Raw genomic sequence first — 57,671 nt, forward strand, 5'->3', positions numbered from 1 at the left:
GAAGACAAGGCCGCCAGTGATAGCCAGCAGAATCATGGCAAAGTTACCGGTATCTATGAGAGGGAACAGCGCAAAGCCCCACAACCCGGTCAACAGTGCACCGAGCATGAATATTCGACGCCGGCCATGACGATCAGAATAACCGGCCGCCCAGAACTGGAATGGCACCTGAATGGCTGAGCCAATCAGTACCGCCGCCAGCAGGGTGTTGCGCGACAGCCCCACGCCATCAGGACTGCTGCCATAGGCCACAACAAACGCAATAAGAATATAAAAAGTGACCTGGATAGACAGGAAGGCACCCGCCGCCAGACAGATGCGCCCAGGGTAAAGTCGCAGGGCCTCTAGCACGGGCGAACGAACGGGCCCGGGCGGACTGTCGGCAATCACCTCCGCCAGTGCTTCCTCGGGTGACTGCAGCGGCTCACCGCTGGTCAGGCTGGACTTCTGGCTTGCCCGTTGCTGCTTCAGTCGAGCCAGCTCTTTGAACGCCGGTGTATCCTCAAGATGCAGCTGGACATACATGGAGATGCCTATCAAGACAATGCTGGCCAGGAACGGCACCCGCCAGCCCCAGCTCATGAAGGCCTCTTCAGACACAGAATAGCTGATACTCAGGAAAGCCAGATTCGCCAGAATGACCCCGATCGGCGCACCAGCCTGGGCATAGGCTCCATACCAGCCACGTTTATTTGCCGGTGCTGACTCGGTAACGAGCAACATGGCACCTCCCCACTGACCGCCGATGGCCAGGCCCTGTACAAAGCGCAGGATGATCAACGTCAATGGCGCCAGCGCGCCAGCCGTTTCGTAGCTCGGCAGCAGGCCAATCAGTGTCGTCGCCACGCCCATCATCATCAGCGCAATCACCAGAACCCGCTTACGACCGATGCGGTCGCCAAAGTGACCAAAAATGATTCCGCCGAGTGGCCTGGCAATAAAGCCTATGGCAAAGGTGCTGAAGGAGGCAATCAGTGCCACCGTGGGTGGCATATCAGAGGGGAAAAACAGTACTGGAAAAACAATGGCCGCTGCGGACGCGTACAAAAAGAAGTCATACCATTCGATGGATGTACCCGCCAGCGAGGTCAGAGCGACTTTGCGCATACTGGCTTTGGTATCGTGCTCGTTCATGCTTACCTCATTTACTGTTATTGTTATGGGCTGTTGCAGCGAGCAGGAAGGCCAGTGATGACCGCACTGACAGCCACCACTTCAAGCATCATTCTACGTTCAGCATTATTCTTCGCGCTGATAGTGTCCCATCAGCATACCGGTGCCCAGAATATGACCTTCTATCGCCGCAAGCAAGTCAGCCTTGTTGAGGCCCTCGGGCAGATTCAGAGCGGTATCCAGCGCATAGATACGGAAGTGATAGGCGTGCAGCTTGCCGTCCACCGGCGGACGCGGGCCAAAGTATCCAGTCTGGCGTATGCCGTTGATACCGTTGATCATACCGGCCAGGGCGGGAACCGTAGTAACCTGCGCGTCACGCGGCAGCCCTTCAGGAATTTCACCAGCCGCAGCGGGAATGTTATAGGCAACCCAGTGGACAAATGGCTGGGGCGTCGGTGCAATCGGATCGTCCATTACCAGGGCCAGCTGCTCAGTACCTTCCGGGAGATCAGCCCAGGTAATCTGTGGCACCAGATTGTCGCCATAGGCGGTATAGGCCAGCGGTATGGTGCCATGGTGATCGAATGCACTGCTGCCCACAGTGATCGTGTCTTCCATCTCGGCCATCGCTGACATCTGATGGTCCTGCGCGGCAGACACATGACTGAGTGTCAGGGCAAAAAGAGCGGATGCCAATATCGCTGGTGCGCGCCATTGAAGCAAAGTGTGTTTTAACATGATCGGGTCTCCTTAATGAGTGACGCAATCAGCATAGTGCAGCGCTGCCAGCGACTCAACTTGGTTCAGCCGAGTTGCGACCAAAGGGGAGCTTGCCGCGCCGAACATTGCATGACAGACTTCTGCCATGACAAACCCGCCTGATCGTAATCAATCTCCCCTACTACAAGCTCTTCGGTTTGTACGCCCATACTCACGCCAGATTCTGCTCGCTCTGCTGGCACTCATCTTCACGGCAGCCATTACACTGGGCCTGGTGCAGTATGTTCGCATCATCGTTGATGCAGGTTTTGTCGCAGGCTCCAGTCAATCACTGGGCACGGCAATAACCGGGTTTGTTGTGGTCGCCCTGCTGCAGGCATTCGGCACCTTTGCTCGCTTTTACTGGGTGTCCTGGCTGGGTGAGCGGGTGACGGCAGATATTCGCCAGGCAGTGTTCGGTCACCTGCTGTCTTTGCATCCGGGTTATTTTGAGGATAACCGCAGTGGCGAAATACAGTCGCGGATTACGACAGATACCACTTTGCTGCAGACCGTCATAGGTTCCTCTGCCTCCATCGCCTTGCGCAATCTTTTGCTGCTGATCGGTGGTGTCATCTTTCTGTTCATTACGAACCCACGTCTGACTTCAGTAGTGTTGTTGTGCATACCTCTGGTAATCGGTCCTATTGTCCTGTTCGGTCGACGCGTCAGAAAGCTATCACGTCACACGCAGGACGAGATCGCCAGCGTTGGGGCATACGTTGGTGAAAGCATTCAGCAGATAAAAACCGTTCAGGCCTACAACCACCAGGCCACTGACAGACGTCACTTTGCTGAATACGTCGAACGGGCATTTGATGTCGCACTGGCACAGGTTAAAGCCCGCTCCATCATGATTGCTCTGGTCATGACCCTGGTGTTTGCGGCGCTGGCGGCGATGATCTGGGTTGGTGGCCGGGACGTGATCAGCGGACGCATGACAGCAGGTGAACTGACCGCCTTTGTTGTTTACGCAGTCATGGTGGCCTCTGCCGTGGGCGCGATCAGCCAGGTAATTGGCGACCTGCAGAGAGCTGCGGGCGCAACCGAGCGACTGATGGAGCTGCTGAACGCCGAGTCGCTGATTACCACGCCAGACCCGGTGGTACCGCTGCCCGCAGAGATCGCCGGCCAGCTGGCCATCAACAGACTGAAATTTACTTACACGACACGGCCTGGACAGCCAGCTATCGACGGGTTGGATCTGAGCGTCCCGGCGGGCTCCAGCCTTGCACTGGTCGGACCCTCCGGCGCCGGCAAATCGACACTCCTCGACCTGGTTTTGCGCTTTTACGACCCTGACAGTGGTGAAATTCTGCTCGACGGCATCAATATCCGTCATGTTGACCCACTTGATCTTCGCCAGCATATCGCTCTGGTAAGCCAGCAACCGGCGATGTTTACCGGCACTGTGATGGAAAACATCCGTTATGGACGTCCTGATGCCAGTGATGCCGAGGTTCACGCGGCAGCCGAGGCGGCCTATGCCAGCGAGTTTATCGAACGGCTGCCAGACACCTGGCACAGCTATCTGGGAGAGGCGGGTATTCGGCTGTCCGGCGGTCAAAAGCAGCGCCTGGCCATCGCCCGCGCCATCCTGAAAAACCCCCGCATCCTCTTGCTGGACGAGGCTACTAGTGCATTGGATGCCGAAAGCGAGTCAAACGTCCAAATGGCTATTGAGAAGTTGATGCCCGGGCGCACCACCATCATCATCGCTCACCGTCTGGCGACGGTCAGGAATGTCGACCGCATTGCGGTCATGGATAAAGGACAACTAGTGGCACTTGGCAGTCACGATGAACTGATGGCAACTAACGCGCTGTACGCTCGCCTTGCCAATTTACAATTCTCAACAAATTGACGTAGGCCTGCGGGTCTGTAAGACTGCACCCATCAATAAACCTGTAAACCTGAGCACCTATGACCTGGTGGATATTGCCTTCATTATTGGGCACGGTGATCTGTCTGTACGTGACCCGTCAAACCAGCATGTTCATGCGGCCTCCCGCCGGACAGTACATGGCCGCCATGGGTGGCATGGTAGCCTGGTGGTGCGCAGGTCAATGGGCAAGTCTATTGTGGCAGAACCTGGATTACCGCTATTTCATCGCACAGCTGCAATATGTCGCCATTGCATCAGTGCCAGTGCTCTGGTTTTCCGCGTCGCTGTGTTACGCCGGCTATGACCGGATCGTCAGGCGCTGGGCCCCTCTGATCTGGATACCACCCGCTGTCACCATTTTGTTGGCGTTCACCAACAGCTATCACGGTCAGCTCTGGGCTGATTTTCAGCCGCGAACCGACTCGGTAGGCCTGGATATCACCTACGGCCCCTGGTTCAAAGTTTACGTCGCCTACAGTTACAGCGCGGTCACCATAGGTACGGTGATTCTGGCCAACCGAATTGGTTTTCTGCCGGGTCACCGGCGGCAGTTTTTTTACGTGATCTCAGCGCCTCTGATGGTCCTCACACTTAACCTGCCCTTCATTTTCGGAGTGCAGCTGCTACCCATAGATCCGACGCCTCTGGGGTTCGCCCTTGCCAGCCTGATTCTGATGTCAGCGCTAAAGCACAAAGTGTTCTCTGTCCTGCCAATCGCCAGGCGGCACATCCTCGACAAACTCGAAGATGGTGTCATTACCATTGATGATCAGGGGCTTATCGCCGATGCTAATGCCGCAGCAAAATCCTTGCTCGGCGCTGAGGCTATCGTGTTTGGCAAACCTCTGTCAGATGCCCTGCCGAAGGGTGCATTAGCAACGGGAACGGATCACAGCGAGACCCGACTGACAGACGGTCGATGGCTTGATATACGTATGAGCCCAGTCCAGAGTCTGGACGGACCGGCCAAAGGTCAGATCGTGCTGTTGCGAGACATCACTCGGGATAAACACTTGCAACACACGGTTGAACAAACACAACATACCCTGGAATCGCTAAACAGCCGATTGCAGGCACAGGCCCACACGGATGATCTGACGCAGCTGTCCAACCGGCGTCATTTATACCAGCGGATGCAGGAAGAGTGGTCACGGAGCGAGCGAAGAAGCCAGCCGGTTTCTCTGATACTGCTGGACTTTGACCACTTTAAAAAACTTAATGATTCCTACGGGCACCAAACCGGCGATCAAGTGCTGGCTCAGGCAGCTACGCTGATAAGACAATCCATTCGCCCAGAAGACTTAGCATCGCGCCACGGCGGTGAAGAACTTGCTGTTCTATTGCCGGATACCGCACTGGAGGATGCCGTGGAAGCAGCTCAGCGCATTCAGCAGACAATCAGTGATCACAAATACAGTTCTACCGACGGCCAGGAATTCTCTCTCACAATCAGCGCCGGGGTCGCTTGCCGTGAGCCTGAAGATGGCTCCGTCGACGCTCTGGTGGCGCGTGCTGACAGCGCTCTGTACCACAGCAAACGGACCGGTCGAAATGCAGTCAGTGTAGCAGGACACAATGATGTACAGCGCCTGGGAGCTGACCACAAACAGATCAGCGCATAAGTTCGTAGATGCTCATATTGACCGCACTGGCAAGATTTAGTGAGTCAATGGCACCACTGCCCGGAATCGAATAAACGGTCGCACCTGTCATTGAAATCAAATCCGATGGCAGCCCTCGTGCCTCATTTCCAAATACCAGGCAACGGCTGTGTCGGAACGCTGCCGACTTCAGCGACTCGCCCTGCATGCCGAGACAGGCGATATCCGCGTGGCGCAGCTGCAGCTGCCCGGGCGTAATGTCACATTCAACAGGCACATGGAAGATTGCCCCCATGCTGGCACGAACCACCTTGCTATTGAATGGATCAACACTGCCCGGACTTAGCAGACAACGAAAACCACCGAACCACGCCAGTGTGCGCAGTATGGTGCCCAAATTGCCGGGATCCTGTATTTCATGAAAGTAGACTGAGCGTTCCGCTTTTTCCGCTGCCCCACTGCAAGACTGAATCGCGGCTATTGGCACACAGGCTATGATTCCCTGCGGTGAGCGCGTATCTGACAATTTGCTCATGAGTGCATCGCTGACCACACGTTTTCGAAGACGTCCTGGCCAGCCTTCAAAACGCTCTGTTACCAGCAATTCACTCGCCTGCAGGGCAACATTGAACGCAGAAGCTTTCTCCAGCTCCTGAACCAGATGCTCACCCTCCGCAAGAAAATATCCCGCCTGCTGACGGTACTTTTTCTGGTGCAGCTTCCTGATCAGGTCTGTCGTCAATTCACCCATTAGCACTCAGCCTTTGTGTCCCTGTGTCATCGCCAACGCGACTGCTTCAGCAACCTTGATACCATCCACACCAGCCGACAGAATACCACCAGCATAACCGGCACCCTCTCCCGCCGGATACAGGCCTCGCGTGTTCAGACTCTGCAGACTCTGCTTGTCGCGTGTCAGCCGGACCGGAGATGACGTTCTTGATTCAATACCCGTCAGCACAGCGTCGTCCCGATCGAAACCACGAATCTGTCGCCCAAACACTGGCAAGGCCTCGCGAATTGCATCAATCGCATACTCAGGAAGGGCACTGTCCAGCGAGCCTAATCTAATGCCAGGCTTGTAAGAAGGGATCACGTCACCCAATTTTTCGGATGATTTCCTGCGAATAAAATCTCCTACCAGTTGCGCCGGCGCACTGTAGTCTTCGCCACCCAGGTGATAGGCCTGAGTTTCCAGAGCCTCCTGTAAGGCAAGCCCTGCCAGCGGGCCACCCGGGAAATCCTGCTCCGGACTGATGCCAACAACAATACCGGCATTGGCATTGCGCTCATTGCGTGAGTACTGGCTCATGCCGTTAGTCACAACACGACCGGTCTCTGAGGTCGCGGCCACCACAGTGCCACCCGGACACATGCAGAAACTGTAAACAGACCGTCCATTTTTTGCGTGATGAACCAGCTTGTAATCCGCCGCACCCAGTGCCGGGTGCCCCGCGTATTTGCCCAGCCTGGCCTTGTCGATCAGGGACTGCGGGTGCTCAATGCGGAAGCCTATCGCAAACGGCTTGGCTTCCATGAATACACCACGCGCGTGCAACTGACGGAAAGTGTCCCTCGAGCTGTGACCAAGCGCCAGCACAACATGCCTGGACATGATCTGTTCGCCCGACTCCAGGACCACGCCTTCCATACCGTCGTCGCCTGTCAGAAAGTCCACTACCCGGCTTTCAAAGCGTATCTCGCCGCCCAATGACTCAATCTGTTTACGCATGGCTGCCACGACTCCGGTCAAACGGAATGTGCCGATATGCGGCTTGCTGACGTACAGTATCTCCTCAGGTGCGCCGGCCTGCACAAACTCCTGCATGACTTTGCGACCATAGAATTTTGGGTCTTTGATCTGACTGTACAGCTTGCCATCAGAGAACAGACCGGCACCGCCCTCACCAAACTGGACGTTGGACTCAGGCGTCAGTTGTCGCTTGCGCCAAAGCGCCCAGGTGTCCTGTGTGCGCTGACGAACATTGCGGCCACGCTCCAGCACGATGGGCCGAAAGCCCATCTGCGCCAGAATCAGTGCCGCAAACAGGCCGCAGGGGCCAAAACCAACGATGACGGGGCGATCGGTCAAATTCGCAGGCGCGCTGGCAACCTGATAGTAGTTCGTGTCCGGTGCTGGCCTGATATGCGTGTGATTGACTGCAGCAGCCAATACAGCGGCCTCATCTCGCACTTCAACGTCGACAATATAGACAAAGGTAATTTCACTGTTCTTTTTGCGCGCGTCGTAACTGCGCTTGAACACAACGATATTGAGGAGATCCTCCTGAGGGATGCCAAGTCGTTGCGCGATGGCGGCTGGCAGGGCCTCGGGGGCATGGTCGAGCGGCAAAGCAAGTTCAGTCAAGCGAATCATGATCAGTCCTGGCCGGCGACACCGGCAGAGGTTTATAGACGGATATGCTATGCTCTGACCCGTCAAAAGTCACTCTTCGAACGTAAATTATGGCCCGATCCAAAAGCAGTGGCCGTTGGCTCAATGAGCATGTCAACGACCCATACGTCAAACAGGCCCAGCGCGACGGTTATCGCTCGCGAGCCAGCTACAAGCTGATAGAGCTGATCGACAAAGACAGGCTTATCAAGCCTGGCATGCTGGTGCTGGACCTTGGCTCAGCGCCAGGCGGCTGGTCACAGGTGGTCGCACCAATGGTCGAACCCAAAGGCCGCGTGATAGCCTCCGATATCCTGCCCATGGACTCCATCGCTGATGTTGATTTTATTCAGGGTGACTTCACTGAACAGGAAGTGTTCGATCAGATCATGGCCAGCCTGGGCGGGCAGCAGGCCGATCTGGTGATGTCGGATATGGCACCAAACATCAGTGGTGTGAATGCGGCTGATCAGGCAGCTTCGATGTACCTGGTGGAACTGGCACTGGATATGGCCCGTGAAGTGCTGAAACCTGGGGGTGATTTTGTCGCCAAGGTATTTCACGGCGAAGGTTACGACGACTACGTCAAGGATGTACGCAGCAGTTTCAACAAAGTTGTAATCCGCAAGCCAGATGCCTCCCGCGCTCGTTCACGGGAGGTGTATCTGGTGGCTAAAGGCTTTAACGGCGCTTAATAGCCCACTGCAGCGCTGTCACCCTGACGCGAATCTGCTGAACCGTGCACAATGCCTGTCTCCCAGTCGTGATAGACACCCATTGCAGAACCCTGGCTGCCTCGCACGCGGACAGTGTGGCCTTTGGCTTCGTAGAGGCGGATGGTATCCGGTGAGAACATCAGCTCTTCCATGCTGGTGACATCGGGCAGCCACTGGTGATGAATGCGGCCAGCTTCAACAGCCTGCGCCACGTTCATGTCGTGATCGATCATGTTCAGGATCACCTGCAGCGTCGTATTGATGATCGTGCGGCCACCCGGGCTGCCGATGGCCAGCACGGGACGCCCGCCTTGTGCGACGATGGTAGGAGACATGCTGGACAGCATGCGCTTTTCAGGCGCCAGCAGATTGGGCGGCGTACCGATCTGCCCGTCTCTGGTGGTGACACCTGGCACTGGATTGAAGTCGCCCATTTCATTGTTGAGCAGATAACCACCACCCTCAGCCACAATTCGTGAGCCGTAGCTCTGCTCCAGCGTGTAGGTCAGCGAGACCATATTGCCTTCGGCGTCCACAACAGAAAAGTGGGTCGTGTCTTCGCTCACATAAACCTGGGAGAAGCGACTCTCATCGCTGATTGAGGCACGATCCATATCAATGCTGGCACGCAGGCTGTCAGCGTAGTCTTTACTGATGAGACGGTCTACCGGCATATCAGGATTGAAGTCCGGATCACCGAGAAATTCGGCACGACTGGCGTAGGAGCGACGCATGGCTTCGGTCAGCACATGCAGATACTGCGCCGAGTTATGCCCCATCTCGGCAAGGTCGAAGCCCTCAAGAATATTCAGCATCTGGATGATACCAACACCACCGGAGCTGGGTGGCGGCATACTAATCACATCATAACCACGATAGCTGCCGCGCACCGGTTCGCGCTCAATAGCCTCATAACGCGCCAGATCTTCCTCAGTAATCAGACCACCATTGGCCTGCATGAAGCTGGCCAGCATGCGGGCGTTCTCACCGCGATAGAAGCCATCGTGTCCCTCATCACGGATGCGCTCCAGCGTGCGCGCCAGATCTGGCTGCACCCAGGTGTCACCCAGCTGATAATGTGAGCCATCTGCCTTGCGGAAGACGGCGGCAGAGGAAGGGTACAGGTCCCAATTGGCCTGATTGCGGTTAAAACCATCGTACAAAGCGTATGTGACGGGAATGCCATCTCGCGCCAGCCGTATCGCCGGCTCTACCAGCGCCGCCCATGGCAGATTACCCTGCTTCTCATGTGCCAGCACAAGTCCAGCAACGGTGCCCGGCACACCAACCGACAGGAAGCCGCGGTGCTGCATGTTGGTACTTTGTCCGTCGGCGCCCACGTACATTCGCTCAGTAGAGGCCAGCGGTGCTTTCTCGCGGAAATCGAAGGTCGTTGCGTGCCCATCAGCTCCGTGGTAGACCATAAAGCCACCACCACCAATATTGCCCGCTGTCGGCCAGGTAACGGCCAGTGCGAATGCCGTCGCAACGGCAGCATCAACGGCATTGCCGCCCTGCTGAAGAATATCAACGCCTACTTCTGACGCCAGGCGAGACGCGCTGGTCACGATGCCATTCTCGACGCGAAGCGGGGTACGACCTCCTTCGGCGAACAATGTGACCGGCAATAGGACAACCAGCGCAATGACAAATGCGCGGGCTAAAAGACTCTTTTGCATAACAACCTCGTCAGTTGAAGGTTAGCCCCCTAACCTGACAAGGTTATACTATTTTCCGTCCGCTTCCGCCAGCAGACTGGCAACATACAGCTCGCGCAAACGTGCAGCAATTTCGCCCGGTCTGCCATCGCCGATAGCAGTGCCATCCACGTGAGTCACTGGCAACACAAGGGTCGTGGCGCTGCTCAGGAAAGCCTCATCCGCATGAAGAGCTTCCTCGACAGAGAAGGGACGCTGTTCCAGCGCCATGCCGTGCTGATTGATCAGCTCGAGAATAACCCGGCGACGGATACCCGGCAGAATGCTGTTGGACAATGCGCGCGTGATGATACAGCCATCCTTGACGATAAACGCCGACGACGAAGCGCCTTCGGTAATGCGCCCGTCTTCAACCATCCAGGCTTCAAAGGCGCCCGCACTCGCTGCCTGTTGCTTGGCCATACACTGCGCCAGCAGGTTCAGCGATTTGATGTCACGACGCTTCCAGCGCAAGTCTGGCACTGTCACGACCTTGACGCCTTTGGCCGCCAGCGGATTATCCAGTAGCGCGCGCCTGGCCGTGTAAGCCATCAGGGAGGTTGGCGTGTCGGCCGGGTAGGCAAAATCACGCTCGGCCACGCCGCGGGTGACCTGAACATAAACACTGCCTTCAACCAGCTCATTATGCGCGATCAGTGTCCGCAGCATCTCAAGATAGGCCTCTGGCTCGCAGGGCCAGGCCATGTCAATTTCATTGAGGCTGCGGTTCAGCCGCTCTACCGAGTAGTCTTCGTCGACCAGTTTGCCACGAATGACCGGGATCACCTCGTAGACTCCGTCACCGAACAGAAAACCGCGGTCAAACACAGAAACTCTGGCCTGCGACTGCGGCAGATATTCGCCGTTCAGAAATACGATGCGCTCCTGACTGCTCATGGTCCAACTCCCTGATTAATTGCTGCCGACTATTACGGCTGTTGTTCTGATTCGATCCAGGCTTCGACACGTTCAGCCAGCAAGGGCAATGGCAGTGAGCCCGCTGTCAGCACGGCGTCATGGAAGCCACCCCAGCTAAAATCGTCTCCCAGCTCCTGCCGGGCCAATTCGCGAAGCTCCAGAATGGTCATCATACCGATCTTGTAGGACACCGCCTGGCCTGGCCATACGATGTAACGCTCCACTTCGGGCGTGATATCACCTTCGGTCATCGGAGTATTGGCCATCATGTAATCAATCGCTTCCTGGCGGGTCCAGCGCAGATGATGAATGCCGGTATCTACGACCAGTCGCGCAGCACGGAAAATCTCGTAGCTCAGGCGCCCGAAATCCTTGTAGGGATCCGTGAAGAATCCCATGTCCTTGCCAAGCTGCTCGGCATACAGCCCCCAACCTTCAACATAGGCAGAGTAAAACGTCAGACGCTGCAGCATGGGCAGCTCCTCCAGCTCCTGCGCCAATGCCAGCTGGAAGTGGTGACCTGGGGCGCCTTCATGGTAGGCCAGCGATTCCATAAGGTAGGTCGGGTTGTCATTCATATTGGACAGGTTGACGTAATAGTAACCTGGTCGCGAGCCATCCAGCGCCGGCTGATTATAAAATGCACCCGTCGCTGTTGCTTCACGGAAAGGCTCAACTGCGCGCACTTCAAGCGCTGCTTCTGGCAGCGTGTCAAAGTACTGCGGCGCCACTTCCATGACCTGTTCGATCATTGCGGTTGAATCATCCAGATACTGCTGTCGCCCCTCCGGCGTATTGGGCAGATAGAACTGCGGATCAGTACGCAGGTATTCAAAGAATTCCGCCAGCGTGCCGTCAAATCCGACCTCTGTCATGATCGTGCGCATTTGGTCCTGGATACGTGCGACTTCAGCCAGACCAATATCGTGAATCTGCTGGGCACTCAAGTCATCACGCGTGGTAAACAGGTTCAGCTGGCTGGCATAAAATGCTTCGCCATTGGGCAGCTTCCATACGCCGTCGCGACCATCGGACTGCGACTCCATGTCACGCAGCGATGCCATATAACGCTCCACAGCGGGTGCAAATACCTCAGTCATGGCGCTACTGGCGGCTGTCTTGAGCTCTTCCGCACGCTCTTCAGTTACATCCAGCGCATCTACTTTTGCATTGAAGTCTGCCAGCAGTGCACTAGGCTCCTCAGCGTTGCCAAACTCTGCACCAGTTACCATTGCCTGCGCAGAACTCAGCAGCCTTGGATAAGCAAAGGATGGCAGCAGGACGCCCTCTGCGGCACGCCGCTCCGCTTCTTCAATCACGCTGTTGATGACAGTATCCAGGCCCTGCAGCCGCGACACGTAGGCATCGGCATGCGCTTCACTGCTGACACGGTGGTTATTGATCAGAAACGTGACCAGACTCGACAGCACATCCTGCATTGGAGAAAACGCATACTGACTGTCTCGCACCTGAAACTGCCGATCGTCCATCTGCCATTCAAACTCCATAAACCGGTAGGTCAACTGCTCCTGTGGCGTCAGCGCTTCAAGCGAGAAATTCTCACGCATCTCAGCCAGGTAGCGCTGTGTGCGCTGGTGCGCATCAATGGCACCCTGATCTGAAAAATCGTCCCACTGTCCGTAGGCTTCAAGGTCATCGTCGATCATGCCGATCTGCGTTTTGAACAGCGGTGAGGCTTCCAGCTCCTGCTGGAAGACATCCTCCAGAAAAGTCTCAAACTCCTGGCTTGCGGGACTACCTGTTGCACCCGTGCGCATATCACTGGCGGCGTCGGCCACCTGTTCGCTGATTTCGACAGCCGGTGCATTCGATTCTGGTTCTGAGGGTCCGCAGGCGACCAACACCATTGCCAGGCCAGCCAGTAGAAAAAACTGCGCCAGAGGCTTGCGTATACCTGTCAGTGACAGACTCGCGCGTGACGACGGCAATCGGGCAAAGGAAGTGAAAGTAAATCGTGAAAACAGATGTTTGATTAGTTGCATCATGATGGACGCTCCAGGCGGAAAGTTGGGAGCAAAAGACACAGGCGGGTGGAGCATAAACTGCAAGGCATCAACATTGGGAGGGTCACTGGCACATCAAAAAACAGCCTCAACCCGATCAAAAAAGGGAGCCGAAGCTCCCTTTCCGTGACGCCTGGTTCCAATGGAACCAACTCTTGATTCGCAAACTACGTGTCATCCGCTTACCACATATTATCGGATGGCTGATGATCCGTTGTCCACTGAGTCAAGAGTGGAGTGTTATCAACCCAGCAGGACGTTACTTCCTGCCAATTTAATACCACCAACATCCATTGAAACCGTAGCCATATCACTAGACATTGGATCACCTCCTCTTCTTTCTCAGTTGAACATGGACTCAGAGTAAAACCCGATGCCAAAAGCTGTCAACCTTTAATTCAGCTAATTTTCGCTTTCAGCAAACCGATGCCCAGGCCTGCCATAATTAACGAAACGATCGGGTTGAGATAATTAAGAAACGCATAAGGCAGGTAGTCCAGCACCGGCACTCCCAGCGTCGCCGCATAAAAAGCGCCCGCCGTCGTCCAGGGAATGAGACCGGTGCTCATTGTCGCCCCCTCTTCGACTGTGCGCGACACCATCACACGATCCAGCCCCAGGGCTTCGTATGCCTTGCGGAACAACTGGCAGTTCAGAATGATGCTGATATAGGCTTCACCCATGGCCATATTCGAGGCGACCCCGGACACCAGAGTTCCGGCGATCAGTGCAAGCCTGCTGCGCAGACGGGCGATGACACCTTTAAGCAGCTCCGGCAGGATTCCTGATTGAAACAGCAGCCCCCCCAGCGCCAGCGCCATAATGGATAGCAGCAGTGTCCAGCTCATGCTCAACAGCCCGCCGCGGCCCAGCAACTCATCAAGCATGATAATACCGGTCTGCCCCGGTGAATTGCTCCACAGACTGTTGAGGACAGTCGCAGGATCGCCACCTTGATAAATCATCGCCACTGCGACGGCGGTGACGATACTTGCACACATGCATACTTCGGCGGCGTAGCGTCGCAGGCTGAGACCCAGCATGACTATCAGGGGCAGCAGCGTTGGTATCAGGCCAAGCGAATACTGGGACGACAGTCCCTGCTGAATTTCGACAATGCTGGCCTGTGGCAGGTCCTCACCGGCATAACGCATTCCCAGCCACAGAAACACCAGAAAACTGATTACAAAGGCCGGTACCGTGGTGTACAACATGGCACCTATATGGCGAAACAGCGTTGTCTCGGCACTCATCGCCGCCAGATTGGTGGTATCGGAAACTGGCGACATCTTGTCGCCAAAGGTCGCTCCACAAACCACCATGCCGGCTACCAGAGGCAGGGGAATGGACAAAGCCGAGCCAATACCGATCAACACCACGCCCAGCGTGCCTGCCGTCCCCCACGAGGTCCCGGTTGCAACTGACATCAGACTGCACAACACCAGGCCAGCCGCCAGAAACCAGGAGGGCTGCAATAGATTGAGACCATGAAAGATCAACGCAGCAACCGTGCCACTGTGCATCAGCGCAGCAATCAGAAAACCAATCAGCATGAAGATATAAAGGGCGGGCAATGCACGCACAATGCCTGCATTCATCATCTCGCGAATGGCCTGATAGTCATAACCCAGTAGGCGCACATGAACGGCTGTCCACATCAGACACAGGAACATCAGACTATGCAGGCTGATCGAAAAGGCAAACAGACCAACAGCGATGATTATCAGTATGCCGCCAAAGCATACCAGGCTCTGCCCAAAGCCAGGGCTATGTAACGGCGAGCGTTCCTGAGAGTCTGGCGTCGGCATTTGGCTCAGTCTGCCAGCATGTCATCAACTGCCCGGAAGAAGGCGTCACGATGACGGGCAAACATGGCGCCGGTGGCCTGGGGCCAGGCTCCCTGTATCACGATGGCGAGATCCTGTTCAGGGTTAAGATAGATCGCCTGACCGAAAATGCCGCTGGCACGGAACGTATCGTCGCCATTCAGCCACCAAAGATAGCCGTAGTTGTCGCTGCCGGGCGAAGGACTTGTGGAATCCTCTATCCAGTTCGCAGGTACCACTCGGGTCCCATCATGAAGCTGGCCATCATTCAGGACTAACAGTGCCAACCGACCCCAGTCGCGCAGGACCGGGGCAATACAGCAACCGCCTAGCTCGCCACCATAAGGGCCATGACTGATCCAGGTCGCGTCTGCCTCCATACCCCAGGGTTGCCAGATTTTGTTGGTGAGATAAGCGGAAAGGTTATTGCCAATGGCGGCGCGTACGATGGCACCCGCCAGATTGGTCTCACCCGTGTTGTAGTTGAAGCGCTCACCTGGCGGCGCAATACGCGGTTTGCTGCCCATGAACTTCATCAGTTCCAGCATGTCCCCAGGCGAGGTCGCTACATCCGACTGCGGGTCGGCATAGTCTTCGTTCCAGTCGGTACCCGACGCCATCTGCAGCACATGCTTGACTGTCACACCCTCATACGATGTGCCCTGCAACTGAGGCAGATAATCGGTGACCGGATCATCAACACTGTTGATATAACCATCCTGTATGGCGGCCCCGGTCAGCAATGACACCACCGACTTGGTCATCGAGAACGACACCCAGCGAGTCTCCTCATCATTGCCAAGTCCGTAGCGCTCCAATGCTATTTCGCCATCCTTTAATATCAACACACCACCCACATGGTTCATCACCATGTAATCCTCAAGTGAGTACTCGCTACCCTCCACCTGATAGCGAAGCATGGAGAAATCGCGCGGATCACGAGGCAGCTCCAGTACCTCGTCGCCTTTGTAGATATGGCGAACCGGGCTAAGCCGATGAGTATTTCTAAAGCCAGCAATCTGCTCATCACCCTGCCAGAACAGGATACTGCCGCCAGTCGGCAGATTGGCATCGTCATCAGCGGGGTCAACAAAGCGAGGCTGCTGTGCAAGAGCGGTGGTGGCAAGACTCAGGCAACTGATACACAATGACAGGCCAAGGGCGAGGCGCGGGACGTTTATAGTTCTCATTGGCAGGTCTCCAGCATGCGGGGTGATCGTCGAATTCTGCAGATTATCCCAGTAATGCGAACCATGCCAGCGTCTGTAATCCTGACGTCACTATCGTTGGCATACAATCGCGTCCGTTGATCATTTGGCAGTCGCACGTGACAAATCTGCTATTGGTCCGGTCCCGTTGCTCATTGATTGTCAGGAAACCGTAATGAACCCAATGCCAGAAGCCGTATCCACATTGAATAGACGACCTCAACACAAGCGCCAGCAGCGTTCCACCATTGATCCGGTAGGACTCTCCGCGCCAGAAATGGCACATGAGGGAGCGCTGCTGGCACAATTTCTCAGAGACAATTCACCGGTCACCATCCTGACAGGGGCCGGCATCAGTACCGCCTCTGGCATCCCGGATTACCGTGACGAACACGGCAACTGGAAACGCAAACAACCGGTTCAGCACCAGGAGTTCATGCAAAGCCTGGACGTTCGGCGCCGCTACTGGGCACGCAGCCTGGTCGGCTGGCCGGTCATGCAGAACGCCGCACCCAATGGCGCACACCTGTTCATTCAGACGCTGGAGCAGCAGAGCATGGTGCACCAGGTAATCACCCAGAATGTAGACCGCCTGCATCAGAAGGCGGGCAGCGCGCGGACCATCGATCTGCATGGCCGGGCTGATGAGGTGATATGCATGTCATGTGGCGAGCGGCATAACCGTCATGACTGGCATCAGGTATGCGCCTCACTCAACCCGCACTTCGGAAACCTGCAGGCAGATGTTGCCCCGGATGGCGACGCCGATCTGGAAATGGATTTCTCCGGTTTCAATGTACCGGACTGTCAGCAATGTGAAGGTATCATGAAGCCCGACGTAGTATTTTTTGGTGATAATGTGCCGCGCCCCAGAGTTGACGAGTGCTTTAAGGCCATCGATGAGAGCCGGGCCCTGCTGGTGATCGGCTCATCCCTGATGGTGTATTCCGGTTTCCGATTCGCCAGGCATGCCAGTTTGACAAACAAGCCTTTGGCTATCCTGACCCGCGGTCGCACACGCGCCGACGAGCTGGCCACGCTGAAACTTGATGCCGATATCAGCATGACATTGCAGCGTGCATCTGCTGAGCTGACGGACTGAGTCTGATGCGGCCGCCAGCCTGCCCGGTAACTGGCAGCAACTGGCGGCCGCATCAGACGCAATCAGACACATCTGCTATTCGGACACCTGGCCTGCTGGCGGCTCACTGCACTCTTCACACATCACGTTCGGTATAGGCGCACCCTGCAGCAGTCCGGCCAGCCAGTCGACAAAGCGGGTACCATCCACTTCGTAGGTGTAGACATCCGGTCGCAACAGGATGGTGTGCATGGGGCCACCTGCCACATAAAATCTAAAGTCAGGAATAGCCGCACTGATCTCCTGCAGATTCTGCATCAGCAGAGGCTGCAGAGATTCCGTTGGTGTTCCGCCCAGCGCCAGGAATTGCTTCTGGACGTTGTCTTCGGCATTGTCATATGAGGCAAAGCGGATATTCGGATTCTCCTGCTGTGCTCCAAGATACAGGTGATGGAAGCTGAACTCATCAGCGGGAATGCTGGCGATATAGTCCAGGTCACTGACCACCCGATCCACTGCCCAGACATCATATGGGCTGAAGTTGGCAAACCCACGGTAGCCGCCTGAGGCATCACCCAGCTGCACAATGTCAGCCTGGGGGTACTGTTCAGCTATTTTCACGGCATAAAAAGGTGACGGAATGGAGCCGGCACTGGAGCCCGTGACAAACACCTGTGCGGGGCCCTGAACATGTTCGTATAACCAGTCCAAAGCCGCGTTGGCATTGACCATGCCACGGTGACGAATATGCAGTGCGTGCGCCGCATGCTGGTCAAAAGCCGGCATCTCGTAATGCTGTTCGGTATCACCAAGATGGACGTCACCCGAACAGTACGGAGCATAGACCATTGTATAGTCAGCCAACGGATTGCTTACCTGATCGAGTGCCAGAATCCCGTGTGCACGCGACGGATCGGTGTTCACCAGGTTCACTTGATAACTGGGCTGGATATCCGGGTCGCAGTTGCCACCTTCCCAGCAGGCACCACCGCCCTCGAGGTAGAACATCACGCGGGCCGGATCTCCCTGTTTGACAAAAAACTGATACGCGGACCCATCGGAGCAGACGGTATTACCAGCTGGTGCAATGGCATTCCAGCCTTCGCTAAGGCCTTCGAAATTGGCCTGCGCCATCTCGTGTTCGCCATGATCCATTGAGTTTCCGGTCATTGTTTCCGTGGCGGTGTCGGTAGTGGTGTCACTGCCGCAGGCCACCACTCCAGTCAGTATCAACCCACCCAGAAACGCCAATGCCAATGCTTTTCGCATTGAGTTACGCATCAAATCAATCATCGTATGTACCTGTTTTTGTTGTCTAATATCGAAAAGTTGTAATGCGTTCAGTTTTCACTTAGGATCAGTCTCCGAACTGTATCACAGTCATCAGACAAGTAAACGACAGGAGTTCAGGAAGTAGCATGGCAAAGATCACGTACATCGAACACAACGGCAAGGAACACTACGTCGACGCAGCTCCGGGCGACACCGTCATGAGTGCCGCCATCGACAATCTGGTACCCGGCATCGACGCTGATTGCGGTGGCGCATGTTCCTGCGGCACCTGTCATGTGTTTGTCGATGAAGCCTGGTTGGACAAAGTCGGCCCGCCCGGTGAGTTCGAAGAGCCCATGCTGGACCTGAACCCTGACAGGGCGGCCAATTCTCGCCTGTCCTGTCAGATCGATGTCAATCAGGAGCTTGACGGCCTGGTTGTGCGCCTGCCCGAATTTCAGTTCTGAGTCATTGCCTGGAGCCTTCTTATGACTACCGCGACCCGCCCGAACACAGAGCGTCAAAACCGCAGCCTGGTAGGGCGTGACCCATGGAGCATTCCCCTGGACGAGATCGATCTGGCGCATCCAGGGATCTGGCAGGCCAACGAGTTTTTACCCTTCATGGCCCGCATGCGTCGTGATGCGCCCGTCCACTATTGTCCGAACTCGGCGGTTGGCCCTTACTGGTCAGTGATGAAATATCAGGACATCATGACCGTCGAGGCTGCTCCGCATATTTACAGCTCTGAGCCAACCATTGGCATCGTTGACGTGCTGCCCGAATACAGCCTGCCGATGTTCATTGCCATGGACCCGCCCAAACATGACGAGCAGCGCAAGACGGTACAGGGCGTTGTGGCACCGGCCAATCTCAAGAATCTTGAAGGCCTTATCCGCCAGCGTGTCGGGGCCATTCTGGACAGCCTGCCTGTTGGGGAAACCTTCAATTGGGTTGATCTGGTGTCGCGTGAATTGACCACACAGATGCTGGCAACGCTGTTCGATTTTCCATTCGAGGAGCGCCACAAGCTGCCCTACTGGTCGGACGTTGCCACTGCCATTCCCGGTGCTGGCGTTGTCGACAGTTATGAAGAAAGCCTGCAGATCCTGCAGGAGTGCCTGGCACGCTTTAGTGAGCTATGGCGCGAGCGCGCCGCCAAGCCGCCAGGCAATGACCTGATCTCAATGCTTGCCCATGGTGAGTCCACCCGCAACATGCCGCCGCGCGAGTTTCTGGGCAACCTGATACTGTTGATTGTGGGCGGCAATGACACCACCCGCAACTCGATTACCGGTGGCGTGCTGGCCCTGAATGAAAACCCCGACCAGTATCAGAAGCTGCGTGAGAATCCCGCATTGATTCCCTCGATGGTGTCAGAAATCATTCGCTGGCAGACGCCGCTGGCCTATATGCGCCGCACTGCCAAATGCCACACCGAGCTCAATGGCCAAAAGATACGCCAGGGCGATAAGGTGTTGTTGTGGTACGCCTCGGGCAATCGGGATGGCGACGCGATAGAAAATCCCGACTCCTTTATCATTGATCGTCCGCGTGCGCGACAGCATCTCTCATTTGGCTTTGGCATCCATCGCTGCATGGGCAACCGCCTGGCAGAAATGCAACTGCGCATTCTCTGGGAGGAGATCCTGAAGCGCTTCCATACGGTCGAAGTGACTGGTGAGCCGACCCGCATCTACTCCAGCTTCGTCAAGGGTTACACTGAGTTGCCAGTTCGTTTACACCCTTTGTAACACAGGCAGCCGCGCCAGGCTTTCAAGTAGCCTGGCGCGCGCTGATTCATCAAACTGCCACACCAGTCCATTAAGCTAGGCTGAGGTTGTTGTCTCTGGACAATTAGTCCGGAATGTCTCAGGAGTTTAAGATATGGCTGGAAGCAGGCTCACCCTATCGCGCGCCTCTTTGACCACCAAGTTGTTTGCTGGTTTTGCTCTCATTTTGATTGTCATCGTCGCGCTGGCCGTTGGCAGCTGGAGCAGTCTGACCAGAATCGACGACAATATCTCTCTCAATGTTCAGAGCTACGAAATTCTCGACGACAAATCGACCCTGCTGGCCAGTATTGTCACCATTGAGTCGGGGATGCGCGGCTTTGCGCTGACGGGTAATGAGACCTTTCTGGAGCGACTGGACCAGGGCAGCAGCGATTTTCGTGAAGCCATGCAGCGTCTGCAGCAGGCAACCGCCGGTGTGACGGCCCAGCAGCAGCGACTCGACGAAATCAGCACAGTCTTTGAAGACTGGTTTGCCAACGATATTGACCCCATTATCGACATGCGCCGCCGCATCGAACATGGCTTTTTCAACCCGCAACGCATGACCGACCGTATCGCTGAAGCGCGCGACAAGGTCAAAATGGACCGCATGCGTGAGTTGCTGGAAGGCATGACCTTAGACGAGCAGGCGCTTCTGTCTGAACGCCGTAATGAGATGGCTCAGAGCCAGTCACAGGCCATCTACATCCTGCTCGGGTCCAGTGTATTCGCCATCATTCTCGCGGCTCTGGTAGCCAGTGGCCTGAGCCGATCCATCATCAACCGCCTGTCACGGCTGGTTGCTGTCACCCGCGAAATCGCCGATGGGCACCTGGACGTTCAGGCTGATCAGAGCGGTCACGACGAAATCGCCCAGCTGGCGCATGCAGTAGGCCACATGCAGAACAGACTGTGCAGTATGATTACTGACATACACGCCAATGCCGAGAAGCTGTTGCTGGCCGCCGAGCAGGTCTCGTCATCTTCAACCCAACTCTCTGTGTCAACGCGGGATCAGGCTGAAGCAGCCACCACCATGGCGGCCACGGTAGAGCAGCTAACAGTAAGTATCAGTCATGTCGCCGAGAACGCCTCTGAGGCGCGGCGCCTGTCCTCGGTTTCCGGGCAAAAGTCAGAAGAGGGCGGTGCGGTCATCCAGCGAACGCTTCATGGCATGGGACAGATTGCCAGCACAGTCCAGCAGACCGCTGAACGCATTACAGTACTGGGCAAACACTCCGAGCAGATTTCCGGCATTATTCGAGTCATTCAGGAGATCGCCGAGCAGACTAACCTGCTGGCCCTGAATGCCGCCATTGAAGCAGCCCGTGCCGGTGAGCAGGGACGCGGCTTCGCTGTGGTCGCAGACGAGGTTCGACTGCTGGCACAACGTACCAGCAAATCAACTCATGAAATCGCTGACATGATTCAGCTGATCCAGTCTGGTACACGTGACGCTGTCAAACAAATGAACGATGGCGTCAAGCTGGTCAACTCCGGCGTTGAACAGGCCCAGGAAGCTGGCGATGCCATCGTGCAGATCCGTCGCAGTGCCGATGAAGTTTTGCAGGTTGTAGATCAGATTTCCGGCGCGCTGCAGGAGCAGGACTCAGCCACGCTGGATGTATCGCGTCATGTGGAGCGCATTGCAGGGATGTCCGAGCAGAACAGTGTCGCGGTAGCAGGTGCGGCTGACGTCGCGCAATCTTTGCATCAGCTGGCAACCGGCCTGGGTACACAGGTAGCGCGATTCCGGCTTTAAAGTGAACACCCCGGCCAGCTCAGGCCGGGGTGCAAGACTTCACAGTTCAAGTCAGTGCAAAGCACATAAAAGCTAGACTGTCTTGAGATTGACCTCTGTCGCCACGTCGGCTTCGTAGTCCACGTCGCTGCGCTCAAAACCAAACAGCTTGAGAAACTCGTGTTTGTAACCGGCGTAGTCGGTCAGTTGGAACAGATTGTCGTTGTTCACTTTTTCCCAAAGCTGCTTGCACTCACCCTGCACATCGTCACGGAGTTCCTTGTCGTCCATGCGCAGACGGCCAGCCTCATCGACGTCCAGCGCATTGCCATCCGTGCGATAGAGTTGCTCGGTGAACAAGCGGTTCAGTTGCTCGATGGTACCTTCGTGCAGGCCCTTCTCTTTCATCACCTTGTAAACCAGCGCGATATACAGCGGCATTACCGGGATGGCTGCCGAAGCCTGTGTCACCACAGACTTGAGCACCGCCACATTGGCACCCCCGTCGTATTTCTCGGACAGAGATTTATCCAGGGCGTGGGCCGCACGATCCAGATCTTCCTTGGCCTTGCCAAGAGCACCATGCCAGTAAATCGGCCAGGTCATTTCGGTACCGATATAGCTGAAGGCAACTGTGCGGGCGCCTTTTGCCAACACGCCAGCCTTGTCCAGTGCCTGCATCCACAGCTCCCAGTCCTGACCGCCCATTACGGCGATGGTATCGGCGATCTCCTCGTCACTGGCTGGCTCGACTTCGGCGTGGATTATCTGGTCTTTGTTGGTATCAATCGCGGTTGATTTGTATACCTGACCAATAGGCTTGAGCACCGAACGTTTCACTTCGCCGGTATCAGGCAGGCGACGCACCGGCGAGGCCAGCGAGTAGATGACTAGATCGACCTGCTCCAGATCCTGTTTGATCACATCTATGGCCTGCTCACGCACCTCGTGCGAGAAGGCATCCCCGTTGATGGATTTGGCATACAGGCCGGCTTTATGCGCTTCTTCCTCGAACGCCCAGGTGTTATACCAGCCGGCGGTACCGGGTTTGGTCTCCGTGCCAGGCTTTTCAAAGAAAACACCCAGTGTCGCTGCCTGATAGCCGAAGGCCGCGGTAATACGCGCAGCCAGACCATAGCCGCTGGAAGCACCGATCACCAGCACTTTGCGCGGACGTCCAGCGTCACTTTGGGCCCCAGAAACTTCCTTCTGTGTGGTCGCGATCTGGTCCTGTACGTTTTTATAACAGCCCGTCGGGTGGGTCGTAGTGCAGATAAAGCCGCGGTATTTTGGTTTTATAATCATGACTTGTCCTCAATATCAGAACCCGGCACAGTGCCTGGGTTCGCTTCCGTTCCTGCCGCAAATGACATCAGTGCGTCTCCGTCCAGTCGATAACGAATCCATTCGCTTTGCGGGCGTGCTCCAATTGACTCATAAAATTTGATGGCGGGTTCGTTCCAGTCCAGCACACTCCACTCGAATCGACCACAACCCAGCGCTACCGCCTCGCGGGCCAGATATTGTAACAAAGCCTTGCCCGCCCCCACGCCACGGAATTGCGGCGAGACGTAAAGATCCTCAAGATACAGGCCATTACGGCCCTGCCAGGTGGAGTAGTTAAAAAAGTACACAGCAAATCCCACTACCTGGTCGTCCAGATAACAGAGCAGAGCACGCACCGACGAGTCCGGGGCAAAAATGCTGGCTTTCAGCTCTTCTGGGGTAGTCACGACTTCGTGCTCGGCCTTCTCGTAGATGGCTAGCTCACGAATAAAGTGGTAAATGGCCGGCGTATCAGCGGCCACGGCGGGACGAATCAGTATGTCAGCCATCAGTGCAATCCTGTGTGACCGTATTCGGTTGCGATGTTTTCAGGGCGCACAGTGTACCAGAGTGTCTGCCGCAGGGCTTGTTTCAGGACCGCTGCGGCCGTCATGGCGACCACTCACTGCAGCGGTGCACTGCCACGTGAGACGTCCATGATCATGCGGCTAAGCAGGTACAGCCGCGGAATTACCGAATCCAGATCGACATACTCATCGTTGTTGGAGTGGGCACCAAATCCGCGCAAACCAAAGCGTTCGATGACCGGCGCCTGAGTTTCCAGCGCCGCGAATGCCGCATCGGTGCCACCGCCCTCTGCCTCATCATTCACAACCAGTGTCATGCCCATTTCAGCATAAACCTGCTGAGCATGAGCGGCCAGGCTGCGGGAGGCCTCAGTGGCGGTCAATGGTGGGCGGCGATTCTCGAAGGTCACGGCAACCTGAGTGTCGGGGATCAGCTGATTGGCGATACGCTCCTGAATACGGCTTTCCAGGCGTTCAAAATCTTCCTGGCGCAGCATGCGGATATCTGCCGTTACCACGGCTTCCGCCGGTATGACATTCCGCACCGTGCCGGATTCGGCCAGCGTCCAGTTAACCTTCAAACCGGTCTCCGGGTCCGACAGGTCCCTCAGCTGCAACATCTGATGAGCCATTTCGTAAAGGGCATTGCGACCCAGCTCGGGTGCAGCGCCGGCATGCGAGGCCCGACCCGTAACCGTCATTGTCGCTGCCCCGATGCCGCTGGTGGCCAGCGACAGGGAGTCGTTATCCATGCGCGTCGGTTCAACAGAGAACACAACGTCATGCTCAGTTGCCAGTCGCGTGATAGTGCTGCGCGAACCTGGCGAGCTGATTTCCTCATCGCCATTGATCAATACGGTCAGCGTGCCGTACTCATCAAAGCCCATATCGCGAAGCATGGCAATGACATGCAGAATCACCGCCACGCCCTGCTTGTCGTCGGATATACCCAATCCATAGGCGAGGTTGCCATCAATGCGGAAGGGCTGTTCATCGATCATACCTGCCGGGTAGACCGTATCCATATGCGCTATCAACATGATGTCGCGCTCGCCCCGGCCTTCAAACCGGGCATGTACCATCGGGCCAATCTGTTCCGGAGTATCAAACATTCGGTAGACATCCTGATTGGCATCCAGCAGCTCGACTTCACCACCCATCTCGCGCAGGCGTCCGGCGATCAGATTGCCCAGTTCCACCAGCCCTTCGTAATTGCCACTGCCCGATTCAATTTCGACCACTTCCTGAAGCGTCGATATGAAGTCATTTTTCTGCGCTTCAGCGGCAGCAAACACTGCCATGTTGGGTTGTTGCGCGGTGGCAGGCAGACTCAAAACAACCATCAGGGCAAACAATAGGCGGCGCAACATCGCGATCTCCAGGCAAAAAACAATTAATAAGGGTCAGGGCGCAGGTGGCCACAGTTTATATCTGTTGAGATACCACAGGGCCAGCGGCAGCTCAAGCAGGATGTAACAGCACAGCGCGAACCAGAACCAGTTGAACGACAGCCCCATCACCATGATTTCGACGTTGGTGTCCATGTACAGGGAGCCGGCAACGGTCATCGCCACCACAAAAGCAAACAGATCATTCACCGCCAGCTTCTGCAGGTTGTCACGGACGATAACGGGGAACAGCACCAGGTAGCACAGAAGCAGAATCACACCATTGATCACGATAATGGTCATGGCGGGAGACATGTCAGTTCCTCAGGTACGAAGCGCCATTGGCATCGATAATGGCGCCCGTGAGATATTCCGCATTGTCACTCGCCAGAAACGCTACCACACTGCCGATTTCGTCTGGCCGCCCAATACGCCCCAATGGCGACTGCGCGGCAACACCATCCCAGCCCTGTGCGCGGATTCGCGGGGAGGCGGCGGGTGTTTCTGTCCAGCCGGGTGCCACGGCGTATACACAGATACCTTTGGGTCCCAGAGCCTGCGCCAGGGACTGGGTGGCAGAATTCAATGCTGATTTGGCGGCGCCGTAGGCAGGTGCGGTCGGCTCACCACGGAAGGCGCCACGTGAGGTGATATTAATGATGCGGCCAGAACCGCGTTTAATCATGGACTGGGCAGCCAGGAAAGCCAGATTGACGGGGCCCATCAGGTTCAGCGCCATACTGTGCTGCCATGACAGCTGCCACTGTGAGAACATGTCACCGTCAATGGTCTGATTGGTGAACTGTCCTGCCGCATTCACCAGAACATCAATCCGCCCCAGCGATGACACAACCTCGTCCATCAGCCGACTGGCCTGCTCTGGCTCAGAGACATCCGCCTGAAACAGCTGATGTCCGGTACCGTCCAGCGTCGTCAGCATCTGCTCTGCTTCTTCGCGGCGACTGCGATAATTGGCGGCGATGATAAACCCGCGTGTCGCCAGCGCCTCTGCGCAGGCCTTGCCGATGCCGGTTGCTGCACCAGTCACCAGTGCCACTTTCTGTTCGTTCATATGCGTATCTCTTTGGTCGTGATTAGTCAGGGCCCTGAACTGTCAGAACACTTTCTGCCAGTAGCCAACATCCAGCCAACGCCCTGCCTTGAAGCCAATCTCACGAAAACAGGCAATCTGCGTCATACCCATGGACTCGTGCAATGCGACACTGGCGGCATTGGGCAGTGCAATCCCACCGACGGCCGCATGCACGCCAGCGGCCTGCAGTCGCTCAAACAAATGGGTATACAGCACCCTGCCCAGACCCTGGCCGTGCCAGTCACGATGCACATAAACCGTTATTTCTACCGAGTACCGATAGGCCACACGCTGCTTCCAGCGCGTTGCATAGGCATATCCCAGAATCATCCCGACTGACTGTTCGCTACCAGGCTCACCAGCAGACCGTGCAACCAGCCAGGGCAAACCCAGTGCGGCTACATCACTGATCCGACCCGCCATTTCGATTTCAGTGACCGGCTGTTCTTCAAAGGTGATCACTGTATTGGCGACATAGTAGTTATAAATCGCGGCAATCTGCTCCGCATCAACCACCTGGGCCGCTTCAACGAGAATCGGGCGCATCTGTTCTGGGGCGGATTCAGGCATCGGGATCAGCCTTCCCGGCTGGTTTTTTAGTGGTCTTTTTTGCTGGCTGCGAACGCGCCTGTCTGGTTGACGCCGCAGAGCGTCGCCGCTGTGATGTCTCTGAAACCTGACCGTCCTCGCCTTCCGCTGCAGCATCGTTTAAGGTCTGATCACCTCGACTGAAGTCTCGACTCAACAGCACGTCCGTCAATATCGACTGTTCCACAAAGCCGCGCTCGCCCGATTTCACCGGCACCCTGACAATCAGATGCACCTCTCCGGCGGTTGGTACCTGAATTGTTACGCGCGGATCAACGGACGGTACTTCCAGCCCCCGTCGGATGCTGATGCGGTTCATGTAGCGGCGTACCTCTTCGAGATAACTGCCACAATGCCGCTGTGCCGAGGCCAGAAATGCCTGCTGTGCCTCATACCATTCATCTTCGCGGCGAAAAGGCACGGTAAAGACATGAAAAACGTAATCATGCGTAAAGCTTTCATTGATCACCGGATCCGATACGAACATGGAATTCGGGATGACCACGGTGCGCCCGGTGCGCTGATGGGTATATTTGCCGGGCCCGACTTCCATGATGGTCGTCGCCAGCAGGTTCTGATCAATCACATCGCCACGGAAATCCTTGACCTGTATTCGGTCCCCGAGGTCGAATGAACTGGAAATGGTTTTCACCATTGAGCCAATCATACAAAGAATCAATTCTTTGGTAGCCACCACAAAGGCTACAGCAATCGCGACGATCGACAGCGCGAGTGTCCTAAGCTCCTCGCCCCAGATAATGATCAGGCCCAGCGTCAGCAGCAGCACCATTGCACTGCGGGTCTGCACCATCCAGCGGCGCCGCATCTCCGTCGATGACACATGTTTGACGATGTAGCGATTGACCAGCGCACGCAGTGCGATGACACCAACGATCAGTATCACCGAACTGGTGATCAGACTCAGCAGAGAGTGTGAGACTACAAAATTACTGACAGTGGATTGGATCTGCTCCCACATTTACTCGCCCACCCTGATGTTCTGTTTGCTGCTGAAAATGTTCAAGGCGTCAGGAACAATGGCAGCTTCTACAGCCATGCGCGCGTGAATGGCTGTGGTGTCATACAACGGCACATCAGTATGCTTCGGCTCAACCAGCAAGCCAATTTCCGTACAGCCAAGAATGACCGCCTGTGCACCCTCTTCAACCAGCTCGTCGATCACAGACAAATACACCTGGCGCGATTCGTTTTTGATCTGACCCAGGCACAGCTCCTGATAAATAATGTCATGTACTCGCTTGCAGCCCAGTTGGTTTGGGACAACAACTTCCAGACCGTGATCCTGCAGGCGGCCTTTGTAAAAATCCTGCTCCATGGTGAACTGCGTTCCAAGCAGGCCAACACGGCTGACGCCAGCAGTTTTGAGCTCCATGGCGGTGGCATCAGCAATGTGCAGCAGGGGCAGTGACACGCGCGCCTGAATCTGCGGCGCCACTTTGTGCATGGTGTTGGTACAGATAAGTATGAAGTCAGCCCCCGCACGCTCAAGAGCCTCGGCAGCCTCTGACAGAATGACGGCAGTTTCGTCCCAGTTGCCAGCATGCTGCAGCGCTTCGATCTCTGCAAAATCAACACTGATCATGGCAATCCTGGCCGAGTGCAAACCTCCAAGGTGCTGGCGAACACCCTCATTGAGGGCGCGATAGTAAGTCTGGGTCGATTCCCAGCTCATACCGCCCAATAATCCGATGGTCTTCATACCGTCATTTCCCCCGCCAGTGGATGTCGCGCATATCTGGCGATCTCTTCAGCATCATAACCGCAGGCAATCAGATAATACAGTTTGGTGACTGCCGCCTCAGTCGTCAAATCATGTCCGCAGATGGCACCTGCACTGGCCAGACCACTGCCAGCAGCGTAGCGAGTGAAATCCACCACACCATCCAGCGGCTGCGACACGACCAGCACAACAATACCGCTCGCTACAGCCTTGCGCACGGCGTCAAGGAATGCGGGATCACGCGATGGACCTGTACCTGCACCGTAGGCGGTAAGCACAATAGCCCGCAGGCCCGGCATGGACGCGACGGCAGAAAAAAGCTTGTCACTGATCCCCGGGAACAATTGCAGCACGGCGACGGCATCATTAGCAGGAACGTCGATGGCCTTATTGGTGGGCTGTTTGCCAATGACCTGCCGGCGTGCACCCGGGTAACGAATCTCGATACCAATCTGGCCAAGCGGCGGGAACCGTGGTGAATCGAAGGCGTCGTAGGCCCTGGCGGAAACCTTGGTGACACGACAGCCACGCAAAATCCGTGGTCCGAATACAACACAGACCTGAGCCTGTTGAGCCGGCATAGTGCAGGCAACTTCGATTGCCGAGATCAGATTGCTGCGTGCATCACTGCGGGGAAAACCAAATGGTAGCTGGGCGCCAGTCACCACCACTGGCTTTCCCCAGCGGCGCACAAAAAAGCTTAACGCGGAACTTGTGTAGGCCAGCGTGTCGGTGCCGTGCAGCACAACAAAACCATCGTAGCTGTCGTAGCGCGACTCGATATCCGCAGCCAGCTTTATCCAGAGCGCCGGCGTCATGTCCGCGCTGTCGATCAGCGGATCGTATACAAGCACATCAAGTTCCGGCGCGTGGCGCTGGAAGGCCGGCCCGAGCTCGGCAAGCGCACGCATGTCTGTGGCCAGGTCGCCTGCCGGAGTCAGACCTGACGGTGTCTGTTTCATGCCGATGGTGCCACCGGTATAAATGATGAGTATCTTCATTGTTTTAACAGAGCCTGCTGCCATTGCTGGCATTTTTCCTCAAAGCGCATGGCCGCATGCGCCGGGCTGGTTGACGGCAATACCTGCCATTCGATTTCCCGTGCCCGCGGCAGTTCCTGCAGTACATGGCGACGATACAATCTGGCGGCCGCCTGACCGTTCAGACACACCCTGTGAATTTGCGGGCACGATACAAACAGCGAACCAAAGTCGTTCACCTCGACGGTATCACTGACGATGTCGCTGTCCAGGCTGGTTGTTCTGACACATCGATGCACCACATCCCACAGTGCCACCTTGTGCTGGAGTAGCGAATCCACCCGCCGCTCATAAGGCTGATTGGCGTCAAAGCCGAACACCTGGGCCATGATTGGCCAGAAAGCGTTGCGCGGGTGCGCGTAGTACTCGCTGGCGTCCAGTGACGCCCGCCCCGGCATGCTGCCAAGCACCAGGATGGTGGCCTGATCTGTAAAACGGGGCGGAAAACCAATCAGCTTTTCAGTCACTGCGGCGCCAGGTGATACATTTGAGCCCGCTGCTCTCGCTTACTGCGGACGGTTGAAACGCCCGATGTACACTGATTTGCCAAGAACGTGCCCCTCCATCGCCGCCATCACGCGATCACGCATTTCCAGCGGGTCGTCGCTGTACTCCAGATCCAGTGTGGTATCCAGCGCAAATACTTCGAACATATAGTGATGCCTGGGGCGCGTCGCTGGCGCACCTGGCCCCCGGTAAACGCGACCGGTTGCACTGACCTGATAGGCACCGTTGGGCAACTGCATCCCTTCCGGCTGATCCTCTGCAAGCCCTGTTGCATCACCTGGAAGGTTCCAGACAACCCAGTGGGCCTGATTGCGGGCACCCTGGTTTGGTGCGAAGTCGAGGTCTTCCATATTAACCACAAAACTCTGGGTTCCGGCCGGCGCATTGACCCAGCTCAGCTGCGGTGAGGTACCACCGCCGGGAGCGGCATCCGGTGCAGCCTGGGAGAATCTCACCGGAATGTCACCACCATCATCAAAACCATGGACGGTCAGTACAAAGTTCTGGGCATTGGCAAAAGCGCTGACACCCAGCCACATCACTGTTGTCAAAACGATCTTACTCATTTTCTTCATAACAACTCTCCTTGCTCATTATTATTGGATCAATGTCTGTTCTGGCATTAAGTCTTACTCTCACTTGCATCCGGGGTTTCCCAGTCACAACGCACCTTTTGCAGTTCGTTGCGCCAGGCATCCGCGTCTCCATAATCGAAAAATCGCTGCTCGCGATCATGGACGCCACGAGCGCGCTGGGCGTGCTTTATCGGACACCAGTACTGCTCCGTTCGAGCAATAATCTCGCGGGCGTAGGCGATCATGCCGTTGCCATACTCACAGTACAGGCAGTTGATCTTCTGTATGGTATTCAGATAAGGCAGCCGATGTCTGTCAATGACAATATATTCACTGCGCACAACCCGTGGGATCTTGTAGATTCGAAAGCAGATGTGCTGGTAAAGCGTGATTGTAATATCCAGAAGCACCAACGGAATGATCATGCCATAGATGACGGGAGAAGACAGGATCTTGCCAATCGGGGCGCGCGCTATAAACCGCAGACTTCCGAGTCGTTCCTGTTGGTGAAGCTTGCGTATGTTGCGATCGAAAACAACCCGTCCACGCTTGAGTGTGTAGTTGAATTGTTCCCGTTTACCCTCAAGCAGGCGATCAATCTCGGCTTCCACCTCATCGCGTGTCTGCCTGAGTTGTCGCAACAAGTCGTCAAGTTTATCCTGTGCAGCCATAACACTCACTCGCAGTCCTGCGTTGTTGTTACAGGGTCTTTACTTCAATCAGGCAGCGCGACACTGGATCGGTGCCCGACGACCAATCTCGAGCCTTAGCTCGTCACCCTGGCCACGCACCGCAGTCGGACCATTGGTGTAATGAAAACCAGACGCAGTGCGCTGCTGTTGTAGTTCATGCGTCTCGCCTTGCCTGACCAGCACGGCAACACCCTGCAATGCAAAGAAGCGAACTTCTATCTCTTCACCGTTTTCACAGGAAAATGACACCCGGCGCTGTGCGGTCGGCTCCCCTGTTGCACCCGGCTGCGACTGCAGGACTACCCAGTCAATCAGATCACGTGCCAGTCTGTCAGCAGCTGCACCCAGCGCGCGTGTCGACTCTGCCGGCTCAATTGTGTTCAACGGCTCACGTTCTTCGAAGCGGCGGCTGGCAATGATTCGTCGATCGGACGTGCTGATCAACAAGGCATCATATTGAATCAGGGCCTGCGGGCTGGCACCGTCTTCGATCTGAAACGCGCGCAGCATGCCGCCCAGCTCCAGGCGCGACTGCAGTCCTTCGCTGGCAGCACTGAGACCAGCCACGCGGCCGTCACGCCAGAAAGCATCCAGCACCCAGTCTCGCCACAGCAGTGGCACGGGCGCTATCCAGCGCGCCTGTGGCAAGGCCTGGATCTGACCATTCGACAGTGCCACCAGCATACGGCTACCACTCAGCGCCTCACTGGTCACCGGGCGATCAATGCGCAGACTGTCGACGCCGTCACCACCGGTTGCCGTTCGCACTGTGCTGGCCGGGAGTTCATAGAGATCAATTGGTTCGCGTTCGGGCAACACATTACAGGCCCCCAGGAACATTATAAGTGCTAGGGTAAAAATGTTTCTCATGGCTGGTATTCCCGGATATTGTCACTACCCAGCACAAAATTGGCGGGGTCATCAGAGATGCGGCGGGTGATGGCATCAACATTGTTCAGAATGCTGCGCAGCTCGCGCATGGCTGGTCCCAGTTCAGCAAAACTTTGGGCACCGGCGCGCAGCGCTGGTTCACTTTCCCGCAGCATTTGATTCAATTGCTCGCTTGTCATTCTAAGTTCGGCGATTGCATCACTGGCGCTACCCAGCATGGGCTCCTCGTAACGATCCAGAGTGGCATCGACACGCTGCATCAACTCATTCATCGCGCGGGCACCATCAGCCAGATCGCTTATACCCGAGCGCACATTATCCTGCTGATCCGCCAGCGCGCCCGTAACAGCCTCCACATTGTCGAGCACACTCGATATGCGTTGCGCATTTTCTTCTGAGAGCAGGCTGTTGGCGCGCTCCAGCAATGTCGACATATCCAGCAACAGTTGCTCACTGGTCAAGCGTAATTGCGCAAGCGAGGAAGCCGTCGCTTCGATGACGGGCATGTCGCCATTGTCGGCGGTCAGTCGCGGGCTTTCCGGCAGCCCCTGACTCAGTTCAATGGAAGACGCACCGGTCACATTCAGCAGTGTCTGCCTGGCTTCTGTGTCCACTTTGATGGGCGTGTCGGCTTCAACCCAGATACGGGCGCGAACAATGCGTGGGTCTACTGGGTCAAGATCCAGCCGCTCGACAGCGCCGACACGGATGCCGCTGTACTGCACCGGGCTGCCGACCGACAGTCCGGATACGGGCTCGCGAAACAGTACCTGATAGTAGTCTATTTCCCGGTCGGCGCCGGCACCGGTTATCCACAATGCAAAGCCCAGCAAGGCAGCACCTGCACCCAGGGTGAACAGGCCAACCAGAATATAGTGTGCCCGCGTTTCCATCAGTTCCCTCGCTCGTTGGCAGCAACGGCGGCTGCCGCTGCACGGCCTCTCGGCCCATGAAAATATTCCTGAATCCAGGCGTCATCCACAGCCGCAACCACATCCAGTGTATCGTTAACCAGGACTCGTTTTTGCGACAGGACAGCCACCCGGTCACAGGCAGTGTACAACGTATCCAGATCGTGTGTAATGAGGAAGACAGTCAGGTCAAACGCGTCCCGGACGGTAACCAGCAATCGGTCGAAGGCAGCAGCACCGATTGGGTCAAGACCGGCAGTGGGTTCATCCAGAAACAGAATGTCCGGATCCAGCGCCAGCGCGCGGGCCAGCGCCGCTCGTTTGACCATGCCACCGGAAAGATCTGAGGGCAGCAATTGCGCGGCATGTTCGGGCAAGCCGGCCAGCGCAATCTTGACCCGGGCAATGTCATTGGCATCTGCTCGCGACAAACCGATGGTTTCTATCAATGGCAACGCGACGTTTTCTTCAACAGTCAGCGACGAGTACAGGGCACCGCGCTGAAACAGCACACCGATGCGGGGCTCCATATCGGCTGATTTTCCAATCAGGGACACCGTACCCGCATTAGGTTGATGCAGACCTGCAATCGACCTCAGCAACACTGACTTGCCGGCACCAGAACCACCAACGACTCCCAGGATTTCGCCGCGCCGCACGTCAAGATCCAGATTCTGGTGCACAACATGGGTGCCAAACCGGTTCTCCAGCCCGCGCACTGTGATCACTGAGGTTTCAGACGAACTCATCTTTACCATCCCATCTGCATAAAGAACAGGGCGGCAACCGCATCCAGCAGGATCACCACAAATATGGACTGCACAACAGCGGAGGTGGTGTGCTCCCCAACTGACTGCGCGCTGCCTGCAACCTTCATTCCTTCCAGACATCCAATCAGGGCTATCAGCATGGCAAACACCGGCGCCTTGCTGATACCCAGCAGCATATGACGAATCGGTATATCCTGCACAATCGTCAGATACTGCGCGAGAGAAATATCCAGTGAAGCGGCGGCGACCACAGCCCCGCCCGCCATACCGGCCATGATCGACAGAAAGGTCAGCAGAGGCAGGACAATGACCAGTGCCAGGACCCGCGGCAGCACCAGTAGTTCAATCGGGCTGAGGTCCTGAACGCGCAGCGCATCCAGCTCTTCGTTTATTTTCATGGAGCCGATCTGTGCTGCAAATGCGCTGGCTGTGCGACCCGCCAGCAGAATTGCGGCCAGCAGCACACCCAGTTCCCGCATGAAGGCGTAGGCAACCAGATCCACTGTATAAATGGTGGCGCCAAAATCGGCCAGAACAGTGGCGCCCAGAAACGCAACAACAGCGCCGACCAGAAAATTGAGCAGCATGACAATGGGCACCGCATTCAGGCCGGCATGATGCATCTGCGCGGTCAGCGCCGTCCAGCGCCAGCGCCAGGGGCGCGGGATCAATGAGGCAAGGGTTACCAGCGTAACGCCAAGAAAGTCCAAAAACTGTAATACCTGACGCCACCCACGCATTGTCCAGGCGCCCAGATCGGCCAGCGAGTCGGTAAGCCGCCAGCGCTGCGGAGGTGGGCTGGCTTTCTGCGACGCAACGGCCTGCGCGACAGCCTGGAGCAGGGCCTGACGTTCTGGCGAAAGCCCGTTGGCAGACTGGGTCAGTTTTGCAAGCGTCTCGGCACCAAACAGATTCAGCAATATGGTGGCGCCCGAGGTATCCATGGCCGAGACCTCATTGGCATCCAACTGCAGACTGGTGTCGTTTGCTGGATCGACATCCGGCATCTGAACACGCCTCAGCCGTGAGTAATTCGCCAGCGTCCAGTCGCCGCGCAATATCACGCGTGGCGACTCGCCACGATCCAGCGTCAGCAGTTCATCGATCACTGTAGGCCTACCAGGCGACGTCGCATGAATCAGTCCAGAATCCCGGTTTCGTAACCATCCAGACTGGCCGTATTCTTCTCCTGCCAGTACTGCTCAATGGCGGGCCGACCGCGATTGTCAGCCCATTTTGTCAAAGTGGGGCGCTCGCCGGTCATTTCGTAGAAGGGAACCGCGTAGCCGCAGGATGTCAGCACCAGATCCAGCTCAACCTCAAATATCTGACGGGCACCGGTAAACTCGGGGAACAGCGCCAGATGCTCGCCCCATTGCGCATCACGCGAGTGAATCACGCTTGCCTGCCCGTAAAGACGCAGTATCAAAGGTTGCCGATCGAAGGAGCAGAACATCAGCGTCATGCGCGGATTCTGCAATATGTGCGCGGCGGTTTCGTTACCGCTGCCGGTTAAATTAAGCCAGGCAACCCGCTTGGGCCCCAGCACTCGAAAACTGTCCATGCCTTTAGGCGATACGTTTACGCGACCCTCTGGTCCCGCAGTGCCAACAAAAAAGAGATGCTGACGCTGGATAAATTCAATATGCGTTTCAGTCAACGCGGGAAACTGCTCGGCCATGGGCTTCTCCTTTGACTGCCTGGGCTGCCTGCCTGGGCAAACTACTGGCACCATCTGCAGGGGCTGGCTGCGATAGACCGGCCATCAAGGCAGATAGCCGGTGTTCAGCATACTACAGTCTCGGGTAGTCAAACAGGTGCTCAGCCCGCGGCAAGCCCCATTTCTCGACGCAGCTGGGTGGCGGCAGCAACCATCTGCTGCAGCGCCGCCTCTGTCTCTGGCCAGCCGCGGGTTTTCAGGCCGCAGTCGGGGTTGACCCAAAGATGCTGGATCGGCAACTTGCGCGCCATACGTCTCAACATGGCCTTGATCGCGTCCACTTCCGGAACGTTCGGCGAATGTATGTCATAAACCCCAGGCCCAATCTGCGCCGGGTAGTCAAAGTCTTCGAAGGCCTGAATCAGATCGCCGTTGGAGCGCGCGGTTTCAATCGTGATGACGTCAGCGTCCAGTGCCGCGATTGCCGGCATGATGTCATTAAATTCCGAGTAGCACATGTGCGTATGAATCTGCGTCGTATCGCTCACGCCTGCAGCACTGAGACGGAATGCATTAACGGCCCATTCGAGGTAGTGAGCGTGCGCCTGTCGACGCAGTGGCAAACCCTCACGCAAAGCCGGCTCATCAATCTGTATCACGTTGATGCCAGCCGCCTCCAGATCACGCACTTCCTCTCTCAGTGCCAGCGCAATCTGCAACGCGGTTTTTTCGCGTGGCTGATCATCGCGGACAAATGCCCATTGCAGCATGGTAACGGGCCCGGTCAGCATGCCTTTGACCGGCTTTTTGCTAAGCGACTGCGCATAGCGCGCCCATTTGACTGTCATGGGGGCAGGGCGTTGAACATCACCAAAAATGATCGGCGGCTTGACGCATCGCGAGCCATAACTCTGAACCCAGCCGTTGCGAGTTGAAGCGTAGCCATCGAGCTGCTCGCCAAAATACTCGACCATGTCATTGCGTTCTGCCTCTCCATGCACCAGCACATCGAGTCCCAGGGCTTCCTGGCGCTGGATGGCATCGGCGATGTGATCCTGCATGTATTGCTCATACGCCTCAACGCCTATTTCACCCTGTTTGAACTGCCTGCGTGCTTTGCGTATTTCCTGCGTCTGCGGAAATGAACCGATGGTTGTCGTTGGCAGCGGCGGCAGCGACAGATGCGCCTGCTGTTTCCGAATTCTGTCGGCAAAGGGACTATGCCGCTGAAAATCTGTTGCATTGATGTCCCTCACAGCCTGTTGAACTGACGGCCGATGTATCAGTGAGGACTGGCGCCGTGCCAGCACACTGTCTCGGCTTTCCTGCAGCCATTGTCTGGCCCTGTCTGAATCGGGCGCCGTCAAAAGACTGGATATGAAAGTCAGCTCATCAAGTTTTTGCCGGGCAAACGCAAGCCAGCCCAACAGGTCACGGTCCAGCGCAGTTTCTTCGCGAAGGTCGACCGGACAATGCAGCAGAGAACACGACGGCGCCAGCCATAACCTTGCTCCCAACCTGTCGTAAGCACGTCGCAGCAGATCACGGGATTTCTCCAGATCGTTGCGCCATATATTGCGACCATCCACGATACCCACCGACAACACCTGATGCACTGGCAGATTATCCAGCACCGTGATGAGCTGTTGCGGGGCACGGACCACATCAATATGCAGCCCGGCGACCGGCAAGTTCACTGCCGTATTAAGATTCTCGTCCAGCGCACCGAAGTAAGTACTTATCAACAGTTTGGCTGGCACCGTACGCAGCGCGTGGTATGTCTGCTCAAATGCCTTGTGCCATACACCGGGCAGATCCAGCGTCAGAATGGGCTCATCAATCTGCACCCAGTCCGCCCCGGCATCCACCAGGGCCTGCAGCAGTTGCTTGTAAACCGGCAACAAATCAGACAGCAGGCTCAGCTTATCGAATCCGGATTGCTGCGACTTGCCAATCCAAAGATAGGTCAGCGGACCAATGATGACCGGCTTGGCTGTATAACCGGCGGCCACGGCTTCCCGGGTCTCATCAATGATTTGTGTCCAGCTCAGGGCGAATGTCTGGCCAGACGCCAGCTCCGGCACCAGATAGTGATAGTTGGTGTCGAACCATTTGGTCATCTCGGCAGCAACCGCCGGCTCGCCGCTCGGTGCACGGCCTCGGGCAACCCGGAACAGCGTGTCCAGATCAATATCGTCGCCATCGTCTGAGCGCTGGCTGCGATGCCTCGTTGGCAGGTGGCCCAGCGTGGCGGACATGGTCAATACCTGGTCGTACCAGGCAAAATCACCGGTGGTCACCATATTCAGGCCAGCTTCCTGCTGCGCCTGCCAGTTCTGCTGTCGGATCTGGCGGCCAGTCGCTAACAGTTCCTGCTGGCTGCTGTCGCCACGCCAATAGGCCTCAAGCGCGGTCTTTAATTCCCGATGTGCGCCGATGCGAGGATATCCAAGCGTGTGGCGTACAATCTGTGACGGCTCTGATGGCCGCGTGTCTGTGAAATGCATAACAATCCCCTGTAAAGTCAGGGGCGCTATTGTGCCGATGCCAATAAATTGAATAAACTTCATATTTCTCAGAAACAATATGAATTTTATTCATGATAGTAGAAATCAGACACCTTAAAACCATGCAGGCACTGCGCGACACGGGTCGCCTGACCGATGCGGCCGAACGTCTGTGTGTGACGCAATCGGCCCTCTCACATCAAATCAAGGAGCTGGAAAGCCGACTCGGCTGCGAGCTGTTCCTGCGAAAGACCCGGCCACTGCAATTAACTGGTCCGGGACGCCGATTACTGGCACTGGCAGAACAGGTTCTGCCGCTGATTACCGGCGCCGAACATGATATCCAGCGCATGGTGCACGGTGACGCGGGCCGACTGTACATGGCCATCGAATGTCACAGCTGTTTCAACTGGCTGATGCCCACCATCGAAGCCTATCGCAGCAACTGGCCGGCTGTGGACCTGGATTTCTCAAGTGGTTTCATGTTCGACCCATTGCCAGCCTTACACAGCGGGGAGCTCGATCTGGTCATCACATCTGATCCGCGCGACTACAAATCACTGGCTTACCTGCCGCTCTTTCAGTACGAAATGCAGATCGCAGTGGCTCCTGATCATGCGCTTGCCGGTCAGGCTTTTGTATCACCCGGCGACCTGGCACAGGAGACCATCATTACCTACCCGGTGGAGCGTCAGCGATTAGACGTGTTTAATGCCTTTCTGAATCCAGCCGGCGTGGAACCTGCAGCGGTGCGCACCACAGAATTGACCGTCATGATGATTCAGCAGGTTGCGAATCACCGGGGAGTATGTGCCCTGCCAAATTGGGTCCTGGATGAGTATGTACGACAAGGTCTGGTCGTGGCTTTACCAGCCACGAAAGCAGGTCATTGGTTAACGCTGTATGCCGCCGTTCGCGCGGAGCAGGAGAACACTGCCTACCTGCAGAGTTTTGTGCAGAGCGCCCGGTCGCACTGTCTGGAAACATTGCGTGGAGTTCGCAACGGCTGAACCTGAATTCGATTAGATGACCACATCAAACAGCGCACCAATCCCATAGGTTACCAACATCGCGGCAGCACCCCAGAATACAACACGCAACACCGGCTTTAATGGCGCGGCACCGCCCAGGTGGGCTGCCAGATAACCAAGCACAGCCAGTGACATCAGTGCCGAAAGGCTGACGGCCAGGGTAAGTGCTGTCAACGGCAGCATGACAGCCACCAGTAACGGTAACGCAGCTCCTGCCGAAAATGTCAGCGCAGAAGTCAAAGCCGCCTGGAAAGGACGGGCGTTCACCGCTTCTGTAATACCGAGTTCATCCCTTGCATGCGCAGCCAGAGCGTCACGTGACATTAATTGTCGAGCAACTTCCCGGGCCAGTGCCGGTTCCAGACCTCTAGCCTGATAGATCCCTGCCAGCTCAGCCTGCTCCTGCTCTGGCTCGGCGGCCAGCTCCTTTCGCTCCTGAGCCAGGTCAGCCTTTTCAATGTCAGCCTGCGAGCTGACTGAAACATACTCGCCAGCAGCCATCGACATGGCACCCGCTACCAGGCCAGCCAGCCCCGCGATCAGAATACCTCTGGCGTCTGCGCCAGCGGCGGCAACACCCACAATCAGACTGGCGGTGGAGACGATACCATCGTTAGCACCTAGAACCGCCGCTCGCAGCCAGCCGCTGCGATTGATTCTGTGTTTTTCAGGATAGGTCATTGGCTCAGACCAAGGTCAATACATCCGGAAGTCAACACTTCGACCGATGCGCTGCAGTGCTTTTAAATCCTGCTCAGTTTCGATGGTCATAACAGTGTCCTCATTGAGGCTGTTATACCCCGGTGGATATCAAACCGCAATCGGCCAGACTGGTTGCGGGCCGTCCGGGTCGCTGTCGTCAGGCTGGGCGTTAGTTTGCAGGTAGTCCAGGATGGCTGCTTTCAACGCCTGACCACCTTCGAGGCCCTGGTTGCCAAACAGGCGATTGAACTCCAGAACGTAAGGATGATCACCTACCAGCGCTATATCGAAACCGGCGTGGTTAACGCCCAGCTGCCGCGCCAGCCTTAACGCCAGATCAGTCGCTGCCGCCGGCACCGGGCTGTGGTCTATGCGGCCACCCTGCGCCACATTATTGTAGAACCCTCGATCCGACTGGGTACGCCAGTATGCAGTAATGACCTTGTCACCCACAATTACGACACGAACATCACGGTCTATGGGCAGATACTCCTGCACATAAAGTACCGATGTTTTTTCGCAGTACTGTTGCCAGTCCTGACGGCTGCTGATCAGCCAGACACCTTCGCCCATGCTGGCCTTGGGCAGCTTGGCAACAAACGGCAGTGGCATAAGATCCCAGAGCCGCTCGCGCGCTTCGGCACAGTTATTTTCTATGATCGTCCATGGCGTGTGCGCCGGCGCAACCAGCTCAAACGCGCGCGTCATCTCAACCTTGTCGTGACCAATACGATAACTGGCCTCGCTGGGAAATACCCGGCAATTCAGGCCATAAACCAAAGCGTTAAGTTGCCAGTATTCGGGATACAACACCCAGTCAGCGTGGCTCAGCAGTTCCTTGTGCTGAAAAATATCCTGGGGTTTAAGAACGGTTGTATTGGGAAAGCCGAGAGTTCGGAAGACGTCGAATGACACCAGGTTCATGTTTGCGCGCACGCACAGGAAAAAGTGCGCATTCTATTGGGATTTTTGAATCTGGCAAGTAGTTTTGTGTGTGAGTGAGCTGGTCAGTGAGGAAAGCAGAATCAGAGTGTAGGCCGTCACCTCAGTAAGTTCTTCATAAAACGCTGGGTGTTCGACGCCCTGATAGCCTTCAAAGAAGGCCGCCAGATACAGAAGCAGTCCGGCTGCGACCAGCATCATACCCGCCGGCGTAACCGCGAACTGCAGGGCCTCTTTAAGGTAATGCCTGAAATCAACATAGAGCGCATAGGCGAGTAATGCGCAGAAAGCCACTGCCAGCAGGATATTGCGGCCAGTGCCCGAGGTGAGTGTGATAACAGCTGGCGGCAGGTCGAAATCTTCAACATCGAGCTCGCGCACAATAAAGCTGTAACATAACAGCGCGCATGACAGCATCAGTAGCGTGTTGTATCGACCGTTGCGCGATAGCGTGACGATAAAGGCAATACAGGCTGCCGAAAGTAAGATCACCTGAGTCGTCTCAAGCAGACCGTATTCGGCATAGATCCGGGTTTGCCCATTGCTCAGGGCTAGAAGAGCCCAGGCAGCGTAAGCTGCCCAGGCAATCGCAAAGGCGCTATAAAGAGTCAGTAGTGGCCCAGCTGGCTTCGCCATCCGTCTCCCTGTGTGTGGCGGACGTTATTTTTTACGTGAACCGCAGCGCTGTTTCAGGCGTTACAGGTTCCCCCAAACTCATCGCCGCCACCACAGTAAGTGTGATGCTGAAGCTGCAGGTGCAATCCATCTGGGTCTGAAAAATACACTTCCGGAGTACCATCCGGCTCTGCACCCCCACGCTCTGGCATACGCATGGTTACCCAATGCTGCAGCGGAGCAGGTTCACCGTCGCCGCGTGGCGACAGGCCGTACTCGGTGAGCCTTTCCAGTACCGAGGCTACTGTGAAGTTTTCCATATTTAGACTGACATGATCGATGCGCCCGGTTTGTGCCGGTACGCCATCCTGCATGCCGCCCACAAACATCAGAAACTGCGTGCCATTACCAAGACCCAAGGTTGGAAACTGCGCCTGGAAAGCCTGATTCTCCAGTCCGAACAACCTTCTATAGAACTCGTTGCTCAACTGATAGTTGGCGACAAAGGTTGTCAAATGATTGATCTCTCGCAGTTCGATCAGGCCTTCAGTGGGCGCAGGTTCTGGTGTACAGCTTTCGTCACCGGCACCGCAGTCATCCGGGCTGGAAAGTTTGATTGGTACACCATCGCGGTCCGCCACAAAAAGTTCGTGATTGTCCGCCAGCATGGTATCGCTTTCACCCGGCAGTCGACGCAGCCAGGTCATATTGGCGCGCTGCATTGCAGAGGTGCGACTGTCGTAGAAACTGTCCACGGTACGATTGATGCCATGCTCAGAAAGCAGACTCTGCAACTGATAACGGGTGTATCCGGGAACTCGCAGTCCGAAGTTACTGATATTGGGCTGCTCACCCTCGCGGACCTGAGCCAGCGTGAAATACTGCCCGTCATTGCCTACGCCCAGCGAGACTGTGTCGCCGATGCGGGTAAGGACAGGACAGCCAAACAGGCCCTGGTAGAATTCCACGGATCGGTCCAGGTCGCTGACCCGGAGCTCAAAACTGTGCAGACCCGTTGTGGGTATGGGTTGCGCACCCGCCTGTTGCGCCATCGCGCGCATAGCCAGAGGCATGGCTGGTAATGCCAGCAGCAGGCTGCGCCTGGACATGGCCGGCAGTTTCAGGTGCTTGGCTTTGTCTGTGTGTGATGCCATTTTAGGTCTCCCCATCATCGGTGTGATGGTTTGAGCATAATGCGCACGAGGTCAAGAGTCCAGCGGACAGGCGCCGCTGCCAGTTACCGGGTACAGCTTATGCGGCACCCACCAGACAAAAAAAGCCAGGCCAACCAGCTCTATCAGGGACTGAAAAACAACCACCACAGCTGTCAGCTCATACGACGCTGGCAGCGCTAACGCCAGCGGCAGCACAACAAAGGAATTACGACTGCCCAGACTGAAGGCAAGCACCCGGCCCTGCCCTGAAGGCAGCCTGAACCAGTGGCTGATCAGCCTGGAGAGCAGCGCGGCCGCCAACAGAAACAGCACAAAAACCAGCGCCAGCTGCGCCAGAATCGGCCAGGCCGCAATGACTGTTCGCACCTGTGCTGCGGCGATACAGAAAACAACCAGTGCCAGAAGGGGTACCGGCAACCATGCCAGGCGACCAAGAAGCACAGCGCGATCGTCGCGCCGGCTGCACCAGTGCTCGGTAAGCATGGCAAAAAACAGTGGCAAAACAATCAGCCCAAGAAACGCTATCACCAGCTCCTGACGCAGGACATTACCAGCAATTTCATTGTCCAGAAATAACCACAGGTACACCGGCAGCAGCAACAATTGCAGCAGCAGGCTCACCGGTGTAAAAGCGATAGCGTGACGCGTGTCTCCTCTACCCAGGTGCGTAAATGTCACGAACCAGTCCGTGCACGGCACCAGCAGCACCAGTGCAATGCCCAGCTGTACCGCCGGTTGCTCTGGTGCCAGGCGCAGAAGCAGCCATACCACCATGGGCAGCAGGATAAAGTTGCCAATAACCGCAGCTGTCAGAAACCGGCTATCCGAGAAAGCCTGGTGTAGCTTGGTGAGCGGGACCTGTGTGAAGGTTGTATAAATCATCACTGCCAACAGGGGCCACAACAATGCCGGCAGCATTGATTCCAGCACGGGATAATTCAGCCCTGCCAGCAGCCCGGCACTGATGGCGGACAGGTATAAATAGACCTGGTACTTCTCAAACGTTTCGCGTTTCAAAGCATTCGCCTGAATATGCCATCGCCACGTAGCATATGTCGCATGGCCGCCGCGATGTGTCCTGCCAGCAACACGGCCAACATCAACGCGAAAACACCGTGAATCGCAAAAAGCCGTTCTGCCAGCTCTGTGTCCTCGGGCACTCCCGGCATGGCGGGCAGATAGAAATCACCCACAATGATCAGCGCCGGGTAGGCAGTAACACCAGCCCATCCCAGCATTGGGGTGATGATCAGCAACACATAAATGCAGTGATGCAGGCTTTTGGCTGCTATCTGTAAAGACCGCGGCAAGGTCGATGGGTACGGCGGGGCACCAACACGAATTTTCAGGCCAATACGAACCAGCATCAATAACAGGACGGTAAAACCCAGAGCCTTGTGTGAGCTGTACAGAGTGTTGGTCAGTGAGCCCCAGATATTGGCTTCCGCCCGGGAGGCCATCCACAAACCGACTGGCAGCAGAGTCAGCACCATGACTGCCATAAACCAGTGCAGCACGCGCCATCCGATCGGATATTTTTGAATCTGGGACATGAACGTCTCCTGTTTTTCGGTGAACTTGCCAGGCACCCGCTTATCGCCGGGGTTCGGAGGCGATTCGCTCCAGCAGTGTCTGGCAGATTTTCTCACCATGAGTATTCTGGGGAAAATGGCCGGCATCCTGCAAAGGATCAAAACTTGCGCCCAACTGGCTTGCCCACTCGCGTCCCCATGTTTCTGTGAATACGTCATCCTCGCAGCCCCAGATGAAATACACCGGTTTCTGCCAGTTCAACAGCAACCGATAATGCAGGGCTTGCGCAGCGGCATTGCCACTATGGTAGTCCAGTGCCGGAATAGAAAGCGGGAACCGACGGTAGCCGTTAAAAGCCTCATCGGGCAATCCCCGATAGGGCGCTGAGAATCCTCGATACATGCTCTGGGCGCCGTCTTCAAGCGGCGGTGTTTTGCGATTGACCAGCGCAGGTATAACAATGTCACGTGGCGCCAGCCCACTGCTTAGCAACAGCAACAGCGCGACGTCGGGACAGGGTCGATCGAATAGTCCACCTGAGCGCCAGTGATTGAACCACTTTCGGATACCGTCCGAATAGTGAAACCCTGGGTGGTGCAACCAGGTATTCATGATCAACAACCTGTCGAAGCGCTCGGGCATCATTGCCGCCTGCGCCAGACCAGTGGGGCCACCCCAATCCTGACACACCAGGGTGATGCGCTGCAGATCAAGCTCGGCAATCAAACTGGTGAGGACTTCGGTATGCCTGGCAATGGTATACCAGTGAGGGTCGACGGGTTTGTCGGATCGCCCGAATCCCAGATGGTCAGGTGCTATGCAGCGGTACCCAGCAGCCACCAGCAATGGAATCATGTCGCGGTACAGATAGGACCAGGTCGGCATACCATGCATCAACAGCATGACAGGACCATCGCGCGGTCCTTCGTCAATATAGTGTTGACGCAGATCCTGCCACTGGTGGTAGTGCGGCTCGAACGTAAAATCATTCAAGTCAGCAAAGTTGGCATCAGGTGTCCGTATAAACTCGGTCATGCCCGCTTGTTCTCCACATGTTTATCAAGTCGTGACAGTAACAGCCTGCTCCAGATTCTGCACGATTTCCCATGCCTGCACCACGGCCTTGCGATTCTCGCCCCAGCGATACCCGCCAAGCGCACCACTCTGTTGTATGACTCTGTGGCAGGGAATCAAAAGCGCAACCGGATTGGCACCGATTGCGCTGCCAACAGCTCTGGCTGACCTTGGTGCTCCTATCGCTGCGGCGACCTGTCGGTAGCTGGCCAGTTCTCCATGCGGTATGTTCAGCAAAGCGCGCCAGACTGCGAGCTGAAAGTTGGTCCCACTCACGTGCAGGGAAAGCGGGTTGTTGTTGTGCGCCGATGCGTGCTTAAAAAAGCCTTCAATCACCGGCCGTGTGGCGGCCACATCCGCAATGATGGCACTCATTGGCCAATCCTTTTGCAGACGCGACAACAGCTCCGACTCTGGCTCATGATCGACAAACGCCAGTCGGCACACACCACGCGGGGTAACCGCAACAAACAGCTGTCCAAGTGGACTATCGTGCACACCATAACGGATACACAGCTGCTCTCCGCCGCTTCGGAACTCTCCCGGCGTCACCGCTTCCAGTTGCACAAAATGATCGTGCAGGCGGGAACTGCCGCTCAGTCCAAGATCAAGAGACACATCCAGCAGGGAGCGACGCTGTCTGAGCAAGTACTTGCCACGCTCCAGTGTCACTGTCTGCAAAAAACGTTTTGGCGAAATGCCTGCCAGTCGACTGAACTGACGCTGAAAATGATAGGGACTCAGGTTCACGTGGGCTGCCACAGTTTCCAGGCTTGGCTGGTCTGTCGCATGCTCTACAATATAGGTCATGGCACGTGCTATTCGGTCATAATCGGACATGATGCTGCCTCTGTATACTCTACAGCATCATCTTAAATTCTTTGCCTCGCCAGACCGACCCGAATCTTGCTGTCTTGTTATACACCACCAGGCAGATGCCAGCAGCAAGCCAAAGACTATCCATTCTGCCAGACGCTGCAGCAGACCACGCCACTCATAGAGTCCAGGGTCAGCCATCATGCCAAACAGTGTCAACCAGACCATGGCGGCGGCCACCCAGACAACACGCATGAATTTTGAAATACGTGGGGTAAAGGCCAAAAGCACCAAGGCCACGGTGGTGGTCAGGTATGTCACTATGGCAAGCGCGTTATGAATCATCTGACTGGCACTGCCTTCAGCCGGGCAACCGATGTCGCAGGGCGCAAGCGCCGATCCAAGGTAGGCAATCGGCTCTGATAACAGCAGCCAGTACCCCAGGCGGCTGACGCCCTTCACAGGGACCACCGGAGCGGCGGTAACCAGCAGTGCCGCCGACAGGACTGCAAAAGGCACAAAACCAAACCAGCCAATCAACGACGCATAGGGCGTGCCGGCCGCGTTGAGCTCGCTTATGTATTGTCCAAGGTGGGAGTATCCCGGTTTAAGGAGGGCACCACCGAAGAGCATGATAAGGTAACTTGCAACCACCGCCACGATCAGCCAGCGCTTATTCATATCCTATCCTTTTTAACAGTCCGTCCAACCTGATTTTGTGTGGCTGGTTAACGCCTTAAACGCTCTAGTTCTGGAACGCCTCGTCGCCATAGTCCGGGCACGACTGTACAGTCATCGGCTCGAGGGCCTGGCGGCGACTGTCTGCGACCCAGCATTCGTCAAAAATGGAACAATAGCAGTAGGAAATTGAATTCTCCGGGTTCGCAATCATGGCCTGAAACTGTCGCGCGAGGCTCTGCTCTGTCACCGTGATCAAGTCTCGTCGTACGCCTGGGCTAAGCACGCGATCACTCAGGGTGCTTCTGCCAACCTGCTCATTCAATTCACCACCCAATTGCGTCACTACCTGCTCCCAGTCACGCATGGCCTGTCCATCCAGAACCACACGCACTGAACGTACCAGTGCCGGTCCAACTCCGGAATTGGTCACCGACAACATGAAGCCAGCTCTATCGCCGGTATCAAAATCTTCAACTGACAGCTGGACGAAGGGCCAGACCGCTGCCGCCGTCTGCTGACGTACTGCCTGAGACTCCGTCAATGCCGCATAAAGCGCCAGGACTGCGATAAAAACACCCACCACAGATAACACCGTCTGCCAGAATGACAGGCGAACCAGGCGCCGCTCCGTTCCACTCAGCCCCGGGTCATCGACTACCGATGGGGTATCGGCATCGCGGGAGACAACAACTTCCTCATCATTACTTTTAGTCACGCTCTTATAACTTCCCTATGCGTATTCTCATTCTGCCGGTTTTATCAACCCGCTGGCTGAAACCAGAATTCCACTTCATCGGTTTCCACATCAAATGTTGCTGCATGTTCCGCATGAGCAGGCACGTGATACCAATCGCCGGGGCCAAACCGTTCAGTTGTCCCATTCATGATCAGGATCAACTCGCCCCTCGTGATGACACCATAATTATCCGTGTCGTGGGTATGTGGCGGAATCGTGGTACCAGCCGGATAGGATGCAAACAGCACCTCGGCACCGTCTGCTTTGAGTTTGTAAGCGTCAAATCTCCCGTCGTACAACGGCAGCTGTTTTATTCGATTGGGGTATTTCCCTGACATGGCGGCGGCCCCGGCAACAGACTCAGCACTGAGCTTACACCGAATTTAATTCATAGTTAACCAGATCGATCCCTGATTTACGTTCTGCGGATACCAGACTAAAACCAAATTTTGTATAGAGCGTTGTAGCGGGCACATTCAATTTTGCTGTTGACACCTTCACGCTGTGGCCAGATGTCTCTGCCAGCAGTTGACCAAGCAGACGAGTAGCGTGCCCCAGTCTCTGAAACCTGGGGTGCACTACCAGAGAATCAATATTGCCGTGCTTGTAATGCAATACACCCGCCAGATGATCATCGGCAAAGGCTCCGTAGTAGCGCCCCGTGTCGCCAGCAATATTGGCGGCTGTTCGTTTTAGCGGCGGAAAGTCAGTCACACCCAGCAAGTCTGCTTCCTGCTGGTAGGCAGCCTGCATAACTGCATGAATGGCTATCGCCACATTCAACTCAGCGTGCGCGAGCAATCTGATGGAGGATAAACAGTAGGTAGTGCCCATGGTGGATGTATCGCCCTGATATTCAGCTGGCGGGCTTGCGAGCCACTATCTGAAAAATGTGCCAGCTGTGAGGAACACCTCCTGCCGTCTTGCCGCTTGAACGATGCACCTTAAACCGCAGCACTTCATACGGCCTGAGTATAGCTTCGACGTCTGATTGATCGAATGCTGAGACATGCGACCAGAACACGCTGGGGTTGTCTCCCGGTTGCGCCATGGTATCTTCTCGCCCCAGCAAAGATCCGCAGAATATTCCACCTGGCAGCAGGCATTCGTAGATATTATCCCAGACAGTGTTGAAGTGATCTGGTGGGCAAAAAAACAGACTGGCGTCTGCCACTACCAATGACGCTGCCGGATAGTCAAACGTCTCAAACGATGCCTTGGACAGGACCACGTCTTTTGATCCCTGGAATCGACCCTGGCAGACTGACAGCGCCTGATCATCCATATCAAATGCATATACGCGAAAACCGCTATCCAATAAATAACTGATGTCTGCGCCAGCGCCACAACCGCAATCAATGGCGGTTCTGGCGCCGTCGACTCTGCTGACAGCGAACTTCAGGTCGTCCCGTGTCGGGCGATCTGTGGTCGCCTGCAGATATTGCGCAATGTCTGCGTCTGACATGATAAATCCCTATTGCTACATAGCCTGACTGGCCAGACATCGATCACAGCTTCCACACACGGACAGTTGACCATACAATTTCGCTTCAGGAAACAACCGCCACGTGTCCCAGCAAGCCCAGCATAAAGCCCGCGACAGCGCCCAATGGAGGCGCCCAATGCCGCTTCAGTTGTGCCTGTGGCGCGATATCCTGAAACACAATGTACAGGATGCCTCCCGCTGCGAAAAGCATGATGCAGGAAATCACCACCGTGTATTCGGCAAGAAAAATATGTCCAATAGCGCCGGCGGCAGGCCCCAATAAAGCGAGTCCTGTAAAGATAAGTACGATGCGCAAGCTCCGATATTCAGTTGATGACCTGACTTCTCTAAAAGCGTTGAATCCCTCGGGCAGATTCTGCAGCGCAATAATCCCTGCCAACAGAAATCCAGCATCACTGGAAACCGTGAAAGTGGCGCCCAGCGCCATGGCTTCCGGAATAAAGTCAGACAGCATGGCTATCAGCTGATTGAAGGGCGTGTTGTATTTCGCAAGCAGGATATCAATCACCATGAATGTAATCCCACCTGCCGCGAAACACACAACAATCAGCAACAGAGACAGGTTTTCGATTCCCTCTGGAACAAGCACCAAAGCTACTGCGGCCAACAGTGCGCCTCCACCGAAGGCAATCACGCTGTGACGGACTTCCGTCTCTAACCACTGTGGTCGAATTCTCTCAACAGACGCAATCGTTGCACCTAAGGGCATCGCGATTCCAGCCATAAAGCACAGCAGTATGATCTCAACGAGTTCGCTCATTCGAGTTAAGTGAAGCCAGCCTGTCTATCAAATGGTCATAATCCAGTGAGAACTACAATTTGCGACCCAGCTTGCGCTCGGCCAGCCGACGCTCCCAGCCGGGGCTCATAAAGCTGATCACTTCAAAAGCAATCAGGCCCTGCACGACAAGCCCGGCGCCGAGGCCGGCAAAAATAATATAAACCACCGGCTCACCGTGGAAGGCAACCAGAAATACAGCCGCCAGTACTACATAGGTCACCAGAAATTCGTAGAATTCTTTCATCCTTTTGGCGTAAAGCAATGCCTGTTGTTCGTCTGCTTTCAATTGCGAATCGTCTTGCATGGGTTCATCCTCCGCTTGTAAATGAGATAGATCCACCTCAAACACGGAAGCAAGTGCCTTGCATGTCTCCATACTCGGCTTGTGGCCCTGCTCTATACGCTGAATTGTTCGCGTCGTAACACCCGCCATTTCAGCCAGCTGGCTTTGCGACCATCCATTTTTCAGACGTAATTTCCTGATAATCATTACACAGTCCTTATTAGGCCCATCGGAGCCCTGCTGAGTCCGTATCACTGCTTGAGGCAATGCAAGACTGGGCAAATTTCTTCTCAATTAAAACGACACAAACACGACATCATGACGAAATTAACGCGACACTTCTTTTATTTCAAAACCTTAGCAGCACAACTTTGTTGGCTTCGTGCCAATTCAAGAGGCGTGCTCCGCCTCAAGACGCTGTCGGATATCCTCGCAAGACGCCTGCACCAGCTTAAGCAGCGCGTCCTCATCAACGCTGAATTTTGGTGAAAGCTTTACATGACGCATGAACTTGCCCGTGCCAACCAGAAGTCCGTCCGGGTCCGGCAGTTCAACACCATGAAAAAAGCCCAGATTGACATGCGCTTTAAACACATCAACGTAAGCGAATGCAGTCTTGTTGACGCAGGCTGTTGGCTGATTGTCATGCAGCACCTCGGTGACATCATCGCCACACATGCGCAATGCGTCGAACCATTTGAGAGCAATGCCACCCAGTTCGCTGTCATGTGCCTCAAACCAAAGTTTGACCTCAGGGTGGCCTTTCTCTGCATCCCTGAGTCTGAAGAGCCCTCTCACGATTTAACTCCCACTCTGTTGCGCGATTCAGTTCAGTCAGCGGAAAGCCAGGCTTCTGCCACCGGCTTCTCACTCAGTTTAAAGGCCTTGATGCGCATCCACGGTATCAGCATGCCTTCCAGCTCGCTGAGGCGCTGAACCCAAGTCTCGTCTGCGAGTACCGCCGCCTTGCTAAAACGTCTGATGACACGAAACATGGCTGGCAGTCGGGAAAATTCCACAGCCATGGCACTGGGCGTAGGAAATCTGAACTCGGGTATCTCAAACAGCATCTCGCCGTCTTCGATGCCTTCAGAATGCGTGATGATCTCGTCCAGTGCCATTTCCATTTCGGTGGAATCCAGTTTGCCACTGAATTCCATATTGAGGCGCTTGGGCCCAACTCGCTCTACCTTAAACATAGTCACTCCTCAGCGGCCAGGACTGGCCTTTCGCCCGTCAACCGCTTAATGGCTGATTTTGCGGTTTGTAGAATGCAATCGCGTTGTCAGTGAGCACCGCCTGAGCGGCTGTTTCTCCCAGCGTTTCTAGGATAATCTCAATATCATGATCTTGGAAGGGAATCGGCGCGCGGGTGCCTGGCAGATCTGTGCCAAACATCAAAGCCTTCGGGTTTGCATCGTGCAGCAGACTGATAGCGTCGGCCGCAGCAAAATCGACTCTGCCAAATCCTGTCGCCTTGACCCTGACGCCGGCCTCAACAAGCTTCACGAGTGTTGGCAAACCAGCCTTCTTCAAGCCCAGATGGTCAATACAGACAGCTGGCAATCGATGTATCGTCGCTGCCAATTGTCCGAGATTGCTGGCGTCGACATACAGCTCCACATGCCAGCCCACCAGTTCATGAACTCTGCTGGCCATTGAAGACAGGTGGCGAAGATCTTCAGAACCGCCGCGATACAGATTAAAGCGAAGTGCGCGGACACCGGCTTTGTTCAATTCGATGATTTGATAATCGGGTGCATCAGAGGGCAGCTGTGTCACACCTACGAAACCAGCGCCAAGAACATCAAGTGCAGCAAGCAGATAGGTCTGATCAAAACCCTGAAAAGAGCCTGAAACAATGGCACCGCCACACACATCAAATCGTGAAACCCTCTCCAGATAGGCTTCAGCGGTGAAGGCATCTGGCAAATAACCATTATTGGCCACCAGTGGAAAACGGGGATCGATAATGTGCAGATGACTGTCAAATACCCTGATGCGCTGAGTAGGCTTCATGGCTGCACAAGCGTTCAGCTGCGCTCACCGCTGGTTAGTGCCTGCAGCTCCAACAGCGAATATTTCAGGGCCTCGCGGGTTTCTGCAGGCAGGTTCTGCTTGTCCTTGATGGCAGCCAGCACAAAGTATCCAGTGCGGGCGACCTGACGCCACCTTGGTCGTTTGGGAAACGATTCTTCGCCAAGATAACGATCCAGCGTACGAGTCCGCAGGCGTCCATTGTCGATGACAATAGCCCACAGCTTGCTCTCCTGCGCCAGCTCCACTTTGGTTTTAGAGGTGTACATCTCCCAACACTCCACCGCCAGGCGCATGGTTTCAATCAGTCGCGACTTCAGGGAGTGGCTGGTCGGCGAATCTGAGCCATTGCCGGTCAGTGAGTTTAAGCTCTCAAAAACTTGCTGCAATTCCCGGCGAACCTGTGGCGCTGCGTCGATCAGCAACGGTTCCAGTGACTGCAGCTGTTTGGAGACAGAACCCAGTCTGTCTCTGGCCTGAGCCATCATGCGGAAGGCCAGAAGCGGATCACCGGATCCTTCTTCATGGCGAGGGTCATTGAGAACCAGTAAGTAAAATGCATCCTCTACGCCAATCTGGGCTAGCTGGCCTCGGACAACAATCTCGGCATCCCGACCTTGAAGTGCCAGATTTTCGATTGTCATCGCAAGTTCGCTGTCATCATCCTGGCCTGACAGGTTGCCTAACACAAATTGCTCCGGATTTGAGGAATCTGCCAGCAACCTGGCGAATTCTGTTTCCTGTAAATCTGCCTTGTTCAACCCCAGCAGACTGCAGAACCCATGGGACGCAAAAGTGATGTAGCCCGCTTCATTGAGCGCCACCAGGCTGAGATCACTGTGCTCGAGTATCTGGTGCAGTCGGTTTTGCGACTGTTTTAGTTGCTGCTCAGCCAATTGGAACTGCTGTATCTCGGACTCAAGGCGTGCTTTTTCCTGTAGCACCAGCTGTTTTTCGCGCTCCAGCAGCCTGAATCGCCAGGCCAGGGCAAACGAAAACAGTACCGTTTCCGCCATCAACCCCAGGAACAGGGCGTTATCGGTAAACCAATTGTGCGGAAAGACACCCAGCACTAAGGTGCCGAAACCAACAATAACACCAATTTCACCTATCAAGGTGACCAGCAAATAAAGTTTGGCCAGCGCGTGTCCTCGCACTACACCATCCACCATGGCGTAAATGATGGCACCTATGGCAAAAAAGCTGAAAATCAGCGAACTGCTCTGAAACAGGCCAAAATCTTCCGGAACAACAGCAAGAAGCAGCAATAGCACTGCAATCGCAATCAGTACGCTAAAAACCCTGCCGAGCACTTTGTGATAGGAGTCTATGTCCAGAAACGATCGCGTGAACTGCAGGCGGGTCAGACTGAGCAGCGCGACAGAGGCGCCGCTTAGGTGACGCATAACATAGTTGTCATTCAAATCCAGAAACACCATGTGGCCGTTTATGCCCAGGTAAACCAGCAACACCGCTGCTGCGTAAGCCACATAATAGATGTAATTCCTGTCGCGCACGGTCAGATACAGGAATAAGTTGTATAGAATCATGATACCAATGGTGCCGTAGAACAGGCCCATGATCAGTATTCCCTGAGCTTCATTACGCTTGAACGCGGTCTCGGACCATAGTGTCAGTGGCACATGAAAGTTGCGGAACGAGGTCGCACGAATATAGATGGTCGCGTCGGACTCCGGCTGCAGACGCACCACGAAGCCCCCGGGCAGTGTCCGCACCTCTCTTGGATGGAATTCGGTCTGATTGTTGTGCATGTACATGCTTTCCAGCACGTCACCATCACTGTCGAGAATCCAGACGAACACATCATCGGTGGGCTTGGGAGGGCCGATCTCCAGCAAGTAGGGTGTAGCCTCGTCAACTAATCCAGCCTCCCAGTCCAGATCGAGCTTGAACCACAAAGCGGTATCGGTATACCCGAAATCGAGATCTTCTGGAAAGTTACGACTGAAACGTGAGGCTGAGGCGGGACTCGACACCTCCTCAAACGATAGCGAAGCAGAGTCATCTTTCAGCAATAACACATGCTCAGCCAGTGTGATCGATTCCACTTCCGGCCCAATACTGACCGATTGGGACCAGGCGGTTGAGAATGTTCCTGTAAGAAAAAGGGCAGTAAGCACTAAAAGAGTGCGGATGTACCATTTTGAGCCTGGTCTTGAGTGGAGTGTCATTTTTCTCGTAATAACAAAATCTTGCTGTTTGTTTAACCCTATTTTGGCCCTATTGTTTCAGCGTGTCGAGCTATCGTTCGAGCCTTTTCCTGTAATACTTGGTAACAAACCAAGAAACGCACAATAAAACAGGTAAGCCACGTGCCTCCCAGCCGATTCAAACGTCTCGAACTGGCCGTCGCCATATGCGCCGCCAGCCTCACCATGCATTCCAGTCGCGCTCAGGATCTGCCACAGGGCGCAGATGTAACTCACGGCCGGATAGACATCGACGTACAGGGCCAGCACATGCAGGTCCAGCAGGGCAGCCAGTACGGTATTGTTAACTGGGACACCTTCAGCATCGGCGCTGGCTATCATGTTGACTTCGACAATGGCAGCGGCGCTACACTCAACCGTGTCACTGGCACAGATGTCTCTCACATTTACGGACAACTCACGGCCAGCGGCAGCGTCTACCTGCTTAACAGCAATGGCATCGTCATCGGAGAAGGCGGCCAGGTGCTGACCGGCGGGCATTTCATTGGCTCCACGCTCGATATCCAGGACAGTGATTTCCTGGATGGCGGTGGCTTCTCGCTGTTTGGCGAGGCCTCAAGCGGGGTCACCAACCTGGGCAAAATCTCCTCCTCTGGCGGCAATGTCCTGCTGGCAGGCTATACCGTGGAAAACCGCGGCGAGATCAGCGCGCCGCAGGGTCATGCCGGTTTAGCCGCGGGTACCCGGGTAGATGTGCTGACCGACACGAGCTGGGCCGGCGGTGCCTTTGCCGTGAAACTCGGCGAGCGCGACAGCTCTGTCAGTAACGAAGGCCGCATCCAGGCCATGGTCGCCGAGCTGCGCACCCACAATGGCAACATCTACGCGCTGGCAGGCAATAACACCGGCCTTATTCAGGCAACCGGCGTGCGCAGCGAGGGCGGCAAGGTCTTTCTGACGGCGGAAGACGGCCTGGTGCAAAGCAGCGGTGTCGTGTCGGCTGTCAAAGCCGATGGCAGCGGCGGGGATATCGAGATATCCGCACAGACTATTGAGAATTACGGTGGTGTGCAGGACGTCAGTGGCAGCACCGGTGGTCGCATTGCCCTGACCGCGGACAGCATCATCAGCGATACCACAATGCGCGCAGATGGTACGGACGGTGATGGCGGCGTTATCACGCTGGAAGCTGAGGACCAGGCCCTGTTAACTTCCGCCGGCAGCATCAGCGCCCAAGGCTCAGCATCTGGCGGTGAGATTGCCGTGGATGGTGGTAGTGGCAAAACCCTCCTGTCCGGCTCGATAAACGTGTCTGGAGGCCTGCAGGGTGGCCGTGTCAGTCTCTGGGGCCAAAGTGTGTCGATGTTTGGCGGCAGCATCCTGGCAGAGGGTGGCGCACTCGGGGGTGAGGTCTATCTGGGTGGCGGCTGGCAGGGTCGGGACATCTGGCAAGGAAACGCACTGCTCGAGACAAGCAACTCACAATCCACCTACCTCAGCGAGACCAGTCATATCAGCGTTGATGCCAGACAGCTGGGCAAAGGCGGTACTGTCGCCGCCTGGTCTGATGGCATAACGCAGTTTGCCGGCAAAATCACCGCCCGCGGCGGCCTGCTGGGCGGCGATGGCGGCATGGTTGAAACATCCGGGCTGGACGGCCTTGGCGTGTCCGGCGATGTTGATGCCGGCGCACGCGCGCCATACGGCACCAACGGCGCCTGGCTGCTGGACCCCAAAAACATAACGATTTCCGAAACTGCCGCACCACTGGAGGAGTTCCGCCGGGTGCTTAACGAACCCGGCGCCCGTGCTGCCTCTTACACGACCTGGAATTTTGGGCAGGACGTGGATATCAGTGGCAATACTTTTATCGTCTCGACCAGAGAGAGCACGGCGCAGGGCAGGTCAGCCGGCGGTGTGTATGTATTTGAGGACGGCAGGTTCTCAGCCTTGTTGACCAGTGGACTGTCCAGCACTGTGGATTTCGGTAAGACCATCGCCATAGCCGGGGATTTTATTGCAGCGTCTGCGCCCGGTGACCGCCAAACAATTGAAGGTACCATCTCTCAGTATCGGGGCTCGATCTCGTTCTTTCACCGGGGAGATGGCTGGAAAAACGGCACCCAAAGCCTGCTTAGCAAGCAGTACAACCCCTATTCCAAGCAGACTAATGATTTTTCGACTGATGATTGGGGCGCTGCACTGGTCGGTGCCGAGCGCTCCGGCAACACCTACTTTTATATCAGCAATCCATTGGCAGATCTGAATTCAATCAATGGCGAGGACGCTGGCACAGTGCTGGTCTACAGCTGTTCCTCCCCCACATTCTGTGGATCCGCCGGGGAGCTCACGGCTGAAACCAAGGTCGCCGATCAGCGCTACGGTACAAGCCTGGCTGCAGATGGCGATGTCGTTGCGATAGGCAGCACTAAATCGTACCACCCTACACTTGCCACTAATCAGCTGGATGTATTCGTTGGCTTCAACCGGCTTAATCTGACTATCGAGGGTTTCGGCAGTATCGGCGGGTTTGACGTTGATGACAGAACCCTGGTGGTAAATTCCGGGGACTCATTCCGTCAATTTGATTTGTCTCTTGGCGATAGTGGGACACAGGCCCAACAAAGCGCAGCGTGGACTATAGCCAAACCCGTCAATCTATGGGTAGCAAATCGGATTGCGGTCTCTGGCGACACCCTGCTGGTGGAGAACGGCTCCACAAGCAGCAGTACAAGACATGCGATTTATCAACGGCCGTCTGCAGGTTGGAATAGCTGCCCGGAGTCCGACTGCGCATACAGCCTTAACATCACACTCAGTGGTGAGAGGGCGAATTCGTTCGCTCTGGACGGAGACCTCGCTATTATCGGACAACAAGACTGGGCCTCCGGAGCCGGCCGAATCAACATATTTACTCGCCACAATGGCACCTGGGGGTATGGCGAAACGCTGGGCGCTACCCAGCTTGACTATACAACAGAATTTGGTGACGCCGTTGCCATCGACGGCGATACCTGGGTCGTTGGCGACTCATCGGTGGCCTTCAATGCCACAAATGAAGGCGCCGCCTACATATTCGAGAATGGCAGCCTGGCCGCCAGGCTGGGTCGTCGTTATCCACGCTTCATTAGCGGTAGCTCTTATGGTTTCGGATTGGACGTCGGCATCGATGGCTCGACAGTGGCAGTCATCAGTCCGGGCGACGCCTACATTTTTGAAAAAGGCGCTGGCTGGAAGAACGGCACAACCAATCTGACCGGCTATAAATTCTTCGGCAGCAACACAGTCAACAGTCTGTCGCTGGACAATAACCTCCTTGCTGTTGGTTTCACCCATCAGAGCAAAACCACGCCGGGG

The 57,671-nt window shown here is 55.8% G+C and carries 56 protein-coding genes (2 of these 56 running past the window's edge); 9 read left to right on the plus strand and 47 right to left on the minus strand.

Translation table 11 applies throughout. The annotated features are described in order from the left end of the window. A protein-coding gene (locus tag LVD14_RS01525) for an MFS transporter (protein ID WP_237132262.1) crosses the window boundary here: on the minus strand, positions 1 to 1,134 show its 5' portion. 255 nt of this gene lie to the left of the window's left edge; 1,134 of the gene's 1,389 nt are visible here — the first part of the coding sequence; its start codon is at positions 1,132 to 1,134; its stop codon lies beyond the left edge, outside the window. Positions 1,135 to 1,239: 105 nt separating this feature from the next. Further along, on the minus strand, positions 1,240 to 1,854 hold the full coding sequence (locus tag LVD14_RS01530; protein WP_237132263.1) for a YbhB/YbcL family Raf kinase inhibitor-like protein: 615 nt from the start codon (positions 1,852 to 1,854) through the stop codon (positions 1,240 to 1,242). 127 nt (positions 1,855 to 1,981) lie between these two features. Between LVD14_RS01530 and LVD14_RS01535 the strand changes: the two genes are divergently transcribed. Then, complete coding sequence (locus LVD14_RS01535) at positions 1,982 to 3,739, plus strand: ABC transporter transmembrane domain-containing protein (protein WP_237132264.1); 1,758 nt, start codon at positions 1,982 to 1,984, stop codon at positions 3,737 to 3,739. 59 nt (positions 3,740 to 3,798) lie between these two features. Continuing rightward, a complete protein-coding gene (locus LVD14_RS01540) occupies positions 3,799 to 5,382 on the plus strand; it encodes a diguanylate cyclase (protein WP_237132265.1) in 1,584 nt (527 codons plus the stop codon). Here the strand turns inward: LVD14_RS01540 and LVD14_RS01545 are convergent. Together LVD14_RS01545 and LVD14_RS01550 are read right to left on the minus strand one after the other, a co-directional pair. Further along, positions 5,372 to 6,103, minus strand: coding sequence for a TrmH family RNA methyltransferase (locus LVD14_RS01545; RefSeq protein WP_237133388.1), 732 nt, complete (start codon positions 6,101 to 6,103; stop codon positions 5,372 to 5,374). The two genes, LVD14_RS01540 and LVD14_RS01545, sit on opposite strands and share 11 nt — an antisense overlap. Positions 6,104 to 6,118: 15 nt before the next feature. Further along, positions 6,119 to 7,738, minus strand: coding sequence for an NAD(P)/FAD-dependent oxidoreductase (locus tag LVD14_RS01550; protein WP_237132266.1), 1,620 nt, complete (start codon positions 7,736 to 7,738; stop codon positions 6,119 to 6,121). 89 nt (positions 7,739 to 7,827) lie between these two features. Here LVD14_RS01550 and rlmE point away from each other — a divergent pair, with 89 nt between their 5' ends. Continuing rightward, a complete protein-coding gene (rlmE, locus tag LVD14_RS01555) occupies positions 7,828 to 8,451 on the plus strand; it encodes a 23S rRNA (uridine(2552)-2'-O)-methyltransferase RlmE (protein WP_237132267.1) in 624 nt (207 codons plus the stop codon). Here rlmE and ggt read toward each other — a convergent pair. From ggt to LVD14_RS01580, 5 genes are all read right to left on the minus strand, one after another. Further along, positions 8,448 to 10,151: a gamma-glutamyltransferase gene (gene ggt, locus LVD14_RS01560; protein WP_237132268.1), complete on the minus strand. Its 1,704-nt coding sequence runs from the start codon at positions 10,149 to 10,151 to the stop codon at positions 8,448 to 8,450. The genes rlmE and ggt overlap by 4 nt on opposite strands. A gap of 48 nt (positions 10,152 to 10,199) precedes the next feature. Then, complete coding sequence (locus LVD14_RS01565) at positions 10,200 to 11,066, minus strand: D-amino acid aminotransferase (protein WP_237132269.1); 867 nt, start codon at positions 11,064 to 11,066, stop codon at positions 10,200 to 10,202. A gap of 32 nt (positions 11,067 to 11,098) precedes the next feature. After that, positions 11,099 to 13,093, minus strand: a complete 1,995-nt coding sequence (locus LVD14_RS01570; protein WP_237132270.1) for a DUF885 domain-containing protein — start codon at positions 13,091 to 13,093, stop codon at positions 11,099 to 11,101. A 416-nt stretch (positions 13,094 to 13,509) separates the two neighbouring features. Beyond that, entirely contained in the window at positions 13,510 to 14,919 is a 1,410-nt protein-coding gene (gene nhaC / locus LVD14_RS01575) for a Na+/H+ antiporter NhaC (protein WP_237132271.1), read from the minus strand. A 5-nt stretch (positions 14,920 to 14,924) separates the two neighbouring features. Next, positions 14,925 to 16,127: a serine hydrolase domain-containing protein gene (locus LVD14_RS01580; RefSeq protein WP_237132272.1), complete on the minus strand. Its 1,203-nt coding sequence runs from the start codon at positions 16,125 to 16,127 to the stop codon at positions 14,925 to 14,927. Between the two features lie 193 nt (positions 16,128 to 16,320). Between LVD14_RS01580 and LVD14_RS01585 the strand changes: the two genes are divergently transcribed. Continuing rightward, a complete protein-coding gene (locus tag LVD14_RS01585) occupies positions 16,321 to 17,247 on the plus strand; it encodes an NAD-dependent protein deacetylase (RefSeq protein ID WP_317622669.1) in 927 nt (308 codons plus the stop codon). A 75-nt stretch (positions 17,248 to 17,322) separates the two neighbouring features. Here LVD14_RS01585 and LVD14_RS01590 read toward each other — a convergent pair whose 3' ends face one another. Further along, a complete protein-coding gene (locus tag LVD14_RS01590; RefSeq protein WP_237132273.1) occupies positions 17,323 to 18,519 on the minus strand; it encodes a pectinacetylesterase family protein in 1,197 nt (398 codons plus the stop codon). Between the two features lie 125 nt (positions 18,520 to 18,644). Here LVD14_RS01590 and LVD14_RS01595 point away from each other — a divergent pair, with 125 nt between their 5' ends. The 3 genes from LVD14_RS01595 to LVD14_RS01605 all read left to right on the plus strand — a co-directional run bounded on the left by LVD14_RS01595 (position 18,645) and on the right by LVD14_RS01605 (position 22,035). Next, positions 18,645 to 18,965, plus strand: coding sequence for a 2Fe-2S iron-sulfur cluster-binding protein (locus tag LVD14_RS01595; RefSeq protein WP_237132274.1), 321 nt, complete (start codon positions 18,645 to 18,647; stop codon positions 18,963 to 18,965). 21 nt (positions 18,966 to 18,986) lie between these two features. Beyond that, the gene (locus LVD14_RS01600) at positions 18,987 to 20,252 is read left to right on the plus strand and encodes a cytochrome P450 (protein ID WP_237132275.1); all 1,266 of its coding nucleotides are present in this window, start codon (positions 18,987 to 18,989) and stop codon (positions 20,250 to 20,252) included. Between the two features lie 133 nt (positions 20,253 to 20,385). Further along, positions 20,386 to 22,035: a methyl-accepting chemotaxis protein gene (locus LVD14_RS01605; RefSeq protein WP_237132276.1), complete on the plus strand. Its 1,650-nt coding sequence runs from the start codon at positions 20,386 to 20,388 to the stop codon at positions 22,033 to 22,035. A gap of 72 nt (positions 22,036 to 22,107) precedes the next feature. Here the strand turns inward: LVD14_RS01605 and fabV are convergent, their stop codons facing one another. The 18 genes from fabV to metE form a co-directional block, all read right to left on the minus strand. Then, positions 22,108 to 23,319 (minus strand): enoyl-ACP reductase FabV, encoded by a 1,212-nt coding sequence (fabV, locus tag LVD14_RS01610; protein WP_237132277.1) that lies wholly within the window; start codon positions 23,317 to 23,319, stop codon positions 22,108 to 22,110. Further along, positions 23,316 to 23,849: a GNAT family N-acetyltransferase gene (locus LVD14_RS01615; RefSeq protein WP_237132278.1), complete on the minus strand. Its 534-nt coding sequence runs from the start codon at positions 23,847 to 23,849 to the stop codon at positions 23,316 to 23,318. Before LVD14_RS01615 ends, fabV begins: the two co-directional genes overlap by 4 nt. 113 nt (positions 23,850 to 23,962) lie before the next feature. After that, entirely contained in the window at positions 23,963 to 25,237 is a 1,275-nt protein-coding gene (locus tag LVD14_RS01620) for a M20/M25/M40 family metallo-hydrolase (RefSeq protein ID WP_272907149.1), read from the minus strand. A gap of 33 nt (positions 25,238 to 25,270) precedes the next feature. Beyond that, positions 25,271 to 25,570 (minus strand): hypothetical protein, encoded by a 300-nt coding sequence (locus LVD14_RS01625; RefSeq protein WP_237132279.1) that lies wholly within the window; start codon positions 25,568 to 25,570, stop codon positions 25,271 to 25,273. Position 25,571: 1 nt separating this feature from the next. Further along, positions 25,572 to 26,327, minus strand: coding sequence for an SDR family NAD(P)-dependent oxidoreductase (locus LVD14_RS01630; protein WP_237132280.1), 756 nt, complete (start codon positions 26,325 to 26,327; stop codon positions 25,572 to 25,574). Positions 26,328 to 26,369: 42 nt separating this feature from the next. Then, a complete protein-coding gene (locus tag LVD14_RS01635; RefSeq protein ID WP_237132281.1) occupies positions 26,370 to 26,918 on the minus strand; it encodes a GNAT family N-acetyltransferase in 549 nt (182 codons plus the stop codon). Continuing rightward, the gene (locus LVD14_RS01640) at positions 26,911 to 27,915 is read right to left on the minus strand and encodes a mechanosensitive ion channel domain-containing protein (RefSeq protein WP_237132282.1); all 1,005 of its coding nucleotides are present in this window, start codon (positions 27,913 to 27,915) and stop codon (positions 26,911 to 26,913) included. Before LVD14_RS01640 ends, LVD14_RS01635 begins: the two co-directional genes overlap by 8 nt. Beyond that, the gene (locus LVD14_RS01645) at positions 27,916 to 28,656 is read right to left on the minus strand and encodes an aspartate/glutamate racemase family protein (protein WP_237132283.1); all 741 of its coding nucleotides are present in this window, start codon (positions 28,654 to 28,656) and stop codon (positions 27,916 to 27,918) included. Further along, complete coding sequence (locus tag LVD14_RS01650) at positions 28,653 to 29,678, minus strand: asparaginase (RefSeq protein WP_237132284.1); 1,026 nt, start codon at positions 29,676 to 29,678, stop codon at positions 28,653 to 28,655. Before LVD14_RS01650 ends, LVD14_RS01645 begins: the two co-directional genes overlap by 4 nt. Then, positions 29,675 to 30,184 (minus strand): DNA-deoxyinosine glycosylase, encoded by a 510-nt coding sequence (locus LVD14_RS01655; protein ID WP_237132285.1) that lies wholly within the window; start codon positions 30,182 to 30,184, stop codon positions 29,675 to 29,677. Before LVD14_RS01655 ends, LVD14_RS01650 begins: the two co-directional genes overlap by 4 nt. A gap of 39 nt (positions 30,185 to 30,223) precedes the next feature. Next, complete coding sequence (locus LVD14_RS01660; protein ID WP_237132286.1) at positions 30,224 to 30,799, minus strand: YbhB/YbcL family Raf kinase inhibitor-like protein; 576 nt, start codon at positions 30,797 to 30,799, stop codon at positions 30,224 to 30,226. A gap of 47 nt (positions 30,800 to 30,846) precedes the next feature. Continuing rightward, positions 30,847 to 31,479, minus strand: a complete 633-nt coding sequence (locus LVD14_RS01665; protein WP_317622670.1) for a hypothetical protein — start codon at positions 31,477 to 31,479, stop codon at positions 30,847 to 30,849. A gap of 39 nt (positions 31,480 to 31,518) precedes the next feature. Continuing rightward, on the minus strand, positions 31,519 to 32,361 hold the full coding sequence (locus tag LVD14_RS01670) for an ABC-type transport auxiliary lipoprotein family protein (protein WP_237132287.1): 843 nt from the start codon (positions 32,359 to 32,361) through the stop codon (positions 31,519 to 31,521). Continuing rightward, entirely contained in the window at positions 32,358 to 33,275 is a 918-nt protein-coding gene (locus LVD14_RS01675; protein ID WP_237132288.1) for an MlaD family protein, read from the minus strand. Before LVD14_RS01675 ends, LVD14_RS01670 begins: the two co-directional genes overlap by 4 nt. Beyond that, positions 33,275 to 34,042 (minus strand): ABC transporter ATP-binding protein, encoded by a 768-nt coding sequence (locus LVD14_RS01680; protein ID WP_237132289.1) that lies wholly within the window; start codon positions 34,040 to 34,042, stop codon positions 33,275 to 33,277. The genes LVD14_RS01675 and LVD14_RS01680 overlap by 1 nt, the downstream gene beginning before the upstream one ends. A gap of 2 nt (positions 34,043 to 34,044) precedes the next feature. Then, positions 34,045 to 35,169: an MlaE family ABC transporter permease gene (locus tag LVD14_RS01685; protein ID WP_411268261.1), complete on the minus strand. Its 1,125-nt coding sequence runs from the start codon at positions 35,167 to 35,169 to the stop codon at positions 34,045 to 34,047. Between the two features lie 32 nt (positions 35,170 to 35,201). Continuing rightward, positions 35,202 to 35,744 carry a pyridoxamine 5'-phosphate oxidase family protein gene (locus LVD14_RS01690; RefSeq protein ID WP_237132291.1) on the minus strand — a complete coding sequence of 181 codons (543 nt, stop codon included), beginning with the start codon at positions 35,742 to 35,744 and terminating at the stop codon, positions 35,202 to 35,204. Positions 35,745 to 35,884: 140 nt separating this feature from the next. After that, positions 35,885 to 38,230, minus strand: a complete 2,346-nt coding sequence (gene metE / locus LVD14_RS01695) for a 5-methyltetrahydropteroyltriglutamate--homocysteine S-methyltransferase (RefSeq protein ID WP_237132292.1) — start codon at positions 38,228 to 38,230, stop codon at positions 35,885 to 35,887. Between the two features lie 95 nt (positions 38,231 to 38,325). Between metE and LVD14_RS01700 the strand changes: the two genes are divergently transcribed. Beyond that, positions 38,326 to 39,240 carry a LysR family transcriptional regulator gene (locus LVD14_RS01700; RefSeq protein WP_237133392.1) on the plus strand — a complete coding sequence of 305 codons (915 nt, stop codon included), beginning with the start codon at positions 38,326 to 38,328 and terminating at the stop codon, positions 39,238 to 39,240. 12 nt (positions 39,241 to 39,252) lie between these two features. Here the strand turns inward: LVD14_RS01700 and LVD14_RS01705 are convergent, their stop codons facing one another. From LVD14_RS01705 to LVD14_RS01795, 19 genes are all read right to left on the minus strand, one after another. Further along, a complete protein-coding gene (locus LVD14_RS01705) occupies positions 39,253 to 39,942 on the minus strand; it encodes a VIT family protein (protein WP_237132293.1) in 690 nt (229 codons plus the stop codon). A gap of 129 nt (positions 39,943 to 40,071) precedes the next feature. Further along, entirely contained in the window at positions 40,072 to 40,887 is an 816-nt protein-coding gene (locus tag LVD14_RS01710; protein ID WP_237132294.1) for a RimK family alpha-L-glutamate ligase, read from the minus strand. Between the two features lie 33 nt (positions 40,888 to 40,920). Further along, the gene (locus LVD14_RS01715; protein ID WP_237132295.1) at positions 40,921 to 41,541 is read right to left on the minus strand and encodes a hypothetical protein; all 621 of its coding nucleotides are present in this window, start codon (positions 41,539 to 41,541) and stop codon (positions 40,921 to 40,923) included. 53 nt (positions 41,542 to 41,594) lie between these two features. Next, complete coding sequence (locus LVD14_RS01720) at positions 41,595 to 42,674, minus strand: VOC family protein (RefSeq protein ID WP_237132296.1); 1,080 nt, start codon at positions 42,672 to 42,674, stop codon at positions 41,595 to 41,597. Between the two features lie 51 nt (positions 42,675 to 42,725). After that, a complete protein-coding gene (locus LVD14_RS01725; RefSeq protein WP_237132297.1) occupies positions 42,726 to 43,712 on the minus strand; it encodes an arsenic resistance protein in 987 nt (328 codons plus the stop codon). After that, entirely contained in the window at positions 43,709 to 44,248 is a 540-nt protein-coding gene (locus tag LVD14_RS01730) for a cytochrome b (RefSeq protein ID WP_237132298.1), read from the minus strand. Before LVD14_RS01730 ends, LVD14_RS01725 begins: the two co-directional genes overlap by 4 nt. Positions 44,249 to 44,288: 40 nt before the next feature. Further along, positions 44,289 to 45,263, minus strand: coding sequence for an alpha/beta fold hydrolase (locus LVD14_RS01735; protein WP_237132299.1), 975 nt, complete (start codon positions 45,261 to 45,263; stop codon positions 44,289 to 44,291). 24 nt (positions 45,264 to 45,287) lie between these two features. After that, positions 45,288 to 46,142, minus strand: a complete 855-nt coding sequence (locus LVD14_RS01740) for a bifunctional transcriptional activator/DNA repair enzyme AdaA (RefSeq protein ID WP_237132300.1) — start codon at positions 46,140 to 46,142, stop codon at positions 45,288 to 45,290. Between the two features lie 27 nt (positions 46,143 to 46,169). After that, positions 46,170 to 46,799 carry a DUF998 domain-containing protein gene (locus LVD14_RS01745; protein WP_237132301.1) on the minus strand — a complete coding sequence of 210 codons (630 nt, stop codon included), beginning with the start codon at positions 46,797 to 46,799 and terminating at the stop codon, positions 46,170 to 46,172. Positions 46,800 to 46,863: 64 nt separating this feature from the next. Further along, positions 46,864 to 47,514 carry a hypothetical protein gene (locus LVD14_RS01750; protein ID WP_237132302.1) on the minus strand — a complete coding sequence of 217 codons (651 nt, stop codon included), beginning with the start codon at positions 47,512 to 47,514 and terminating at the stop codon, positions 46,864 to 46,866. Between the two features lie 44 nt (positions 47,515 to 47,558). Then, positions 47,559 to 47,873, minus strand: coding sequence for a cupin domain-containing protein (locus LVD14_RS01755; RefSeq protein ID WP_237132303.1), 315 nt, complete (start codon positions 47,871 to 47,873; stop codon positions 47,559 to 47,561). A gap of 34 nt (positions 47,874 to 47,907) precedes the next feature. Beyond that, the gene (locus LVD14_RS01760) at positions 47,908 to 48,369 is read right to left on the minus strand and encodes a GNAT family N-acetyltransferase (RefSeq protein ID WP_237132304.1); all 462 of its coding nucleotides are present in this window, start codon (positions 48,367 to 48,369) and stop codon (positions 47,908 to 47,910) included. Between the two features lie 22 nt (positions 48,370 to 48,391). After that, entirely contained in the window at positions 48,392 to 49,000 is a 609-nt protein-coding gene (locus tag LVD14_RS01765) for a class I SAM-dependent methyltransferase (protein ID WP_237132305.1), read from the minus strand. A gap of 85 nt (positions 49,001 to 49,085) precedes the next feature. Continuing rightward, a complete protein-coding gene (locus LVD14_RS01770) occupies positions 49,086 to 49,751 on the minus strand; it encodes a divalent cation transporter (RefSeq protein ID WP_317622671.1) in 666 nt (221 codons plus the stop codon). Positions 49,752 to 49,854: 103 nt separating this feature from the next. Further along, a complete protein-coding gene (locus LVD14_RS01775) occupies positions 49,855 to 50,313 on the minus strand; it encodes a helix-turn-helix domain-containing protein (RefSeq protein ID WP_237132307.1) in 459 nt (152 codons plus the stop codon). A 183-nt stretch (positions 50,314 to 50,496) separates the two neighbouring features. After that, entirely contained in the window at positions 50,497 to 50,904 is a 408-nt protein-coding gene (locus tag LVD14_RS01780) for a DUF1801 domain-containing protein (protein WP_237132308.1), read from the minus strand. A 32-nt stretch (positions 50,905 to 50,936) separates the two neighbouring features. Beyond that, positions 50,937 to 51,305 carry an STAS/SEC14 domain-containing protein gene (locus LVD14_RS01785; protein WP_237132309.1) on the minus strand — a complete coding sequence of 123 codons (369 nt, stop codon included), beginning with the start codon at positions 51,303 to 51,305 and terminating at the stop codon, positions 50,937 to 50,939. 37 nt (positions 51,306 to 51,342) lie between these two features. After that, positions 51,343 to 52,125, minus strand: coding sequence for an amidohydrolase family protein (locus LVD14_RS01790; RefSeq protein ID WP_237132310.1), 783 nt, complete (start codon positions 52,123 to 52,125; stop codon positions 51,343 to 51,345). 14 nt (positions 52,126 to 52,139) lie between these two features. Further along, the gene (locus tag LVD14_RS01795) at positions 52,140 to 54,212 is read right to left on the minus strand and encodes a 7TM diverse intracellular signaling domain-containing protein (protein ID WP_237132311.1); all 2,073 of its coding nucleotides are present in this window, start codon (positions 54,210 to 54,212) and stop codon (positions 52,140 to 52,142) included. A 264-nt stretch (positions 54,213 to 54,476) separates the two neighbouring features. Here LVD14_RS01795 and LVD14_RS01800 point away from each other — a divergent pair, with 264 nt between their 5' ends. Then, a protein-coding gene (locus LVD14_RS01800; protein ID WP_237132312.1) for a YDG domain-containing protein crosses the window boundary here: on the plus strand, positions 54,477 to 57,671 show its 5' portion. The gene runs 8,772 nt beyond the window's last position; only the first 3,195 of its 11,967 coding nucleotides appear in the window; the start codon lies at positions 54,477 to 54,479; the stop codon falls past the right edge of the window.

The sequence above is a fragment of the Pseudohongiella sp. O18 genome, from assembly GCF_021729085.1.
Taxonomy (GTDB): domain Bacteria; phylum Pseudomonadota; class Gammaproteobacteria; order Pseudomonadales; family Pseudohongiellaceae; genus Pseudohongiella.

Bases quoted from the DNA above. Each gene is read 5' to 3' on its own strand.
- LVD14_RS01785 (WP_237132309.1), bottom strand. From the start codon at position 51,305: ATGTTTAAGGTAGAGCGAGTTGGGCCCAAGCGCCTCAATATGGAATTC.
- LVD14_RS01730 (WP_237132298.1), bottom strand. From the start codon at position 44,248: ATGTCCCAGATTCAAAAATATCCGATCGGATGGCGCGTGCTGCACTGG.
- metE (WP_237132292.1), bottom strand. From the start codon at position 38,230: ATGCATTTCACAGACACGCGGCCATCAGAGCCGTCACAGATTGTACGC.
- LVD14_RS01670 (WP_237132287.1), bottom strand. From the start codon at position 32,361: ATGAGAAACATTTTTACCCTAGCACTTATAATGTTCCTGGGGGCCTGT.
- LVD14_RS01660 (WP_237132286.1), bottom strand. From the start codon at position 30,799: ATGAAGAAAATGAGTAAGATCGTTTTGACAACAGTGATGTGGCTGGGT.
- LVD14_RS01530 (WP_237132263.1), bottom strand. From the start codon at position 1,854: ATGTTAAAACACACTTTGCTTCAATGGCGCGCACCAGCGATATTGGCA.
- LVD14_RS01615 (WP_237132278.1), bottom strand. From the start codon at position 23,849: ATGGCTGACATACTGATTCGTCCCGCCGTGGCCGCTGATACGCCGGCC.
- LVD14_RS01620 (WP_272907149.1), bottom strand. From the start codon at position 25,237: ATGTTGCGCCGCCTATTGTTTGCCCTGATGGTTGTTTTGAGTCTGCCT.
- LVD14_RS01540 (WP_237132265.1), top strand. From the start codon at position 3,799: ATGACCTGGTGGATATTGCCTTCATTATTGGGCACGGTGATCTGTCTG.
- rlmE (WP_237132267.1), top strand. From the start codon at position 7,828: ATGGCCCGATCCAAAAGCAGTGGCCGTTGGCTCAATGAGCATGTCAAC.
- LVD14_RS01600 (WP_237132275.1), top strand. From the start codon at position 18,987: ATGACTACCGCGACCCGCCCGAACACAGAGCGTCAAAACCGCAGCCTG.
- LVD14_RS01605 (WP_237132276.1), top strand. From the start codon at position 20,386: ATGGCTGGAAGCAGGCTCACCCTATCGCGCGCCTCTTTGACCACCAAG.
- LVD14_RS01765 (WP_237132305.1), bottom strand. From the start codon at position 49,000: ATGTCAGACGCAGACATTGCGCAATATCTGCAGGCGACCACAGATCGC.
- LVD14_RS01595 (WP_237132274.1), top strand. From the start codon at position 18,645: ATGGCAAAGATCACGTACATCGAACACAACGGCAAGGAACACTACGTC.
- LVD14_RS01645 (WP_237132283.1), bottom strand. From the start codon at position 28,656: ATGAAGACCATCGGATTATTGGGCGGTATGAGCTGGGAATCGACCCAG.
- nhaC (WP_237132271.1), bottom strand. From the start codon at position 14,919: ATGCCGACGCCAGACTCTCAGGAACGCTCGCCGTTACATAGCCCTGGC.
- LVD14_RS01715 (WP_237132295.1), bottom strand. From the start codon at position 41,541: ATGGCGAAGCCAGCTGGGCCACTACTGACTCTTTATAGCGCCTTTGCG.
- LVD14_RS01585 (WP_317622669.1), top strand. From the start codon at position 16,321: ATGAACCCAATGCCAGAAGCCGTATCCACATTGAATAGACGACCTCAA.
- LVD14_RS01635 (WP_237132281.1), bottom strand. From the start codon at position 26,918: ATGCCTGAATCCGCCCCAGAACAGATGCGCCCGATTCTCGTTGAAGCG.
- LVD14_RS01760 (WP_237132304.1), bottom strand. From the start codon at position 48,369: ATGGGCACTACCTACTGTTTATCCTCCATCAGATTGCTCGCGCACGCT.
- LVD14_RS01580 (WP_237132272.1), bottom strand. From the start codon at position 16,127: ATGAGAACTATAAACGTCCCGCGCCTCGCCCTTGGCCTGTCATTGTGT.
- LVD14_RS01630 (WP_237132280.1), bottom strand. From the start codon at position 26,327: ATGAACGAACAGAAAGTGGCACTGGTGACTGGTGCAGCAACCGGCATC.
- LVD14_RS01680 (WP_237132289.1), bottom strand. From the start codon at position 34,042: ATGAGTTCGTCTGAAACCTCAGTGATCACAGTGCGCGGGCTGGAGAAC.
- LVD14_RS01535 (WP_237132264.1), top strand. From the start codon at position 1,982: ATGACAAACCCGCCTGATCGTAATCAATCTCCCCTACTACAAGCTCTT.
- LVD14_RS01640 (WP_237132282.1), bottom strand. From the start codon at position 27,915: ATGTGGGAGCAGATCCAATCCACTGTCAGTAATTTTGTAGTCTCACAC.
- ggt (WP_237132268.1), bottom strand. From the start codon at position 10,151: ATGCAAAAGAGTCTTTTAGCCCGCGCATTTGTCATTGCGCTGGTTGTC.
- LVD14_RS01565 (WP_237132269.1), bottom strand. From the start codon at position 11,066: ATGAGCAGTCAGGAGCGCATCGTATTTCTGAACGGCGAATATCTGCCG.
- LVD14_RS01720 (WP_237132296.1), bottom strand. From the start codon at position 42,674: ATGGCATCACACACAGACAAAGCCAAGCACCTGAAACTGCCGGCCATG.
- LVD14_RS01570 (WP_237132270.1), bottom strand. From the start codon at position 13,093: ATGATGCAACTAATCAAACATCTGTTTTCACGATTTACTTTCACTTCC.
- LVD14_RS01710 (WP_237132294.1), bottom strand. From the start codon at position 40,887: ATGAACCTGGTGTCATTCGACGTCTTCCGAACTCTCGGCTTTCCCAAT.
- LVD14_RS01770 (WP_317622671.1), bottom strand. From the start codon at position 49,751: ATGCCCTTAGGTGCAACGATTGCGTCTGTTGAGAGAATTCGACCACAG.
- LVD14_RS01735 (WP_237132299.1), bottom strand. From the start codon at position 45,263: ATGACCGAGTTTATACGGACACCTGATGCCAACTTTGCTGACTTGAAT.
- LVD14_RS01755 (WP_237132303.1), bottom strand. From the start codon at position 47,873: ATGTCAGGGAAATACCCCAATCGAATAAAACAGCTGCCGTTGTACGAC.
- LVD14_RS01775 (WP_237132307.1), bottom strand. From the start codon at position 50,313: ATGATTATCAGGAAATTACGTCTGAAAAATGGATGGTCGCAAAGCCAG.
- LVD14_RS01740 (WP_237132300.1), bottom strand. From the start codon at position 46,142: ATGTCCGATTATGACCGAATAGCACGTGCCATGACCTATATTGTAGAG.
- LVD14_RS01590 (WP_237132273.1), bottom strand. From the start codon at position 18,519: ATGATTGATTTGATGCGTAACTCAATGCGAAAAGCATTGGCATTGGCG.
- LVD14_RS01790 (WP_237132310.1), bottom strand. From the start codon at position 52,125: ATGAAGCCTACTCAGCGCATCAGGGTATTTGACAGTCATCTGCACATT.
- LVD14_RS01625 (WP_237132279.1), bottom strand. From the start codon at position 25,570: ATGTCTCCCGCCATGACCATTATCGTGATCAATGGTGTGATTCTGCTT.
- LVD14_RS01705 (WP_237132293.1), bottom strand. From the start codon at position 39,942: ATGACCTATCCTGAAAAACACAGAATCAATCGCAGCGGCTGGCTGCGA.
- LVD14_RS01690 (WP_237132291.1), bottom strand. From the start codon at position 35,744: ATGGCCGAGCAGTTTCCCGCGTTGACTGAAACGCATATTGAATTTATC.
- LVD14_RS01650 (WP_237132284.1), bottom strand. From the start codon at position 29,678: ATGAAGATACTCATCATTTATACCGGTGGCACCATCGGCATGAAACAG.
- fabV (WP_237132277.1), bottom strand. From the start codon at position 23,319: ATGATTATAAAACCAAAATACCGCGGCTTTATCTGCACTACGACCCAC.
- LVD14_RS01745 (WP_237132301.1), bottom strand. From the start codon at position 46,799: ATGAATAAGCGCTGGCTGATCGTGGCGGTGGTTGCAAGTTACCTTATC.
- LVD14_RS01550 (WP_237132266.1), bottom strand. From the start codon at position 7,738: ATGATTCGCTTGACTGAACTTGCTTTGCCGCTCGACCATGCCCCCGAG.
- LVD14_RS01675 (WP_237132288.1), bottom strand. From the start codon at position 33,275: ATGGAAACGCGGGCACACTATATTCTGGTTGGCCTGTTCACCCTGGGT.